This window comes from Blastococcus sp. SYSU DS1024, assembly GCF_054050795.1.
Genome location: NZ_JBJHAA010000011.1, coordinates 1 through 56,139, shown reverse-complemented (window position 1 = coordinate 56,139; position 56,139 = coordinate 1). Strand labels below are relative to the sequence as shown.

The window sequence follows — 56,139 nt, the reverse complement described above, 5'->3', positions numbered from 1 at the left end:
GCGGCGTAGGCGACGGCGAAGCACCGCCACGGCGCCAGGGTGGGGTCGCGCAGCAACCGCCACCAGCCCGCCATCCACACCGGGAAGAGCACCGGGCTGACCAGCACCAGCTGGAACGGCAGGAAGAGGTACCACGGCTCGCTGGTGCCCGAGCCGCCCGCGGCGATCGCCTCGGCCAGCGCCAGCTGCGGCCAGCCGTGCGTGGCCTGCCACACCAGGTGGGGTGTCCAGATCGCCAGCGCGAGCACGCCGCCGGCCCAGGGCCACGGCGAGCGGAGCACCGTGCGGGGCCCGGCCAGCAGCAGCCCGAGCACCACGGCCACCAGCAGGAACGCCGGCTGCGCCTTGTTCAGGAGGGACAGCCCGGCGACCGCCCCGGCGGCCAGCCAGATGGCGCCGCCCTCGCGCAACGCCCGGACGAGCAGCCACGACAGCAGCGCCCAGAACAGCAGGTCGAACGTCGTCGTCGAGAGCAGGTGGCCGACGGCCAGCACGATCGACGCGACCGCCGTGCAGGACGCAGCGAACACCTGGGCACCGCGGCCGCCGCCGAACTCCCGCGCGAGGAGACCCGTGAGCACGACGACCGCGCCGGCCGCCAGCGCCGACGGCAGCCGCAGCGCGGTCAGGGAGCCCGGCGCGAGGGCGTCCACCGCGGCGGCCAGGAGCGGGGTGAACGGCGGCTGGTCGACGTAGCCGAAGGCGGCCTCGCGCCCCGCGCGGAGGAAGTAGAGCTCGTCGCGGTGGTAGCCGTAGCGTCCGGCCAGGGCCAGCAGCAGGGCGGCCACGCCCCCGGCGAGCGCGAGCAGTGGCCCGCGGTGCAGCGCCGGCCGCACGGTAGCGCGCGTGCGGTCAGAGCTGCGGACGGCCACCGGCGGAAGGTAGCGCCCGGAGGTCAGCCGCGGGGCGCTCGCCGGGTCCGCACGACCGCCCAGACGGCGGCGACGCCCAGGACCCCGCCGACGACGAGCAGCAGGTTCCGGCCGTAGGAGTCCTGCGGCAGGAAGCCCGGCTCCTGCACGTCGCCCGGGTCCAGCGCGAACACCAGGGTCACCGCGACCAGCACCCCGGCGACCACCAGCCCGACGGCCATCGGCGCCCGGGCGGGCCGGGGGAGGAGCCGGTTGAGCAGGGCGCCTCCGAGGACGACGAGGGGCGCGATGACGACGTCGTGCAGCAGCGCGCTGCCGAGGAACCACGGGATCCACGCCGACAGCGGCACGCGGTCGCCGGCGCCGAGCAGCCCGGCCACGCCCCAGCAGACGGCGGCGAACCCGGGGACGAGGAACAGCCACCGCCACCACGGGCCGGCCGCCGACGCCAGCGGGCGGGCGGGGTCGCTGGCGTCGGCATCGCGGCCGACCCGCCCCGCCGCGCGGCCGTCGCGGGAGATGCCGGTGCTCATGCCGGCCGCACCAGGGACAGCCACTTCGTCTGCATCACGCCCGGCCGGTTCGGCGAGATCAGCCGCACCGGGTAGCCGTGGTCGAGGGCGAGCGGCTCGCCGCCGAGCTGCAGGGCCAGCAGGGTGCGCGGGTCCGCGGTGTGCGGGGGCGCCACCACGCTCGTCCGGTACAGGCCGCCGGTCTGCAGCGACTCGACCACGACCCGTGCGTCGCGCGGCAGCCCGGCCTCCTCGAGCAGGTCGGCCAGGCGGATCCCGGTCCAGCGGCCGGATGCGCTCCAGCCCTCCACGCAGGTGATCGGCAGGGTCTCGGTGTGCTGGGGACGGCGGCGCAGCTCGGCCAGCGACAGCTCCAGCCGGCGGGGTCCGTCGACGACGAGCCGGTAGCCGGGGTCGGTCGCGGCCTCCTCCACCTGCGCCGCCGCGGCGGTCTGGTTGACCGGCAGGCCCTGGGGGCCGGCGTGCGGCAACCGCGGCGCCAGGACCGATACCGGAGCGAGGGGGGTGACCGTCTGGCCCAGGGTGGTGAGGGTGACGGCGGCGACGCCCAGCCCGGACGCCAGGACGAAGGCGCGGCGGTCGATGGCGCCGTCCTCCTCGGCCGCCTCCGCCGCGTGCAGCTCCGCGGCCTGCTCGGGGGCCAGCCCAGCCGTTGCGCCCGGGGAGCCGCGGCGGGCCAGCCCCCGCCGGATCTCCGGCGCCTTCGCCCCGACGTGCATCGCCACCGCGCCGATGGCGATCCACCCGGTCCAGTAGTGCGCGGTCGGGAAGAAGAAGCCGAACGGGTACCACTGCGCGATGTTGATCAGCCCGGTCACCAACTGCATCGCGGCCGTACCGACGAGCACCAGGACCGACAGCCGGCTGACCAGCCGGGCGAGCGATCCGGCCGGCGGCCACTCGAAGAGCAGCGGGTAGACCGTCCAGAGCTTCACCAGCAGCAGCGGGATCGCGGCCAGCCCGGTGGCCACGTGCAGCCCCTGGGTGAGCCGGTAGAGCCAGACCGGGGACGACGGCCAGGAGAACCACTCCGGTCCCGACTGGATCAGGTCGCTGACCAGCCCGGTCAGGAAGCACACCAGGAACGCCAGCCCGAGCCACACCCCGACGCGCGCCGCCCGGCGCTCGGAGTGCAGCGGGCTCGGGAAGGCCCCGGGGCGGAACGGGCCACGGCGCAGCCCCTCAGGGGGATCGGGCAGGCGGGCACCCAGCAACCGGTCGAGCCGGCTGGTCACCGGGTCGTCCCGAGGGTGTGCGCGAGGTTGCTCACCACCCGGTGGGTCCGGGTGCCGGGACCGCAGAGCCGCGCGACCGCCACGGCGTCGGGGAAGTGGTCGATGTCGGTGAGCACCGGGAGGTCCAGGACGGTGAGGCCGACCTCCTCCAGTGCGGCGCGGGTGCGCACGGCGGTGTCCTCCCGGGACATCGGGACGCCGGTCAGCACCCGGGCGGGCTCCGGGTGGTGCAGCCCCAGCGCCCACCACCCCCCGTCGGCCGCGACCCCCAGCACCGCCGAGCCGGGGCCGGCCCGCTCCAGGCGCTCGAGGCAGCCGGTGAGCAGTTCCGGGGTCACCTGCGGGGTGTCCATCCCGATGAGCAGGGTGGGCACCGCGCCGTCGGGGCCGCCCATCGCGGCGGCGAAGGCGGCTGCGAGCCGCACGCCCAGGTCGCCGTCGGCCTGCGGGACGACGACGCAGCCGGCGAGGTCCAGCGCGCCCGGGGCGCCGTCCAGCGCCACCACGCGCCGGGCGACGGGGGTCGCGCGGACCGCGTCCAGCGTGTCGCCCACGGCGGCCGCGGCGATGGCCGCGGCCTGCTCGGGCGAGCACGGCGGGCTGAGCCGGGTCTTGCTGCGGCCCGGCACCGGCGCCTTGGTGATGACCAGCAGCTGGGTGGCGGTCACGAGGAGAGCACCTGCCGCATGTCGCGGATGGTCCGGACGGTGCCCAGCACGGTGCCGGTCACCTTGGACCGGGTGCCCTCGGCGCGCGGCGCGTAGGGCACGTCGACCTCGCGCACGCGCCACCCCTCGTCGGCGGCGCGGGTGACCATCTCCAGCGGGTACCCGAAGCGGCGGTCGGTGAGCCCGAGCCCGAGCAGCGCCTCGCGCCGGGCGGCGCGCATGGGACCGAGGTCGTGCAGGGCCAGGCCGGTGCGCCGGCGCAGCATGATGCCGAGCGCGACGTTGGCGACCCGGGCATGCAGTGGCCAGGCGCTGCGCCGGGTGGGGCGGCGGCGGCCCAGCACGAGGTCGGCGCTGCCGTCGAGCACCGGGCCGGCGACCAGCGGCAGGTCGGCGGGGTCCATCGAGCCGTCCGCGTCGCAGAAGCAGACGACGTCGTCGGTGGCCGCCTCGAGGCCCGCGTGGGCGGCGGCGCCGAAGCCGCGCTGCGGCACGTGCACCACGGTGGCGCCGTGCTCGGCCGCGATCGCCGGTGAGCCGTCGGTCGAGCCGTTGTCGGCCACGATCGCGCGGTAGCCGGAGGGGAGCCGCCCCAGCACCCAGGGCAGGGCGCCGGCTTCGTCGAGGCAGGGGAGGACGACGTCGGGCACCTCAGGACACAACCACGGCAGCGGTGGTCGCGCGCGGCGACGGCGCCCCCGCCGGCGGGCGGTCATCCGGTCGGGGCCCTACTGTCCGGCTGATGGGCGAGGCGACCGGGGAGGCGACCGGGGAGGCGCCGCGGGGCACCGCTCCGGGGTCCGGCACCCGCTGGTGGCGGCCGGTGGCCGGTCTGCTCGCCGCCGTCCTCCTCGTCGGGGTCACGGCGCTGGTCGGGCGGGAGCTGACGCGCAACGGCGTCGACCTGCACCTGATCGGCGGGTACGTGCTGCGCGGGACCTGGGACCCGGTGGTGTCCCCGCGGGTGCTGCTGCCCGTCGCGGTGGGGCTCGTCCTCGTGCTGTGGGGCCCGGCCGCTGCCCGGCGCCTGGGCTGGCGGTGGCTGCTGGCGGGCTCGGCCGCGGCCACGGCCGGCTGGGCCGTCGCCCTGGCGCTGGCCAGCGGGTGGGGCCGGCTTCCCGAGCCGCTGGGCAGCCGGTACGAGTACCCGCACGACGTCGGCCGGGTGGACGGGATCGGCGAGCTGCTGCGCACCTTCAACGACTCGGTGCTGGCCGATTCCGCCGAGCCCTGGACGACGCACGTCTCGGGGCACCCCCCGGGGGCGCTGCTGGCCTTCGTGCTCCTGGACCGGGTCGGCCTGGACGGCCTGGGCTGGGCGGCGGCGATGTGCATCGCGGCCGGTGCGCTGGCGGTGCCGGCCGTGCTGGTCACGGTGCGGGCGGTCGCCGACGAGCCCACGGCGCGGGCGGCGGCGCCCTTCCTGGTGCTGGCACCGACGGCGCTGTGGGTGGCCACCAGCGCCGACGCGCTGTTCGCCGGCGTCTTCGCCTGGGGTGTCGCCCTGCTGGCCACCGCGGCGGCGCGGGAGCGGGGCGCCGCGCTCCGGGCCCTGGCCGGGGGGGCGCTGCTGGGGCTCGCGCTGCACCTCTCCTTCGGGCTCGCGTCGCTGGGCCTGCTGGCCCTCGCCGTCGTGGTGGTGCACCACCGCCGGCTCGGCTGGGCGGGGGTCGTCCGGGTGCTCGCCGTCGCGGCCGGCGGGGTGGTCCTGGTCTTCGCGCTGTTCGCCGTCGGCGGCTACGACTGGTTCGAGGGGCTGTCCCTCACCGCCGAGCGGGTGCGCTCCGGCCCGTCGTACGCCGACCGGCCGCTGGCGTTCTTCCTGGTGGCCAACGTCGCGGCGGCGGCGGTGGCGGCGGGGCCCGCGGCGGTCGCCGGGCTCGCCTGCCTGCGCCGGTCGGCGCTGGCGCTGCTGCCGCTGGCGGTGCTGGCCGGGATGCTGGTGAGCGACGCCACCGGCCTCGTCCGCGGGGAGACGGAGCGGATCTGGCTGCCCTTCACGGTGTGGCTCCCGGTCGCCGCGGCCTTCCTCCCGGCGCGGCAGTCGCGGCTGTGGCTGGTGCTGAGCGCGGTCACGGCGATCGCGGTGGAGGTGGCGGTCCGGACCGAGTGGTGACCGGCCCGGCTCAGCCGCGGGGAGCCGGGCGCAGCTCCGCGGTGGCGAACTCCCGCATGCCGTCGAGGAAGTCCACCCGCGCCCGGAAGCCCAGTTCGGCCTCCGCCCGGGCGGGGCTGGCCACCACGTGGCGCACGTCCCCGAGCCGGTACTCGCCGGTCACCACCGGGTCCGGCCCACCGAAGGCGTCGGCCAGCGCCCGCGCCATGTCGCCCACGGTGTGCGGCCGGCCGGAGGCCACGTTGTAGGCCCGCAGTGACGACTCCCGCGGCGACGCCTCGAGGGCCCGCAGGTTCGCCGCGGCCACGTCGGAGACGTGCACGAAGTCCCGCTGCTGGCCGCCGTCCTCGAACACCGCGGGGGCGCGGCCGGACTCCAGGGCGCTGCGGAAGATGGAGGCGACGCCGGCGTAGGGGGTGTCCCGCGGCATCCGGGGGCCGTAGACGTTGTGGTAGCGCAGGGCGACGACGGAACCGCCGGTCGACCCCGCCCACGCGGCCGCCAGGTGCTCCTGGGCGAGCTTGGTCGCGGCATAGGTGTTGCGGGGGTCGGGGGCGGCGTCCTCGGTGACGAGGTCCCAGCCCAGCTGCCGCCCGCAGCGCGGGCAGGGCGGTTCGAAGCGGCCGGCGTCGAGGTCCGCGCGCCGGCGCGCCGCCGCCGGCACCGGGCCGTGCTCCGGGCAGGAGTAGCGCCCCTCGCCGTAGACGACCATCGAGCTGGCGAGCACCAGCCGGCCGATGCCGGCCCGGGCCATCGCGGCCAGCAGCACCGCGGTCCCCAGGTCGTTGATGCCGGCGTAGAGGGGCATGTCCTGCACGTCGACGCCCAACCCCACCATCGCGGCCTGGTGGCACACCGCGTCGACGCCCTCCAGCGCCCCGTCGACCGCCGCCGCGTCGCGGACGTCGCCGACCACCAGCTCCGCCCCGTCCGGGAGCGGGGGGCCGTCGGGGTAGTCGGGGTGGACGGCGGGCAGCAGGGCATCGAGCACCCGCACCTGGTGGCCGGCGTCGAGGAGAGCGACGACGACGGCCGAGCCGATGAAGCCGGCACCGCCGGTGACGAGGACGCGCACGAGCCGGGACGCTACTGCCGCGGGACGGGGCCCGCCGTCCGGCCGGGACGTCGGTGGCCGGCGCTAGCGTGCGGTCCGTGCAACGCTGCGCCTGGGCCACGAGCGCCCCCGAGTACGTCACCTACCACGACGAGGAGTGGGGCGTCCCGCTGCGCGGCGACGACGCGCTGTTCGAGCGGCTGTGCCTGGAGGCGTTCCAGTCGGGCCTGTCCTGGATCACCATCCTGCGCAAGCGGCCCGCGTTCCGCGCCGCCTTCGCCGGCTTCGCGATCGACGCGGTGGCCGCCTTCACCGACGAGGACCGGGCGCGGCTGATGGCCGACGCCGGCATCGTGCGGAACCGGGCCAAGATCGACGCGGCGATCACGAACGCGCGGATGGCCCAGCAGCTGCCCGAGGGGCTCTCGGAGCTGCTCTGGTCCTTCGCGCCCGAGGGGCCGCGCAGCCGCCCGCAGGCCCTCGCCGACGTCCCGGCGACCAGCCGCGAGTCGGTCGCCATGGCCAAGGAACTCAAGCGACGGGGCTTCGTCTTCGTCGGGCCGACCACGGCCTACGCGCTCATGCAGGCGACCGGGATGGTCGACGACCACGTCGTCGGCTGCTTCCGGGCGGCCCCCCCGGAGGGCGACGCGCCGTCACCCTGACGGGCCTCGTGTTGGACGGAAGGCCCTCATACGGGATCATTGCCCCCGGAGCTCACAGCATCGGACACCGCGCGCCCGTCAGACGAGGCAGGCGTGCGGCTGGCGAAGGAGGCACGCATGGCGGCCATGAAGCCGCGCACGGGTGAAGGTCCCCTCGAGGTCACCAAGGAAGGGCGCGGCCTGGTCATGCGGGTACCGCTGGAAGGTGGCGGGCGCCTGGTCGTCGAGCTGTCGCCCGACGAGGCGGCCGCGCTCTCGGAGGCGCTGAAGGGCGCCACCAGCTGATCGCTGCGCGGTCCGCCCTCCGGCGGCCACGCGCAGGCACGACCCGGCCCCGGCCGACGGCAGCTCGCCGTCGTCCGGGGCTCTGTCGTTCTCCGTGCTCAGGCGGCGCCGGGCACCGGGCTGCGGCGCAGGGCGGCGAACCAGCGGCCGCCGTCCTCCCAGGACTCCACGAGGCGCAGGCCCGTCGCCGTCGCGACCCGCTCGATGGCGTCACACCCCACGTGCGCCCAGTCGAACCACGAGCTGACCTCGCCGGCCCGTTCCAGCCGGAGGCGGGTCGTGCGCTGGCCCGCACCCGGCCCCTCGGTCTCGACGAGCACCCGGCCCCCCGGGGCGACGAGGGCCCGGCAGCGGCGCAGCAGCGCGGTGGGGTCCCCGCCGATGCCGATGTTCCCGTCGGCCAGCAGCGTCGTGCCCCACAGCCCTTCGGCGACGACCGGCTCGAAGACCGACCGCCGGATCACCGTGGCGCCCGAGCGGCGGGCCAGCCGCAGCGCCGTCGGCGAGATGTCGAGCCCCACCGCGTGCACGCCGCGGCGGGCGAGCTCGGCGGCCAGCCGGCCGGGGCCGCAGCCGACGTCGAGGACGGTGCCCCGGGCCCGGGCGAGGAAGCGGCGGTCGACGTCGTCGGCCTCGCCGGTCCACCGGTCCAGTGCACCGGCGAGCGAGTACGTGCGGCCGTCGGCGTCCCGCACCGACCACGGCTCCGGCGCGGGCGCGTCCCCGGTCCCCGCGGACTGCAGGGCCGCCGCGTAGAAGTCGGTGGCTGCAGAGGGCATGGGCTCTCGCTTCCCGGTGCGCGGCGGACGGTGGCCAGCCGCCGAACCGAGGTCGCGGGACGTCGGGGTGGCGGGGCGTGCTCAGGCCAATAGCCAGAATCGGACGTGCTCAACCCAGTAGTGCTGCCGCACCGCGCGCCCCGTCCCCGACCTGCGGATCCGGGGTGCTGCGCTGGCCGCGCGGGGGGTACCGGGAGAAGCTGGTCCGATGGAGGAGGGCGCATGAGCGAGGACCGGGGGGTCGTGTTCCCCGCGGGGGCCGACGGACGGCGGAGCACGGCGGCCCTCGGCCGGGCCGTCGTCGCGGACGCGCTGCGCCCCGCCGACGCCGCCGGCGCGCTGGCCGCCGAGCGGGAGACCAACTGGCGGGCGGGCTACCTGACCCACTTCCGCCGGCTGGTGGAGGCCGGGCTCCCCTCGCCGGAGGCGGCGCAGGCCATCGCCGGCGCCGGGCTGGCCTCCCTGCACGCGCGGATGCGGGTGGCCGGGCCCGAGGGGGAGACCGCCCTCGCCGGGCTGGCCACCGCGCCCGCCGGCCGGGTGCTGCACACGGTCGAGGTGACCGGTACCGCCGAGCCGGAGCGCGAGCTGTCACTGCCGTTCCGCGGCGGGCGGCTCCGGGGCGACGCCCTGCTGCGCCGGCTGGACGCCTGGGTGGCCGCCGGGGTCGTCGAGCCGTCGTGCGCGGAGGCGGTGCGCACCGTCGCGGCGCACCCCGAGTGGCTGTCGCTGCCGGACACCACCGTGGTCGTGCTCGGTGCCGGCGCCGAGATGGGGCCGCTCACCGCCCTGCTGCGCTGGGGCGCCCGCGTGGCCGGGGTGGACCTACCTCGCGCGCCGCTGTGGGAGCGGGTGCTCGGCATCGCCCGGTCCGGCGCCGGCACCCTCCTGGTGCCCGTGACGGAGCCCGGATCGGAGCCGGACCCGGCGCGCGCGGGAGCCGATCTGATCGCCGAGGTCCCCGCGGTGGCCGACTGGGCTGCCGGGCTGCCCGGGTCCGCGGTGCTGGGCAACTACGTCTACGCCGACGGCGCGACGAACGTGCGCGTCTCCGCGGCCGTCGACGCGCTCACCGTGCGGCTGGCGGGCGCGCGGCCGGAGCTCGCGCTGGCGTTCCTGGCGACCCCGACCGACGTCTTCGCCGTCCCCGCCGACGCGGTGGCGCAGTCGGTGGAGGCGTACGCGCACCGCAGCCGCGCGGCGAAGCTGCTCGGTCGCCCGCTGCGGACGGTGTCGGGTGGCCGGCTCCTGCAGCGCGCCTACGTGCCCGGCACCGACCCGGGCATCGCCGACAGCCTGGTGGCGCAGCAGGGCCCCAACTACGCGCTGGCCAAGCGGCTGCAGCGGTGGCGGGCGACCGCCGCGCGCGCGGCGGGCAGCACGGTGTCGATGAACGTCGCCCCGCCGACGCGGACCCGCTCGGTGGTGAAGAACCGGGCACTGGCCGCGGCCTACGCCGGAGCCCACCGGTTCGGCGTGGAGATCTTCGACCCGGCGACGTCGAACGTGCTCATGGCCGCGCTGATGGTGCACGACCTGCACACCGGCGGCGGACCGGCGCACGAGCACCCGTGGCAGGACGAGGCGCACGAGGCCGCGCACGGCGGGTTGTGGCGAGCGGCGTACCAGCCGCGCAGCGCGCTCGGGCTGGCCGCGCTGCTGGGCTACGGCTCCGCCCGGGGCTGATCCCGTCGGCCGGGCACTGGCGTGGGCCGCCCGGGCGGACCACAGTGGGCTCCCCGAACCATGGGAGCGGAGATGGCCCGGTTGTTCAGCGCGCGCACCCTGCTCACGGTCCTGCGGACCGGGAACGCCCGGGCCCGGCTGCGGGCCACCCGTGACGGGCAGGCCGCCGTCCGGCTGCACCTGGGCGCCGCGGCGCTGAGCACCGGCGTCCTGGACGCGCTCGGCGACCGTGCGGTGGCGACCCCGGAGATGGCCCGCCGGCTGGCGGTGGCCCGTGACGACCTGCTCGCGGCCTTCCTGCGGGTGCTCGCGGCCGCCGGCCTCGTCCGGGAGGACGCCACCGGCTGGTCCCTGACGCGCGCCGGACGCGCCCTGCGGGACGACGACCTGGCGCGGGCCTCCTACGAGGCGTTCGCCGGGTTCCACACCGGGCTCTACCGCCACCTCGGTGACCTGCTGGCCGGTGGCCCACCGCGGCGGGACGTCGTGGAGCAGGGAGCGGTCATCGCTCGGGTGTCGGCCGCCTTCGAGCCGTTCGTCGACGACGTCCTCCGGGACACGGTGGCGGACGTGTCCCCGCGGAGGGTGCTCGACGTCGGCTGCGGCGCGGGGTTGCAGCTGGCCGCGGTGCTGGCCGCGGCTCCGCAGGCCGAGGGCGTCGGGGTGGACGCCGACGCCGACGCCGCCGCCCTCGCCGAGCGCACCCTCGAACGGCGCGGGCTCGCGGGACGGGCGCGCATCGTGCGGGCCGACGTCCGGCAGCTCACCGACGAGGGCGGCTTCGACCTCGCGCTGCTGGCCAACGTCGTCTACTACGTGCCGGTGGCGGAGCGGGGCGCCCTGTTCGCCGACGTGGCCGGGCTGCTCGCGCCGGGAGGCACCCTCCTGGTCGTCACCACGGTGGCGACGCCGCAGCTGTTCAGCCGGCACTTCGACCTGCTGCTGCGGGCGCAGGAGGGAGGCATGTCGTTGCCGGGGGCCGAGGACCTGGTCGCGGGGCTGCGCGCGGCCGGGCTGCGACCGGGCGAACCCCGGCGGATCGCCCCGGGAGCCCCGCTCGTCGCCGTCGCGGCCGTCCGGCCGCGGTGACCGGACCCGGTCAGGCCGGGCCGACGAGCCCCGCCACGATCTCCGCCGAGAGGCCCACGAGCGGCAGCCCCCCGCCGGGGTGCGCCGAGCCGCCGACCAGGAACAGCCCCGGGATGCGGGAGGCGTTGCCCGGCCGCAGGAACGCCGCCCGCGAGCCGTTGCTGGAGCTGCCGTAGATGGACCCACCGACGCTGCCGGTGCCGCGCGCCAGGTCGGCCGGCGTCCGGATCTCCCGCCAGCGGGGACGGCCCCGGACGTCGAGCCCGCGGCGGGCCATGACCGTCAGCACCCGGTCGGCGTACCGCTCGGCGAGCCCCGGGGCGTCCCAGTCCACCCCGTGCACCGGATCGTGCCGCGGCGCGTTCACCAGGACGAACCACGACTCGCTGTCGCCGTCGGGCACCAGCGCCGGGTCGTCGGGCGCGCTGACGTAGACGGTGGGATCGGGCACCGGGCACGGCCGGCCCGCGCACCGGCCGGCGCCGAAGACGGCGTCGAACTCCGCGTCGTAGTCGTCGGGGAAGAGCACCGTGTGGTGGTCCAGCCGCGGGGTCCGGCCGCGCAGCGCCAGCAGCAGCACGAACCCCGACAGCGACGGCGTGGCGCGGGCCAGGTCCCGGCGCACGCCGCGGGTGCGCGGGTCGGTGGGCAGCAGGTCGGCGTGCAGCGCGGCGGCGTCGACGCCGGAGACGACGACGTCGGCGCGCAGCCGCTCGCCGTCGGCCAGCTCCACCCCCGCCGCCCGGCCGCCCTCCACCAGCACCCGGCGCACCCCGCAGCCGGTGCGCAGCACCGCGCCGTGCGCGACGGCCCGGTCGAGCACCGCGAGGCCGAGCCGGTGCAGCCCACCCCGCACGTACCAAGAGCCGAAGGCCTGCTCGGCGTAGGGGACGGTGGCCAGCACCGCCGGCGCACGGCGCGGATCCGAGCCGGAGTAGGTGGCGTAGCGGTCGAGCACGGTGCGCAGGTGCGGGTGGCCCAGGTGGCGGCGGCCGAGGCCGCGCAGCGACCGCCACGGCGCGATCGCGGCGATGTCGGCCGGGCGCCGGGCCAGCCGCGCCAGCGTCGTCGCCCCGGCCAGCGGGGTGCGCAGGAACGGCCCCTCGCTGATCCGCCACATCGCCGCGGCCCGCTCCATCAGGGCGGCCCACTGGGCTCCGGCGCCCGCCCCCAGCGCGTCGTCGAGGGCGGCCGGCACGGCATCCGCGCGGCCGGGCACGGTCAGCCGGGTGCCGTCGGCGAACCGGTAGCCGACCGCCGGGTCCAGCCGCACGAGGTCGACGGCGTCCTCGAGCCGGCTGCCGGTCGCGGCGAACAGGTCGCGGTACACCTGCGGCAGGGTGACCAGGCTCGGCCCGGTGTCGAAGGCGTGCCCGTCGCGGGCGAACCAGCCGAGCTTCCCGCCGACGTCGGGCGCCTGCTCCACGACGGTCACCGCGTGGCCGAGGGCCGCGAGCCGCGCGGCGGCGGCGAGCCCCCCGAGCCCGGCGCCCACGACCACCACCTGCGCCACCGGCCCACCGTAACCAGCCGGCCCGGAGCGCGTCGGCGGGACGGGGCCCTCAGCGCGGGACGGCGAGCGCCAGGACGGCGAGGTCGTCGGGCTCGTACCGGGAGCCGGCCAGCTGTGCCTCGACCGCGGCCGAGATCGCACCCACGACCGCTTCCGGGTCGGCGACCGGCGCGCCGGCGACGACCCGCAGCAGCGCGTCCTCGCCGAACTGCCGCCCGGCGTCGTCTCGTGCCTCCGTGACGCCGTCGGTGTAGAGCACCAGGGTCGACCCGGGCGGCAGGTGGAGCGTGGTCTCGGTGAGCTCGACCTCGGCGTCGATGCCCAGGGGCGGGCCTGCGGTACCGACCGGACGGGCGTCGCAGTCCGCATCGGAGACGACGGGGAGCGGGTGCCCGGCGACGGCGAGACGGACCCGGTGGCCCGGCTCCGCCAGCTCCAGCACCAGGCAGCAGGCGGTCACGAACCGCAGCGGCGCGCTGCCCTGCTCGTGCAGCAGCGCGGTGTTGACCGCCCGCAGGATCTCCGCCGGGCTCCCCGTGGCCGCGGCGCGGGCGGTGTGCCGGGTGACCGCCGTGACCGCGGCCGCTTCGGCGCCGGTGCCGCAGACGTCGGCGATCAGCACCATCCACCGTCCGTCGGGCAGCGGGGTGACGTCGTAGGTGTCGCCGCCCACGAGCGCGGAGTCGCCGCCCGCGCGGTAGCGGGCCGCCAGCTCCACCCCGGGGATGGTGGGCAGCAGGGAGGGGAGCAGGCTGCGCTGCAGGGTGTCGGCCAGGTCGCGGACCACCGACTCCGCGCGCAGCCGGGCGAGGAACTGGCCGATCTGCCGGCCGGCGTGCCCGAGCACCTCCAGCAGCTCCGGGGGCACGGGCCGGGACTGCGTCGAGAACAGCTCGCAGACGGCGAGCAGCGTGTCGCCGCTGAGGACCGGGAACGCGACGCCGGTGCTGAGGCCGTCGGCGCGGGCGACGTCCCGGCGGACCACTCGCGGATCCGTGGCGAGGTCCTCCACGACCACCGGGACCCGCTGCAGCCACGCGCGGCCGGGCAGGCCCTCGCCGCGGCGGAACACCCGGCGGGGTGCATCGGCGGCGAGCGCCGGCACGTCCGCGCCCGGCGCGGCCCAGGTGCCCGCGTGCACCAGCCGGCCGTGCTCGGAGTCGGCCTGCCACAGCAGCGCGGCGTCCCAGTCCAGCTCCGTGCACAGCGTCGGGAGCAGCTGCTCGAACGCGACGTCGGCGTCCGGCGCCTCGGTCAGCGCCGCCGTCACCCGCAGCGTGGCGGCCAGGTAGCGGCTCACCTGCATCTGCCGCTCGAGGAGGATGGTGGTGCTGGCGTCGCGCAGCACGCCGACGATGCAGGACTCGGCGGGGCCGGCGCCCGGGTAGGGCTCGACGCGCGCCAGCGTCACGTCGATGGAGACCTCGTGCCCGTCGACGTGCAGGGCCGGGAGCTGGGTGGTGTTGCCGACCAGCTCGCCCCGGCCGGTGGTGAGGAACCGGGTGATGTGGCCGCTGTGCCCGGCCCGGAACCGCGGCGGCATGATCTCGGTCAGGTCGCGGCCCAGCAGGTCGGCGGGGGAGTAGCCCAGCAGGCGGGAGACCGCGGGGTTGACGTAGGTCACCCGGCCGCCGGAATCGGCGACCACCACCGTGTCGGGCAGTGCGGCGAGCAGCGTCGCCGCCGGTACACCTGAGGTGGACTCGGGCACTCTTCTCCCTGCACGATGTTCCTCGACGGAACGTAGTGGCCCCGTCACGATGAGCGTCTCACAGGACGGGTGAGGGTGCCGACGTGAAATGTCGACATGTGGCCATGCCGACATTTCGCCATGTCGCTCCCGGGCGGCGGCGGCTCAGAAGGCGTAGCGGATGCGCAGCCACGGCGCGTGCCGGGCGACCAGCTCGCGCAGCCGCGCGACCGCCGCCCGCTTGATCCCGGCGCGGTAGCGCACGTTGTCCTGCCCGTTGGAGCTGCGCTTGGGCTCCTGCAGGTCGGGCCGCCAGAGCAGCTGCTCGGCCGTCGGGTGCCACCCGAGGTTCACCTCGTGCAGGGCCTCGTTGTGGGTCAGCAGGATCACCTCGGCGGCGGCCTGGGCCTTGGCCGCGGCGCCCAGGCCGTCGTCGAGTTGCTGCAGCAACTCGGCCCAGGCCTGCTCCCAGCCGTCCCGCAGGACGACCGGCGACAGGTTGAGGTGCACCTCGTACCCCGCGGCCACGAAGTCGTCGACGGCGGCGATGCGGTCGGCCATCCGGCTGGTGCGCACGTCGAGGACCCGCGCATCGTCCTCGGGCATCACGGAGAAGCGCAGCCGGGTGCGACCGGCCGGGTCGAGGTCGAGCAGCTGCCGGTTCACGTACTTGGTCGCGAAGGACGCCTTCGCCGTCGGCAGGCCGCGGAAGGTGCGCACCAGGTCGGCGACGTTGTCGCTGACCAGCGCGTCCACCGAGCAGTCGCTGTTCTCGCCGATGTCGTAGACCCAGCTCACCGGGTCGCACTGGTCGGGCTCGCCCTTCGGGCCCTGCCGCGCCACGTGCCGGCGCAGGTGCCCGGTGATCTGGTCGATGTTGGTGAAGACTGTGATCGGGTTGGCGAAGCCCTTACGCCGGGGCACGTAGCAGTAGGCGCAGGCCATGGCGCAGCCGTTGGCCGTGCCGGGGGCGATGAAGTTCGCCGAGCGGCCGTTGGGCCGGGTGACCAGCCCCTTGCGGACGCCGAGCACCAGCGTCTCGGTCTTCACCCGCACCCAGCGGTCGACGTTCCCGGCGTTGCCGTGCAGCTCGGGGATCTGCCAGTGCGAGGGCACCTCGACCACCTCGGCGTCGGGGAACCGGCCCAGCACCTGGCGGCCGCGGGCGGAACCGATCGCCGCCGGCTCGGCGTAGATGCGGCGGACGCGGAGCAGCGAGTTGGCCGGCACCGGCACCGGGGCCGGCTCGGCGAGGTCGAAGAGGGTGAGCGGCTCGGCGGCTCCCATGCCGGGTGCAGCACCGGCGGGGCGGCCGCCATTCCGGTGCGAGACTGCGCGGGTGAGCGCACCGGGCACCCCCCGCATCGATCTCAACGCCGACCTGGGGGAGGGGTTCGGCGTGTGGCGGCTGGGCGACGACGACGCGTTGCTGGAGGTCGTGAGCAGCGCCAACGTGGCCTGCGGGTTCCACGCCGGGGACCCGGTCACGATGCGTCGCGTGTGCGGTGCCGCCGTGGCCGGGGGCGTGGCCCTCGGTGCCCAGGTCTCCTACCGCGACCTGGCCGGGTTCGGCCGGCGGTTCGTCGACGTCGCCCCGGACGAGCTCGCCGCCGACGTCCTCTACCAGCTCGCCGCGCTGGACGGCGTGGCCCGGACGGCCGGGGGGCGGGTCTCCTACGTCAAGCCGCACGGGGCCCTCTACAACGCCGTGGTGCACCACGCGGCGCAGGCCCGCGCCGTCGTCGAGGCGGTCGCCGCCTACGACGCCGGGCTGACCGTGCTGGGGCTGCCGGGCTCGGTGCTGCTGCGCACCGCCGCGGCGGCCGGGCTGCCGACCGTGGCGGAGGGGTTCGCCGACCGCGGCTACGCCCCCGACGGCAGCCTCGTGCCGCGCGGGTCGGCGGGAGCGCTGGTGCACGAGCCGGAGGTGGTCGCCGAGCGCGCGGTCCGCATGGCCGCCGAGGGCAGCGTGGTCGCGGTGGACGGCAGCGTGGTCCCGGTCGAGGTGGGGTCGGTGTGCGTGCACGGGGACACGCCGGGCGCGGTGGAGCTCGCGCGGTCGGTGCGGGCAGCGCTGGAGGGGGCCGGGCTCGCGGTCACCCCGTTCACCGGGTGAGCGGTCAGTCGCCGGGGCGCAGGTCCTCCATCGAGCGGCGGCCGGAGAGCAGGGCGGCGGCGATCTCGTCCATGGACCGCCCCGACGTGTAGGCCTCGGTCCGGAGCAGGGCCAGCGCCTCCTCCGGATCGATGTCGTGGGCGACGCCCAGCTTGCCCACCGCCTCCCACACCGCCGCCCGCTGCCGCGGTGCCGGGCCGCGCAGCCAGTCCGGTCCCTCCGCCGGCGTCCAGGTCGACCAGACCGCGGCGTCGCTGAGCGCGGAGCTCACCAGCTCGCCCACCGCGACGGCCTCGAAGACGTCGAGCTCCACGACGGCGGCCGACCGCGTGAAGTACAGGTCGAGGGCCCCCTCGCCGGCGGGGCCCGGGCGCAGGGGGAGGGCGACGACCGCGCGGAAGGGGGTGCCGCCGAGCAGCAGGTCGGCGAAGATCGGCCAGCGGCGGCGCAGCTCCTCCTCGACGGCGAACACCGGCTGGCCGGTGACCTCGGCGGTCGCGCACGGCCCCTCGCCGGCGGTGAACTGCATCCGTTCCGCGCTCGCGGCCACCGGGTCGCTGGCGCCCAGCGGGAGCCGGCGACCGGTGCCGTCCACCAGGACCAGCCCGGCACCGTCGACCCGGAGCAGTTCGGTGCACACACGGCTGAGCCGCAGCGGCAGGGCCTCGGGACCGGCGAGCGCGGGGTCGGACAGCCGCGCCAGAGCGGCGTCGAAGCGCCCCCCTATGGTCATGCCCGATTGTCCGTCCGTGTGGCGCGGCGCACATCCCGGCCGCCTCGTGCGCTCCAGGTCCGCTCGAGGTAGTCGGCCGGCGACGCCGGGTGCCCGAGCCCTCGAGCGGCGACGAGCGGCTCGACCACGAGCAGCAGCCCCGCATGGCGGGGCCAGCACGGTGCTCCAGTGCCACCACCGACCCCGCGACGACGACGGACGCAGCCCGTCGGCCACCGGTGCATTCCTCGGTTCCACCGCCGGCGTGTACTACGGCGGCGTCACAGGGTCACCTGGTGCTCGCGCCCGGTCCGCCACTCGACGAGCACGATGGTGGCGTCGTCCTGCAGCCGGCCTGCCTGGTGGTCCATCACGCTGCGCATGAGCCGGCGGAGCGTCTCAGGCGGGGGGTCGCCGGCCGTCTCCGCGCGGACGACGAAGTCGGCGAGGCGCTCCTCGCCGAAGAACTCGCCCGCCGGCGACCGCGCCTCGGTGATGCCGTCGGTGTGCAGGAGCACCCGGTCGCCCGGGCGCAGCTGCACCTCACAGGTCCGGGCGGGCCCCTGCTGCAGCCCGAGCGGCAGGTCCGGGCGGCAGCTGTGGGCGGGCAGGAGGACGCCGGCGCGCACGACCAGCGGGGAGCCGTGCCCCGCGTTGACCCAGGAGAGCCGGCCGGACTCCAGGTCCAGCCGGGTCAACAGCGCGGTGGCGAACTGGCTGCCGGGGAACTGCCCGGCGATCGCGCCGTTGATCGCCGCCGACATCTCCGGCAGGGACAGCTCGTGCCGGCGGGCCGAGCGGTACGCGCCGACGGCGACCGTGGTCAGCAGCGCCGCGGGCAGGCCGTGCCCCACCGCGTCGAGGACCATGAGGTCGGCGACGGGGCCGTTGACCGCGTAGTCGAAGGTGTCCCCGCCGATCTGGTACGCGGGCTCCAGCGCCGCGGAGATGACGATGCGCTCGGTGCCGAAGGTCAGCGGCGGGATCAGGTCCCACTGGATCTCCGCGGCCAGGCTCAGCGGCCGGGTGCGCCTCAGCCGCGCGAACACGTCGCTGTAGGCGTCCCGGGTGACGTACAACTCGGCGACCAGCGCGGCGAAGGCCCGGCGCTCCTCGTCCTGGTCCGCCGGGGGGTCATCGTCGAAGAGCAGCTCCAGGACGCCGACCCGCTCGGCGCCGTCGAGCAGCGGGAGCCAGAGACGCACCCCGTCGTCGTCGTGGTCGGGGGAGCGGGTCTGCTCGACCCGGCGGAAGGCCAGCCCGCCGACCGAGCCGTCGACGGTCAGCCGGGTGCGCGGTGGGACGCCGGCCCCGCCGACGGGCACGAGGGAGGACTGCTCGTAGTCGGCCAGGTAGACCACGGCCGCGTGGGCCCCGAGGAGCACCGCGTGCCGGGTGACGACCGGGCCGAGCTCGTCGGCGCTCAAGTGGTGCGACGACCGGAGCAGGGACCGCAGCGGGTCCTGCCCGGAGGGGGTCGTCGAGGTCACGGCGGTCCAGCATCCCACCGGCATGCGAACCGGGCGAACGGAGTCGCGCGGCGGGAGGAGCCGTCACGCGCCCGGGTGACGCATGCCCGATCATGGGCGCGTGGGCACGGGTGGGGGAGCGGTGCGCGCGCTTCCCTACGGCGATCGCGCGCTGCTGGTGGAGGCCGCCCACCCCGCCGACGTGCCCGGCCTGCACGCCGCCCTGGTCGCCGCCCCGCTGGCGGGGCAGGTGGACCTGGTGCCCGCCGCGCGCACCGTCCTCGTCCTGCTCGACCGGCCGGTCACCGACCACGACGTGACCACCCTGCGCCGGCTGGCCCCCGCCGCACCCTCGGCGGGACCGGCGCACGCGGCCGTGGTGCTCCCGGTGGTCTTCGACGGACCGGACCTCGCCGAGGTCGCCCGGCTCACCGGGCGGACGGCGGACGCCGTCGTCGCCGCGCTGACCGGGACCGCGCTCACCGTGGCCTTCGGCGGCTTCGCCCCGGGCTTCGGGTACCTGACCGGGCTGCCGGAGGAGCTGCACGTGCCGCGCCGGGTGACCCCGCGCACCCGGGTGCCGGCCGGGTCGGTGGCGCTCGCCGGCCCGTACGCGGGTGTCTACCCGCGTGCGTCGCCCGGGGGTTGGCAGCTGGTCGGGCGCACCGACGCGGTCCTCTTCGACGTCGGGCGGGACCCGCCGGCGCTGCTGGCCCCGGGCACGCCGGTCCGCTTCCGGGCGGTGGGCTGAGTGCTCACCGTGCTGACCCCGGGGCCGTTCGCGACCGTGCAGGACGCCGGGCGGACCGGCTGGGCGTCCGTCGGGGTGCCCCGGTCGGGCGCCGCGGACCGGTCGGCGGCGGCGCTGGCCAACCGGCTGGTGGGCAACACGCCGGCGGCCGCGGTCGTCGAGGCGACGGCCGGGGGGCTGCGGGTCCGGGCCGAGCGCACCCTCCTGGTGGCGGTGACGGGTGCCCCGGTGCCGGTCGTCGTGGACGGGCGTCCGGCGCCGTTCGCCGCGCCCACCACGCTGCGCCCCGGCGCCGTGCTGGGGCTGGGCACCCCGCGCGCCGGCCTGCGCAGCTACCTCGCCGTGCGGGGCGGCGTCGACGTCCCCCCGGTGCTGGGGTCGCGCAGCACCGACTCCCTGTCCGGCCTCGGGCCGGCCGTCCTGACGACGGGTGCGCAGCTGCCGGTCGGCGGGCTGGCGGGGGAGGAGCCGGTCGTCGACGTCGCACCCGTGGGCACGCCGTCGGACCGGCCGGTGCTGCGGGTGCTGCCCGGGCCGCGACGGAACTGGCTCGACGACGCCGCGTGGCCGGCCCTGCTGGCAGCCGCCTGGGCGGTCGGTGCCGACAGCGACCGGGTGGGGGTGCGGCTGACCGGCCCCCGGCTCGGGCGGGCCCGCGACGAGGAGCTGCCCAGCGAGGGGCTGGTGCCCGGCGCGCTGCAGGTCCCGCCCGACGGCGCCCCGGTGCTGTTCCTCGCCGACCACCCGGTCACCGGTGGCTACCCGGTGCTCGCCGTCGTCGTCACCGCGGACCTGCCCGCCGCCGCGCAGCTGCGGCCCGGGGACGTGGTCCGCTTCCGCGGGGCGCGCTGACCGGGATCAACCACCACGCACCGGCAGCACCACCGGGCCGTGCGGGCCCGGCACGATGCGGGCGCGGGCGCCGTAGTGCGCCGACAGGGCGGCGGCGGTGAGCACCTCGCCGGGCGCGCCCTCGGCGGCCACCCTGCCCTCGGCCAGGAGGGTGAGCCGGTCGGCGTACTGCCCGGCGAGGGTCAGGTCGTGCAGGGTGCTCACCACGGTGAGCCCGTCCTGCCGGCGCAGGTGGTCGAGCAGGTCGAGCACCTGCTGGGCGTGGCCGAGGTCCAGCGCCGCGGTCGGCTCGTCGAGCAGCAGCGCCCGCGGCTGCTGGGCCAGCGCCCGCGCGAGCACGGCGCGCTGCTGCTCCCCGCCGGAGAGGGTGAGCACCGCACGGTCGGCCAGGCCGGTCAGCTCCAGCCGGGCCATGACGTCGGCCACCACCGCCCGGTCGACGTCGCGCGGGGCCGCCAGCAGGGGGCGGTGCGGGGTGCGCCCGAGCATGACGTAGTCCCGGGTGCTCACGCCCTCCGGCAGCACCGGCAGCTGCGGCGCGTAGGCCAGCAGGCGGGCCCGGTCCCGCCGTGACATGCCGGTGGTCGGGACGCCGTCGATGCGCACCTCGCCGTGGTGGGCGTGCAGGCCCAGCACCGAGCGCAGCAGCGTCGACTTGCCCGACCCGTTGGGGCCGATGATGCCCAGCCAGCCGCCGGGCGCGACGGTGAACCGCACGGAGGAGAGGACCGGGCGCCGTCCGTAGCCGGCGCTCAGCCCGAGCACCTCGATCCGTGCGCCGCCCGCCGGGTCGGTGGTCATCGGTGCCTCGCCCCCGCCCACAGCAGGCCGGCGAAGAACGGGGCGCCGACGAAGGCGGTGACCACGCCCAGCGGGAGCTCGGCGGGAGCCAGCACCACGCGGGCGAGCAGGTCGGCGAGCACGAGGAAGGCGCCGCCCACCAGCAGCGAGACCGGCAGCACCCGGGAGTTCGCCCCACCGACCAGCCGGCGCACGATGTGCGGCACGACCAGCCCGACGAACCCGATGAGGCCGCTGACGGCGACCGCCGACGCGGTGGCCAGCGAGGCGGCGGCGATGACCAGCAGCCGCAGCCGCCCGGGGTGCACGCCCAAGGAGCCCGCCTCGTCGTCGCCCACGGCCAGGACGTCGAGGGGGCGCGCGCAGGCCAGCAGCACCACCACCGAGATGGCGAGGTAGGGCAGCGCCAGGCCGACGTCGGACCAGTCGGCGCCGCCCAGCTGACCGAGCAGCCAGCCGTACACCTCCCGCAGGTCGTCGGTGTTCTGCTGCTGCACGAGGGTCTGCGCCGCGGCCAGGAAGGCGGCGACGGCGATCCCGGCCAGCAGCAGGGAGGCGCCGTGCGTCCCGCCCGCGGCGCTGCCCAGGGCCAGCGCGCACCCGACGCCCACCAGGGCGCCGGCGAAGGCGGCGAGCGGGACCACCCCGACCGGGCCGACGTACCCGCCCGGCGCGTAGGCGATGACGAGGGTGGCGCCGAGCCCGGCGCCGGCCGCCGCCCCGAGCAGGTACGGATCGGCCAGCGGATTCCGGAAGACCCCCTGGTAGGCCGCGCCGGAGACGGCGAGCGCGGCGCCGACCAGCACCGCGAGCACCACGCGGGGCAGCCGCAGCTCGAGCAGGACCGCGGCCTCGGTGCCGGCCAGCGCCCCGGGCACCTCGAGGCCGAGCGGGCCGAGGGCCCGGTCGAGCAGGGTGGCGACGACACCGCCGGGGGGCAGCGGCACCGCACCTATCCACACCCCCACGAGCGCGACCGCCACGAGGGTTCCGGCCGCACCCGCCGCGACGAGGCCCGCGGACCGCCGCGACCGGACGGCGCCCGGTCCGGCCGGCGCGCGACCGGACCGGGTGCCCTGGGTGGTGCTCATGCGCCGGGTCAGCCCCGCAGCGTCTCGGCGACCGCCTCGGTGAAGTCGGCCACACGCGGGCCCCACCGGGAGGCGATGTCGTCGTCGGCCTCGAGGATCCGGCCCTCCTGCACCGCCGGCACGGTGTCGAACGCCGGCCGCTGGGCCACGGTCGCGGCGCTCTCGCCGCAGCACTCGGTGTCGGCCAGCACGATCAGCTCCGGCGCCTGGTCGACGACGTACTCGGCCGACAGCTGCGGGTAGCCGCCGCCGGCGTCCGGCGCGCCGTCGGCGATGTTCTCCAGGCCGAAGAGCTCGTAGACGCTGCCGATGAAGGTGGCGCTCGTCGCGGAGTACAGCGACGGGTCCAGCTCGTGGTAGACCCGGGTGCCGGCGACGTCGTCGGGCACCGAGTCGACCGCCGCCTCGATCCGCTCCTGCACGTCGGCGACCACCTCGCCGGCCTCCTCGGGGTGCCCGGTGGCCTCGCCGAGGGTCTCCAGCTGCTCGTAGCTGTCCTCGAGGCTCTCGGCCGCACCGAGGACGAGGGTGGGGACCTCCAGCCGGTCGAGCGCGTCCACGATGCCGTTGAGGTCGTCGCTCAGCACGACCAGGTCGGGGGAGTAGGCGGCGACGGCCTCGGCGCTGGGCGTGAAGGCGGACAGCTCGGTCGTCGGGGCCTCGGCCGGGAAGTCCGAGGTGCTGTCGACGGCCTCGACCTGCTCGCCGGCGCCGATGGCGAAGAGCATCTCGGTGGCGGTGGCCGACAGCGAGACGATGTTCTCCGGCCGCTGCTCGAGGGTGAGCTCGCCGTCGTCTCCGGTGACGGTGACCGGGAAGGCATCGGTGCCCGCGCCGGCCGATCCGCCGGCCGGTCCGGCGGGGGTGTCACCACCGCCGCAGGCGGCGAGGGTGAGCAGCAGGGCGAGGGCGGACGCGGTGGGCGCGAGGCGCGGGGCCGTCGAGGACGCCCGGGCGTGGGTTCGGGGCACGAGTTGCCTCCCGTGGAGGCGGCGAGCGTCGCCTCCGAGCTGCCCGACGCCCGATGCGCGACCCTTGCCGCGAGGGTCGGTGACATGGCGCAGGCAGGCGATCTGGCTCGACCACCCACGGGTGGTCATCACAGTTGCGGGACAGCACCGGGGTCGCACCGGACTTCGCTGGGGATGCGCCGCCGGCACACGGGCCGGCGGCGCTCACGGTACCAGCGCGGCTCAGCCGCGGGCGGCGAGCACGGTCGAGTACACCTCGACGGTGCGCTCCGCGACGGCGGTCCAGCCGAACTCCGCGAGCACCCGCTCCCGGCCGGCGGCGCCCATCGCGGCGGCCCGGTCCGGATCGGCCAGCAGCTCGCCGGTGCGGGCCGCCAGGCCGGCGGCGAAGCCGGCCGGGTCCGCCTCGTCGTAGGGCACGAGCAGCCCGGTGCGGCCGTCGTCGACGACCTCCGGGATGCCACCCACGGCGCTGGCGACGACCGCGGTGCCGCACGCCGCCGCCTCGAGGTTGACGATGCCCAGCGGCTCGTACACCGACGGGCACACGAACACCGTGGCACCGGTGATCAGCGGCACCAGCTGCTCGCGCGGCAGCATCGCCTCGATCCACACCACGCCGTCGCGCCGGGCCTGCAGCTCGGCGACGGCGTCGGCGACCTGCTGCCGCTCGGCGGGGGTGTCGGCCGCCCCCGCGCAGAGCACGAGACCGGCGTCGGCGGGCAGCTGGTCGGCCGCGGCCAGCAGGTGCGCGAGCCCCTTCTGCCGGGTGATCCGGCCGACGAACAGCGCGTACGGCCGGTCGGGGTCCACCCCGAGCCCGCGGACCACCTCCGGGGCGTGCACCGGGCGGTAGGCCTCCGCGTCGACCCCGTTGTGGACGACGTGCACCCGGGCCGGGTCCAGCTCGGGGTAGACGGCGAGCACGTCCTCCCGCATGCCCGCGCTCACCGCGATCACCGCGTCGGCGGCCAGGTAGGCGGTGCGCTCGGCCCAGGAGGACAGCCGGTAGCCGCCGCCGAGCTGCTCGGCCTTCCACGGGCGGCGCGGTTCCAGCGAGTGGGCGGTGACGACGTGCGGCACGCCGTGCACCAGCGCGGCGAGCAGCCCGGCCGTGTTGGCGTACCAGGTGTGGCTGTGCACGAGGTCGGCCCCGGCGAGCGCGGCGGCGATCTCGACGTCGACCCCGAGGGCCTGCAGGGCCCCGTTGGCGTCGGACAACCCGGCGGGCACGGCGTGCGCGGTCGCGTCCGCCCGTGCGCCGCCGAAGCAGTGGACGTCGAGCCGCGGTCCGTCGGGCAGCGCGCGCAGCGCCGACACCAGGTGCTCGACGTGCACCCCCGCGCCGCCGTAGACGTCCGGCGGCCACTCTCGCGTGACGATCCCGATGCGCACGCCGTCACCCTAGGAGGACGGCGTCCTCCCCACTCGTCGCACGCCCGGGGCGCCGGTCGCGCTCACCCGTTCGGGAGGGCGCCGGGCCCGCGTGCGGCGGGGGAGCGGCCCAGCCGCTACCTTGCGGACATGCGCGGCGGTCCACGGGTGCTCGGCATCGTCCTGGCGGGCGGTGAGGGGAAGCGGCTGGCTCCGCTGACCCAGGACCGCGCGAAGCCGGCCGTCCCGTTCGGGGGCAACTACCGGCTCATCGACTTCGTGCTCTCCAACCTGGTCAACGGCGACATCCGGCAGATCGCCGTGCTCACCCAGTACAAGAGCCACAGCCTCGACCGGCACATCACCCAGACCTGGCGGATGTCCAGCCTGCTCGGCAACTACGTGACGCCGGTACCGGCCCAGCAGCGCCTCGGTCCCCGCTGGTACACCGGCAGCGCCGACGCGATCTTCCAGAGCCTGAACCTGATCTACGACGAGCGGCCGGAGATCGTCGTCGTCTTCGGCGCCGACCACGTCTACCGGATGGACCCCCGGCAGATGCTCGACCAGCACCTGCAGACCGGGGCCGGGGTCACCATCGCGGGGCTGCGGGTGCCGCGGCGGGAGGCGACCGAGTTCGGCGTCATCGACTCCGACGCCGAGGGCAGGGTGCGCGGCTTCCTGGAGAAGCCGGCCGACCCGCCCGGTCTGCCCGACTCGCCCGAGGAGAGCTTCGCCTCCATGGGCAACTACGTCTTCACCACCGACGCCCTGCTCGAGGCGCTGCGCACCGACGCGGAGGACCCGGACTCGGTGCACGACATGGGCGGTTCGATCATGCCCATGCTGGCCGAGGCGGGGGAGGCGTGGGTCTACGACTTCTCCACCAACGTGGTGCCCGGCGCGACCGAGCGCGACCACGGCTACTGGCGCGACGTCGGGACCATCGACTCGTACTACGACGCCCACATGGACCTGGTCTCGGTGTCGCCGGTGTTCAACCTCTACAACGACCGCTGGCCGATCTACACCCTCCCGCCGCAGCTCCCGCCGGCGAAGTTCGTCCTCGGTGGCCGCGCCGAGGAGTCGATGGTCAGCGCCGGCGCCATCATCGGCGGCGGTTCGGTGCACAACTCCGTCATCTCGCCCGGGGTCCGGGTGGAGCGCGGCGCCCGGGTCGAGGACAGCGTCGTCATGGACGGCGCCTACATCGGGGAGGGTGCGCAGGTCCGGCGGGCGATCCTGGACAAGAACACCGTCGTGCCCGCGGGTGCGCGGATCGGTTTCGACCACGACCTGGACCGGGAGCGCTACCACGTCAGCGCCGGTGGGATCACCGTGCTCGGCAAGGGTGCCCGCGCCTTCCTGTAGCGGCGCCCGTCCTCGTCAGCTGCGCTTGGTGGCGACGAGCAGGCCGGTGCCGATCGGCAGGACGGCGGGCAGCAGGGTCTCGTCGTCCCGGATCGTGCGGGCGATCTCCCGCCAGGCCACCGACTGGGGGTCCCGGGCGGTGCGGTCGGCGACCCGGCCGCCCTCGAGCAGCCCGTGGCAGGTCAGGGTGCCGCCGACCCGCACCAGGGCGAGCAGCGCGGCGAGGTGCTCGGCGTACTCGCGGGGCGGGCCGGCGCAGCAGACCATGTCGTAACCGCCGGGCGAGAGCCGCGGGAGCACCTCGCCGGGGGTGCCGAAGATCAGCCGCGCCCGGCTGGCGGGCACGCGCGCCTCGGCGAGGGCGGCGCGCGCCGCGCGCAGCTGCTCGGGATCGCCGTCCAGCGCGGTCAGCACCCCGTCGGGCCGCATGCCGCGCAGCAGCCACAGCGCGGCCAGCCCGCCACCGCTGCCGATCGAGACCACCGAGCGGGCACCGCTCGTGGCGGCGAGGACGGCCAGGGTGGCGCCCACCGGGGGCTCCACCGGGACCGCCCCGGACAGGAACTGGGCGCGGCGCCGGGCGGCCAGCATCTCGGGGGACTCGGCGGCGAAGCGGTCGGCGTAGGCGGCGCCCGGGTCGGTGCCGCCCCCGGGCGGCGGCTGATCGGCGCTCATCACCGGCCGAGGGTAGTTCCCGGGACCGGGACCGCCGCGTGCGCGGGCGCACCTGTGCGTCTGCTGGGAGTGCCGGTGCGCGGGAACACGGGTGTGCCGATCGGCCGTTGATCCAGGCGTGCGACTCAAGCGTGCCGTGCCCGGACCAGCCGACGCCGGGGAGGTCGCGGGCGGCCCCGTCTGCGATCCTGGTGGTGTGCCCGAGGCCACCGCCCCGCAGTCCGCCGCTCCCGCGGCGGAGCAGGAGGGCTGGGTGGCGCCGTCCTGGGAGCAGGTCGTCCGCGACCACTCCGCCCGGGTGTACCGGCTGGCCTACCGCCTGTCGGGCAACCCCCAGGACGCCGAGGACCTGACGCAGGAGACCTTCGTCCGGGTGTTCCGCTCGCTGGCCGACTACTCGCCGGGCACCTTCGAGGGCTGGCTGCACCGGATCACCACGAACCTGTTCCTCGACATGGTCCGGCGCCGGCAGCGGATCCGGTTCGACGCGCTGCCCGACGACACCGAGCGGCTGCCGGGCCGCGCGCCGAGCCCGGAGCAGGTCTACGCCGACACCCACCTCGACCCCCAGGTGCAGGCGGCGCTCGACGCGCTGTCCCCGGAGTTCCGGGTGGCGGTCGTCCTCTGCGACATCGAGGGGCTGACCTACGAGGAGATCGCCGCCACGCTGGGCATCAAGCTCGGCACCGTGCGCAGCCGCATTCACCGGGGGCGGGTGCAGCTGCGCGAAGCGCTGGCCCACCTGGCCCCGCGCCGGCCGGGCGTCCCGGGGGAGGTGCGGGCGTGAGCGGGCTCGCGTGCTCACCGGGGAGCGCAGCAGCGCCGCGGACGCGGCCGACGAGCGCCGGCGAGGAGGACTCGTGAGCATCCCGGAGAGCCACCTGGCCCAGGAGGCGATCGCCGCGCTGGTCGACGGCGAGCTCTCGGCCGGGCCCGCCGGACGGGCGGCCCGCCACCTCGCCGGCTGCGCCTCCTGCCGGATGGCCGTGGCCGCGCAGCGCGAGGCCAAGGAGGCCCTCCACGGCTCCGCCGACGTGGCCATGCCCGGTGACCTGCTGTCCCGGCTGTGCGCCATCCCCTTCACCGCCGAGGTACCGGGGGCCGGCACCGGCCCCGGGGGGTTGAGCGCCTCGGCCGGGGAGCTGACGGTCACGGGCAGCTCCGGCGCCTTCTCCGTCGATCTCACCGAGGGGGCGCACCGGCGCGCGTCGTCCGGCCACCGCTGGTTCCGCCGGGGTGTCGCCGGGACGATCGTCGGGCTGGGGGCCGGGGTGACGGCGCTGGCGCTGACCCTGCCGCCCGACGAGGGCCGCGCGCCCGCGGCCGACCCCGTGCAGCCCGGGCAGCACACCGAGGTCGCGCCGCCGGTGCTGCGGACGGTGACCATCGGTACCGCCGGTGGCCTCGGCTCCCCGGGCGGCACCCCCTGAGCAGCACGCGGCGCGACGCCCCGGGGGATGCGGAGGCCGGCGACGCCGCCTACGCGCGGCCCGAGGGCCAGGCCGGCGCCTTCGACGAGGAGACGGCCCCCCGCGTGGCGCCCGGCCGGGTCCGCGCCCCCCAGCCCACCCCCGCGCAGGCCGGTGCCTTCGGCCGCCCGGAGCACGTGGCCGGCAGCTTCGCCGGCGGTCGCCCCACCCTCCCGCCGCGCCCGGCGCCGCCCCCACCGCCCGAGGCGCTGCTGCGCGCCTTCGCCCCACCCGCTCCGGGGCGGGGCGGGCTGCAGGAGCCGCCGGGCGGGCGCCCCGGGCGGCGGCGCACCGCCACCGGCCCGTGGTGGAAGGCCGACGCCCGTGAGGACCCCTGGCGCGATCCGTCGTCCCCCGCCGGGCTGGGCGCGCCCGCCGTCTACGACGAGGAGCGCCAGCCCGGCCCCGTCGTCGTGGACGCCCGTGGCAGCCGCAAGCTGCGGCTGCGGGACCTCTCCGTGCGCCTCACCACGCTGGCCGTGCTCTGCCTGCTGGTCGTGGGCCTCGTCGGCGGCGGCGTCGGCTGGTACCTCACCCGCGCCGCGGACGAGGCGCCCCTCTACACGCCGGGCACCACCCTGGCCCAGGTCGAGCCGGGCGCGCCCCGCGAGCAGGGCTCGGTGTCGGACATCGCCGAGGCGGTGATCCCGGCGGTCGTCTCGATCGAGGTGCGCGTCGGCCAGGGCGGTGCCACCGGTTCCGGGGTCGTGATCGACGGCGAGAACGGCTACATCGCCACGAACAACCACGTCATCTCCGGTGCAGACGGCGTCGAGGGCGCCGAGATCCGGGCGGTCTTCTCCGACGGCAGCGGGTCCGCCGCGCGCATCGTGGGCCGCGACCCGGCCAGCGACCTCGCCGTCGTCAAGGTGGAGAAGCCCGGCCTGGTGACGGCCGCGCTGGGCCGGTCGGGTGATGTCGTGGTCGGCGACCCGGTGGTGGCGATCGGCTCGCCGCTGGGTCTGGCGGGCACCGTCACCAGCGGGATCGTCAGCGCGCTGGACCGCCCGGTCCGGCTCTCCGGCGAGGGCACCGACACCAATGCGGTGATCAGCGCGGTGCAGACCGACGCGCCGATCAACCCGGGCAACTCCGGCGGGGCGCTGGTCGACGCGAGCGGGGCGCTCGTCGGCATCAACACCGCGATCGCCTCGACCGGCGCCGGCGGGTCGATCGGCCTCGGTTTCGCGATCCCGGTGGACACGGTGAAGCGGATCGTCGAGCAGCTCATCGCCACCGGCTCGGCCGTGCACGCCACGCTTGGCGTCAACGCCCGCTCGGTCACCGACGGCACCCGCGACGGCGCCCTGGTCGTCAACGTCGAGCCGGGCAGCCCCGCGGCCGAGGCGGGCATCCGCGAGGAGGACGTCATCATCGCCGTCGGGGACACGCCGGTCGGCAGCTCCGAGGAGCTGGCCGTCGCCGTCGACGCCCGGCAGCCGGGTGACGTCGTCACGGTCGAGCTCGTGCGTGGCGGGAGCTCGCGCACGGTCGAGGTGACGCTCGGCGCCGCCTAGGACCGGCGGCGGCTACGCTGGCCACCGGTAGCGCTGGCGGCCGGAGGAACAGGGAGCGCGGTGTTCGACTCGATCGGCTGGGGCGAGATCTTCGTGCTGGCGCTCGCCGCCCTGTTCATCTTCGGGCCCGAGCGGCTGCCCGACCTGGCGCGCGAGGCCGCCGCCGGGCTCAAGCGGTTGCGCGGTGCCGTCACCGGCATGCGCACCCAGGTCAACGATTCCCTCGGCGACGACTTCGCCGACCTGCGGGACCTCGACCTGCGCAAGTACCACCCGCGGACGTTCATCCGCGAGCAGCTGCTGGGTGACGACGACGAGGTCCGCGTACCCGCCGCCACGGCGAACGGTGCGACGGCCGCCACGGTGGTCGCCGCGCAGCTGCGCGACCGCAGCGTCCCCCCGCCGTTCGACATCGACGCCACGTAGCGGCGAGAGGCCCGGAGGGTCCCCGAGGAGCTACGTCGAGCCCCCCTGCGGGGCACGCCGAGGAGCGGGGCCCGGAGGGTCCCCGACGAGAGCTGGGCACGGCTCAGCGCAGGTCGGGGACGGCTCCTGGCCGCGGTCGTCGTCCGGAGGCCGACAGATGACTCAGCGCTTGACGGGGGTGAGCCCGAGGCTCATCCCGGAGAGCCCGCGCTGGCGGACGGCGAGCCCGTCGGCGATCTTCTCCAGGGCCTGCGCCGCTGCCGACTCGGGCTCGGCGAGCACGATGGGCGCACCGGCGTCGCCGGCCTCGCGCAGCCGGGTGTCCAGCGGGATCTGGCCGAGCAGCGGGACGCGCGCACCGAGGGTGCGGGTGAGCGCGTCGCTGACGGTCTGTCCCCCGCCGGAGCCGAAGACCTCGACGCGCGAGCCGTCGGGGAGCTCCATCCAGCTCATGTTCTCGATGACGCCGACGACCTGCTGGTGGGTCTGGGTGGCGATGGCGCCGGCCCGCTCGGCCACCTCGGCCGCGGCCAGCTGCGGGGTGGTGACGACGAGGATCTCGGCGTTGGGCAGCAGCTGGGCGATGGAGATGGCGACGTCACCGGTGCCGGGGGGGAGGTCCAGCAGCAGCACGTCGAGGTCGCCCCACCAGACGTCGGCGAGGAACTGCTGCAGCGCGCGGTGCAGCATCGGCCCGCGCCACACGACCGGCGTGTTGCCCGGGGTGAACATGCCGATCGAGATGACCTTCACGCCCATCGACTGCGGCGGCATGATCATGTTGTCGACCTGGGTGGGCTTGTCGTCGACGCCCAGCATGCGCGGCACGGAGTGGCCGTAGATGTCGGCGTCGACGACGCCCACCGCGAGGCCACGCTTGGCCAGGGCCGCGGCGAGGTTCACGGTGACGCTGGACTTGCCGACGCCGCCCTTGCCCGAGGCGACGGCGTAGACGCGGGTGAGCGAGCCGGGCTGGGCGAAGGGGATCACCGGGTCCGCGGCGTCGGTGCCGCGGACCGTCTTCCGCAGCTCGGCGCGCTGCTCGTCGTTCATCACGTCGAGAGCGACCTGCACCGACGTCACCCCGGGGACCGCGCCCACCGCCTGGGTGACCCGGTTGGTGATGGTCTCCCGCATGGGGCAGCCGGCGACGGTCAGGTACACCTCGACGGCGACCGAGCCGTCGGGCCCGATCCGCACGTCCTTGACCATGCCGAGCTCGGTGAGCGGGCGGTTGATCTCCGGGTCCTGGACGGTGGCCAGAGCGGCGTTGACGGCGTCGAACGCCGGCGTGCCGGTCAGCTGGTCGGACATCGTGTTCGTCTGTCTCCTCACGAGCGGGGGACCGACGGCGTCCGGTGGTCGGGGCCGGAGCGGCGACCCGCGCGATCGGTCGCCTGCCACTGTACGGCGGGTGGGGTCGCCGTCCCCCCGGCGGAGGGTGATCTATCGCGCAGCCGGGCGCGTCCTAGGGTCGGGGCCGTGCCGGCCGACCGCTCCCAGACCCTGCGCGACGCCGTGGGGCTGGGTCTGGCGGTCGGGCTCTACGGCGTGGCGTTCGGCGCCGCGGCCGACGCGGCCGGGCTGGACGTCTGGCAGGCGATGACCCTCTCGGCGCTGATGTTCACCGGGGCCTCGCAGTTCGCGCTCGTCGGTGTCCTGGGCGCGGGGGGCAGCGCGCCGGCCGCGGTGGGCAGCGCCCTGCTGCTCGGCACGCGCAACACCGTCTACGGCGTCCGCATGGCCCCGCTGCTGGCGCCCCGTGGGCCGGCCCGCCGGGCCGGTGCGGCGCACTGGGTGATCGACGAGACGACGGCGATGGCCGTGGCCGCGCCCGACCGCGAGCTGGGCCGGCTGGCCTTCTGGGCCACCGGCGCCACCATCTACCTCGGCTGGAACGTCACGACGCTGATCGGCGTGCTGGGCGCCTCCGAGCTCGGTGGGGCGGCCGAGGCGGCGCTGGACGCCGTCGTCCCCGCGGCCTTCCTCGCGCTGCTGTGGCCGCGGCTGCGCGCCGGCTTCCCGGAGGCGGGGGTCCAGCGCCGCGTCGCCCTCGGCGGAGCGGTGGTGGCGCTGGCCCTGACGCCGTTCGTCCCCGCCGGCGTGCAGGTCGTCGCCGCGGTGGTGGCGGTCGCGCTCGCCGGCCGGCCGCGGACGGAGGTCCGCCCGGCATGACCGGCACCGCGGTGTGGACGGCGGTCCTGGTGGCCTCGGCCGGCTGCTACCTGCTGAAGCTGGCCGGGATGTCGGTGCCCGCCGCGTGGGTGGAGCAGCCGTGGGTGGCCCGGGTCGTCGACTTCGTGCCCGCCGCGCTGCTGGCTGCGCTGGTCGTGGTCCAGGGCCTGACCAGCGGGGACCGGCTCGTGGTCGACGGGCGGCTGGCCGGGCTGGCGGTCGCCGCGCTCGCGCTGGCCCTGCGCGCGCCGTTCATCGTGGTGCTCCTGCTCGCCGGCGCGGCGGGTGCGCTGGTGCACGTCGTCGTCACGTGACCCGGCCGCGGGGCGCGCCGCACGTGCAGTTCTCCCGCGCCCTCGGCCAGGATCGCGAGGTGACCGAGGTGACCGAGGTGACCGGGGATGCGGCGCCGGGGCGAGCGGCCACCCGTGGGGTGGCGCTCCCGCGGCTCGCCGGTCTCGCCGTCCTCGGCGGGGTCGCCGGCGTGGCGGCCAAGCTGGGCGACGAGTCGGGGTGGCGGTGGGCCGCCGACCTCGGGACGTACCCGGCGGCCTGGGTGCTCGTGGTGGCGCTGATCGGGCGGTTCGCGCCCGGCGTCGCCTCGGCCGCGGTCCGTGCGGCCGTCTTCTTCGCCGCGATGACCGCCGCCTACTACGGCTGGGCGGTCGTCGTGCTCGGCTTCGGCTACGAACCCGAGCTGATCGCCGCCTGGCTGCTGCTCTCGGCGACCGCGGTGGCGGTGTTCGCGGCGGTCTGCTGGTGGGCCTCCCGCCGGCCGGGCCCGCTGCCCGGGGCGCTGCTGGCGCTGGCGGCGGGGACGGCCCTGGCGAACGGCGCCGTACGTGGCTTCTGGCTGGAGCGGACCGGCAGCGACGTGGTGCTGCACCCGGTGCAGGCGGTCGTGGAGGTCGCCGTCGTCCTGGTCGTCGTCCTGCTGCTGCCCCGCCGGCGCAGCACCCGGCTGTGGGCGCTGGGGCTGCTGCTCCCCATGGCCTGGCTGGCGCAGGAGCTGCTCGACCGCCTGTACGGGACCGGTCTCGTCCGCTGACCGGCCGGTCCCCGCATCGCTCCGCGGGGCCATGGGCGGGACGCCGGACCGCTCGGCTCCCCGGACGACGTCGACCTGCTGCGCGCGACGCGGGCGTTCCCCGGCCCGACGTGACCGGCGGCCTGCGGGCGTTCCCCGGCCCGACGTGACCGGCGGCCTGCGGGCGCCCGGGGGATTGGGTGGCCGATCGGGGGGCACGGCAGCGGTGCCCGACCCCGACGAATCGGAGGAACCATGCAGTACCGCGAGATCACCACCCCGGGAGCCGGCGCGGGAGGCGAGAGCACCTACGTCGTCATCCTCGATGAGGGGGACGACGCGGTGGCGGCGCTGACCTCGTTCGCGCAGGAGGAACAGCTGTCCGCCGCCCAGGTCACGGCCGTCGGCGCCTTCCGGCGCGCGGTGGTCGGCTGGTTCGACCGGCAGACCAGCGACTACCGGCGGGTCACCGTCGGCCAGCAGTGCGAGGTGCTCTCGCTGATCGGCGACGTCGCCCTGGGCACCGACGGTCAGCCGGCGCTGCACCTGCACGCCGTCCTCGGCCTGGCCGACGCCACCACGCGCGGCGGCCACCTGCTCGAGGGCGAGGTGTGGCCCACGCTGGAGGTGGTGGTCCGGGAGAGCCCGGCGCACCTGCGCAAGACGATGCGCCCGGAGATCGGGCTGGCGCTGATCGACCTGGACCGCGCCGAGCACTGAGCGGGCTCAGGAGACCGGGTCGCGCTTCTTCTTGATCTTCTTCTCGCGCCGCTCGGTGTCCTCGCCGCCGTCGCTGACCAGCCGGTTCAGCTCGCTGCGGATGAAGTCGCGGGTGGCGAGCTCGCCGACGGCCACGCGGAGCGAGGCCAGCTCGCGGGCGAGGTACTCGGTGTCGGCGCGGTTCTGCGCCGCCCGGGCGCGGTCCTCCTCGGCCTGCACGCGGTCGCGGTCGGCCTGCCGGTTCTGCGCCAGCAGGATCAGCGGGGCGGCGTAGGCGGCCTGGGTCGAGAAGGCCAGGTTGAGCAGGATGAAGGGGTAGGGGTCCCACCGCAGCTGGACGGCGAACACGTTGAGGCTGATCCAGACGACGACGAGGATCGTCTGGACGGCCAGGAACCGCCCGGTGCCCAGGAACCGCGCGATGCCCTCGGCGAACTGCCCGACGGCGTCGGGGTTGAGCCGCAGGAAGCTGCCGAACCGGCGCGCGCCACCGCGGGGGACGTCGAGCCGGGGACCGTCAGCCACGGCGGGCCCGTTCCCGCCAGTCCTCGGGCAGCAGGTGGTCGAGGACGTCGTCGACGCTCACCGCGCCGACGAGCCGGCCCTGGGCGTCGACCACGGGCGCGGCCACCAGGTTGTAGGTGGCGAAGTAGTGGGTCACCTCCGCCAGCGGCGCCTCGGGTCGCAGCGGCTCGAGGTCGTCGAGCACCCCGCTGACCAGCGTCGACGGGGGCTCGCGCAGCAGCCGCTGGATGTGCGCCAGCCCCAGGTAGCGGCCCGTCGGTGTGGCCGACGGCGGCCGGCAGACGTACACCTGGCTGGCCAGCGCCGGGGTGATCTCCTCTTCCCGGACCCGGGCGAGCGCCTCGGCGACGGTGGCGTCGGGGGCGAGGATGACCGGCTCGCTGGTCATCATCCCGCCGGCGGTGTCCTCCGAGTACTTGAGCAGCTGGCGCACCGACTCGGCCTCGTCCGGCTCCATGAGCTCCAGCAGCCGGTCGCGGTCGACGTCGTGCAGCTCCGACAGCAGGTCCGCGGCGTCGTCGGGGTCCATCTCCTCGAGGACGTCGGCCGCCCGGCGCTCCTCCAGGGTGCCCAGGATGGTGATCTGCTCGGCCTCGGGGAGCTCGCCCAGGACGTCGGCCAGCCGCTCGTCGTCCATCGCCTCGGCGACCTCGTGCCGGCGCTTGATCGGGAGCTCCTGGAGCGCGTGCGCCATGTCCGCGGCGTTCAGCTCCCGGTAGGTGGCGATCAGCGTCTCGGCGCCCTGGCCGGCCGGCGACAGCGCCAGTCCGGTGACCTCGTCCCACTCGAGCTGGTGCAACTGCCCGCGCCGGCCGATGCGGCCGGGCTCCTGGACGGCGACCCGGGACAGCAGCCAGTCACCGGTGCGGGTCTGCTCCATGCCGGCGTCGACGACCGTGGCGGGGCGACCGGACTCGTTGATCGTCACCTGCCGGTCGAGCAGCTCGCCGAGCACGAGGGTCTCGCCGGCCCGCTGCTCGAACCGCTTGAGGTTGAGCGTGCCCGACGCCAGCATCACCGCCCCCGGGTCCAGCGCCGTCACCCGGCCCATCGGCACGAAGATCCGCCGCCGGGCGACGACCTCGACCACCAGGCCGAGGACGCGGGGGCAGGCGGTGCCCACGCGCAGCCCGACGACGACGTCGCGGACCTTGCCGATCCGGTCGCCGTTGGGGTCGAACACCGTCAGCCCGGCGAGCCGGGAGACGTACGCCCTGGTCGCCGTCGTCACCGAATCTCCTCGCTGCCCGGAGGCGCCCCCAGCTCGTCGGCCCCGCGACCCACGGCTCCCGTCCTTGCGAGCCCTCGCAAGCGCGGTCTCGGCGAAGGCTACCGTCGGGGCCGTGACTGCCCCGGTTGCGCTGGAGTACGAGGTCGTCGACGTGTTCGCCCCGCGGGCGTTCGCCGGGAACCCGCTGGCCGTGGTCTTCGACGCCGACGAGCTCACGACGCAGCAGTGCCAGGCCCTGGCGAACGAGTTCCAGCTCTCGGAGACCTCGTTCCTGTGCGCCCCCACGGAGCCCGGCGCCGATTACCGGGTGCGGATCTTCACGCCCTACGCCGAGCTGCCCTTCGCCGGCCACCCGAGCGTCGGCGCGGCGCACACCCTGGTCCGCACCGGGCGGCTGCCGGCGGGGACGCTGCGCCAGGAGTGCGGCGCCGGGGTGCTCGACGTGGTGGTGGACGACGGCGGCGCGACGCTCTCCGGTGGCCGGCCGACGCTGCAGGACGGGCCCGCACCCGCTGCGCTCGCCGCGGCGCTCGGGCTGGACGCGGCCGACGTCACCGGGGTCCCGTCCGACGTCGCCGGCTGCGGCCTGCCCTTCGGTTACCTGTCCGTGTGCCCCGACGCGGTCGATCGGGCCGAGCCCGACCGGGTGGCCCTCGCCGGGCTCGCCGTCGGGGAGGGCGTGTCGGTGCTGTCCTGGGACGGCGCGACCGCGACCGCCCGCGCGCGCGTCTTCGCCCGCGACCTGAACTGGGGCGAGGACCCGGCCACCGGCTCCGCCGCCCTCGGCGCGGGGGTGTGGCTCGTCGAGAGCGGTCTGGTGGCCGGGGACGGGACGACGTCGTTCACCGTGCGGCAGGGCGAGCGGATGGGGCGCCCCTCGGTCCTCGGGTGCACCGTCACCGCGGCCGGCGGGCGGGCGGTCGCGACCACCGTGCGCGGAGCCGTCGTCCCGGTGGCGAGCGGCCGGATCCGGGTGCCGTCCTGAGCGCGCCCGCCCCGGCGTCCTCCGCCTGGGCGCTGCACCGCCCGGGGAGCCGGGACGTCGGGCTGCTGTCCCTCGCCGTCATCGGCGTCTCGCTGTCGGCGCCGCTGACCGCGATGGTCACCGCGCCGATGCTGGCGCTGGCGTTCTGGCGCAACGCGGCCGGCGCGGCCGCGCTCGTGCCGGTGCTGCTCACCCGCGAGCGCGCCACGCTGGCCGGGCTGCGGGCGCGGGACCTGCGCAGCTCGGTCGTCGCGGGGCTCTTCCTCGCGGCGCACTTCGCCGCGTGGCTGCCCAGCCTGTCGATGACGACGGTGGCCGCGTCGGTCGCGCTGGTCACCACCACGCCGATCTGGACGGCGCTGGCGGCCCGGATCGCCGGGGTGCGGCTGCCGGCCGCGGTCTGGTGGGGCCTGCTCCTGGCGTTCGCCGGCGTCGTGCTCATCGTCGGGGTGGACGTCACGGTGAGCGCCGAGGCGCTGGCGGGCGACGCGCTGGCCCTGCTCGGGGCGATCTGCGCCGGCGGGTACGTGCTGGCCGGAGCGCGCGCCCGCCGCCGGCTGGCGACCTCGGCCTACGCCGTCGTCTGCTACTCCGTGTGCGCCGTCGTGATCGCGGTCGCGGCGCTGCTCGTCGATGCCCCGCTGGCCGGGTTCGAGGCCCGGGACTGGTGGCTGATCGCGGGCATCACCGTCTCCGCGCAGCTGTTCGGGCACACGCTGCTCAACCTGGTGCTCTCGTCGGTGGGCCCGACCGTCGTCAGCCTCGCCGTCCTGCTCGAGGTGCCCGGCGCGCTGCTGTTCGCGCTCGTCCTGCTCGGCCAGGTGCCGCCGCTGCTGGCGCTCCCCGGTGTCGTGCTGGTGGTGGCCGGGGTGGCGCTGGTCGTGCGGGCCGGCCGGCCGCAGACGCTGGTGGAACCGGGTACCTGAGGAGGGCGCCGGCGCCGGTGATCAACGCCGCTGTGTGGGTCGCGGCGGCCGTCGTTACCCTCCGGTAGCCGAACTTTCCGACCCTCTCGCGGAGGCACCGTGGCCGAGCTCCGATCCCGTCGTTCCAACCTGGCCGTCCCGGGCAGCAACCCCCGGTTCCTGGAGAAGGCCAAGGGCCTCCCCGCCGACCAGGTGTTCCTCGACCTGGAGGACGCCTGCGCGCCGCTGGCCAAGCCCGGCGCCCGCAAGAACATCGTCGCGGCGCTGAACGAGGGCGGCTGGGGCGACAAGATCCGCACCGTCCGGGTCAACGACTGGACGACGGAGTGGACCTACCGCGACGTCATCGAGGTCGTCGAGGGCGCCGGCGCCAACCTCGACTGCATCATGCTGCCGAAGGTCGTCGACGCCGCCCAGGTGCGTGCGCTCGACTTCCTCCTCACCCAGATCGAGAAGACCAACGGCCTGCCCGTCGGGCGCATCGGCATCGAGGCGCAGATCGAGACGGCGCAGGGCCTGATCAACGTCAACGACATCGCGTTCGCCAGCGACCGCATCGAGACGATCATCTTCGGCCCCGCCGACTTCATGGCCAGCATCAACATGAAGTCGCTCGTGGTCGGCGCCCTGCACCCGGACTACCCGGGCGACCCGTTCCACTACATCCTCATGCAGATCCTCATGGCCGCCCGCGCCCGCGGCGTGCAGGCCATCGACGGCCCCTTCCTGCAGGTGCGTGACGTCGACGCGTTCACGGAGGTCGCGAAGCGGTCGGCCGTCCTCGGCTTCGACGGCAAGTGGGTGCTGCACCCCGGCCAGATCGACGCCGCCAACGAGATCTACGCGCCGTCGCAGGAGGACTACGACCACGCCGAGCTCATCCTCGACGCCTACGACTGGTACACCTCCGAGGCCGGCGGCAAGAAGGGCTCGGCGATGCTCGGCGACGAGATGATCGACGAGGCCAGCCGCAAGATGGCCCTGGTCATCGCCGGCAAGGGCCGGGCAGCCGGCATGTCGCGGACGTCGTCCTTCACCCCGCCCGAGGACTGAGGCGCCACGACGCGGCGGCTCCGGAGCGATCCGGGGCCGCCGTTCGTCGTTCTCGCTACCTGCGCCAGAACAGGTGGTGGGTCACGCCGCTGGGGCTCGGCACGACCTCGCGGTGGAAGCGGTCGAGCAGGTCGTCCGGTGACTCCCACAGCCGGACGCCGGAGCCAATCGTCACCGGCGAGACCGCCACGTGCAGGGTGTCGACGAGATCGGCGGCGAGGAACTCCCGGATGACGGTGGCGCCGCCACCGAGCCGCACGTCCTTGCCCGCGGCCGCCGCGCGCGCCTGCGCGAGCACCGTTCCCGGGTCGGCGTCCACGAAGTGGAACGTGGTGTCCGAGAGCGTGAACGAGGGCCGGACGTGGTGGGTCATCACGAACACGGGCGTGTGGAAGGGCGGCTCGCCACCCCACCGGCCCTGCCAGTCGAGGTCCTGCCACGGCCCGCGGTGCGGGCTGAATTTGTTGCGGCCCATGATCTCCGCGCTGATGCCGTGGGCGAAGTCGCGGGTGAAGTAGTCGTCGAGCCCGCGGCTGCCCCCGGGTTCGGAGCGGTTCGGGAAGCTCGCGGTGGCGAGGGCCCAGGCCATCAGCTCCCTGGGATCGGCGGAGCCGAACGGCCGCTCGAGGCTCTGATCCTCCCCGGCGCCGAAGCCATCGCTGGAGACCGTGAAGTTCTGCACCCTGAGCAGTTGAGCCACCGTTGCCCCTCTCGTCGTCGGTGGAGGGGGGACCGCTGGAGCGCCCGGAACTCATCGCCGCCAACGGCGAGCGGCGATCAGGGGCCGAAGCCGGTGCTGGTCAGCGCCGCGAACGCGACGATCCAGAGCACGATCATGAGCACGAAGAAGCCGGTGACCAGCCCGCCGACGATGATCCCGGCCAGCGCCAGGCCGGCCCCCTCCTCGCCGGTCTCGCGGATCTGCCTGCGGGCGATGACGCCGAGCACCAGCCCGACGGGCGCGAAGACGAAGGCCATGACCAGGGCGAGGATCGCCAGGGTGTTGGTCGGCCGGCCCCACTGCGGCGGGCCGTACCCGGGCGGCGGGCCGTAGCCGGGCGGACCGTAGGGCTGCCCGTAGCCGGGCGGTGGGCCGTAGCCGGGCGGTGGGCCGTAGCCGCCCTGCGGCGGGTCGTCACGGTTGGTCACCGCCGCACGCTAGCCCGCGCCGGTCTCCTCCGGCTCGACCACCGCGCCCTCGCCCGGCATCCCCCGCTCCCGGCTCCGCGGCGCCCCGCCGCGCGGCCACTCCCGGAAGCGGGTGAACGCGATGGGGAGCCCGCGGGCGACGGTCAGGTCGGCGCTGTCCATGGCCTGCAGGTGCAGGTGCGGCTGGGTCGAGTTGCCGGAGTTCCCGCACTCGGCCAGCGGCTGGCCGGCGTAGACCTCGTCGCCGACCGCGACCTGCAGCGAGCCGGCCCGCAGGTGCGCCAGCGCCACGAACCGGCCGGGCGCCGGCAGGGCGATGACGACGTGGTTGCCCGCGACGGCGGGGACCCCCTGGCGCAGCCGCCCGGCCTGGCCCAACACGTAGCCGAGCAGGGCGACCTGGGAGCGGCGTGCCCCGTGGTCCGGCTCGCCGTCGTGCACGTGGACGACGACGCCACCGGCCGGGGCGAGGACCGGCCGGCGGAAACCCACGAAGCGCTCCGGCGGTTCGACGGCCAGGAGCGTCCGCCAGTCGCGGGTGGCGGCGGACCGGTGCCGGTCGTCGACGGGGACGAAGTCGACGGCGTACCGCTCGCCGAGCACGTCGACGCCGTGGGACGGCACCCGTCGCGCCGGGCTGTTCTGCGTCAGCCAGCGGCCGCGGAACGGCAGGGCGAGCTCCACCTCGGGCGGCCCGCCGACCGGCGCCGATGCCTCGGCCATGCCGCCGAGCGTAGGGGGCGGGCGGGTCGCGCTCGCCGGTCCGCCGCGCGCGGGAGTGACCGAGCGCACGCAGAGCCGGGGGACCGGGTGCCCCATACTCACCGGTAACCCGGACACCGGCGTCCCCGAGGAGCGAACCTGTGACCCGTCTGGCCCAGACCGCCGACCTGACCGACATCCAGCGCGAGATCCTGTCGACGGTCAGGAGCTTCGTCGACCGCGAGATCATCCCGAACGCGCAGGAGCTCGAGCACGGCGACACCTACCCGCAGGAGATCGTCGACGGGCTCAAGGAGCTGGGCATCTTCGGGCTGATGATCCCGGAGGAGTACGGCGGCCTCGGCGAGTCGCTGCTCACCTACGCGCTGGTGGTCGAGGAGATCGCCCGCGGATGGATGAGCGTCTCCGGCGTCATCAACACCCACTTCATCGTGGCGTACATGCTCAAGCAGCACGGCACGCAGGAGCAGAAGGAGTACTACCTGCCCCGCATGGCCACCGGTGAGGTGCGCGGCGCCTTCTCGATGTCCGAGCCGGGGCTGGGCTCCGACGTCGCCGGCATCCGCACCAAGGCGGTCAAGCAGGCCGACGGGAACTACGTCATCGACGGCCAGAAGATGTGGCTGACCAACGGCGGCAGCTCCACGCTGGTGGCCGCGCTGGTGCGCACCGACGAGGGCGCCGAGAAGGCCCACCAGAACCTCACGACCTTCCTGGTGGAGAAGCCGGCCGGCTTCGGCGAGGTCAAGCCCGGGCTGACCATCCCCGGCAAGATCGACAAGATGGGCTACAAGGGCGTCGACACCACCGAGCTGGTGTTCGACGGCTACCAGGCGGGTGCCTCCGACATCCTCGGCGGCGAGCCCGGCCGGGGCTTCGCGCAGATGATGGACGGCGTCGAGGTCGGCCGGGTGAATGTCGCCGCCCGCGCCTGCGGCATCTCGATCCGCGCCTTCGAGCTCGCCGTCGCCTACGCTCAGCAGCGGGAGACCTTCGGCAAGCCGATCGCCCAGCACCAGGCGATCGCCTTCCAGCTGGCCGAGATGGCCACCAAGGTCGAGGCCGCGCACCTGATGATGGTCAACGCCGCCCGCCTCAAGGACGCCGGCAAGCGCAACGACGTCGAGGCAGGCATGGCCAAGCTGATCGCCAGCGAGTACTGCGCCGAGGTCACCACGCAGTCCTTCCGCATCCACGGCGGCTACGGCTACTCCAAGGAGTACGAGATCGAGCGCCTCATGCGCGAGGCGCCGTTCCTGCTCATCGGCGAGGGCACCAGCGAGATCCAGAAGACGATCATCAGCCGCGGTCTGCTCAAGGAGTACAAGCTCAAGGGCTGAAACCCGTTGAACGCCTGAGGCCCAGAACCACTTCGGTTCTGGGCCTCTCGCGTTCACTCCTGCGTGCGCGTGTATGCAGGAGCCATGCGTGCAGCGGGAGTGACCGAGTTCGGCGGGCCGGAGGCCCTGCGCGTCGTCGACGTGGAGCCGGAGCCGCTGGGGCCGGGGCAGGTGCGGCTGCGGGTCGAGGCGGCCGCGGTGAGCCCGACCGACACCCACGCCCGCAGCGGCGCCTACGCCGAGCGCGACCCGGTGAAGACCCCGCCGTGGGTGCCGGGCATGGACGTCGCCGGCACCGTCACCGAGCTCGGCGAGGGCGTCGACCACCTGTCCGTGGGTGACCTGGCGATGGGGATCGTCGTGCCCTTCGGGCCCTACGGTGCCTACCGCGAGGACAAGGTGCTGCCGGGCGACTCCGTCGTCCGCGCGCCCGCGGGCGCCACCGCCGTGGAGGCGTCGACCCTGCCGATGAACGGGCTCACCGCGCGGCTGTCGCTGGACCTGATGGCGCTGCGGCCCGGGCAGGTGCTCGCGGTCACCGGCGCGGCCGGTGCCTACGGCGGCTACGTGATCCAGCTGGCGAAGGCCGACGGGCTGACCGTGGTGGCCGACGCCTCCGAGGCCGACGAGGAGCTGGTGCGCGGGCTGGGCGCCGACGTCGTCGTCCGCCGCGGCGAGGACGTGGCGGCGCGGATCCGCGAGCACGTCCCCGAGGGCGTCGACGGGCTGGCCGACGGGTCGGTGCAGGACGAGCAGGTGCTGCCCGCCGTCCGTGACGGGGGAGCGGTGGCCACGGTGCGCGGCTACCGGGGCAACGGCGAGCGCGGCCTGCGGTTCTTCCCGACCCTGGTGCGCAAGGTGGCCACCGACCGGGCGGCCCTCGACCGGCTCCGGCAGCAGGTGAAGGAGGGCGCGGTGACCCTCCGGGTGGCCCGCACCTTCCCCGCCGAGCAGGCGGCGGAGGCGCACCGGGTGCTGGAGGCGGGGGGCGTGCGCGGGCGGCTCGTGCTCACCTTCTAGAGCGACAGGCCCGGTTGCGCGCCGGTCGGGGCGGGCATCTGCGGCGGGACGACCAGCGACGGACGGAGACCCCCGCATGACCTTCTCGATCGTGGCCCGCTGCCCGCACACCGGTGAGTTCGGGGTCGGCGCCCTGACCGCGCTCATGGGGGTCGGCAAGCTCGTGGGGCACGCCTCGCCGGGCGTCGGCGCCGCCGCGTCGCAGGCGTCGATGAACCCCTACCTCGCCATCGACGGGCTGCGGCTCATGGCCGAGGGGCTGGAGGCACCGGCCGCGCTGGACGAGGTGCTCCGCCGGGATCCCGGCCGCGACGTGCGGCAGTGCGGTTTCGTGGACCGCAACGGCTGCACCGCCGCGTGGACCGGGAAGCACACCCTGGACTGGGCGGGGCACATCGAGGACGACGCGGTGGTCGTGTCGGGCAACCGGCTGGTCGGCCGGCACACGCTCGAGGCCGCCCTGGAGGCGTTCCACGCCCACCGCGACCGCGAGCTCGCCGAACGACTGGTGCTCGCCGTGGAGGCCGGCGAGTCGACCGGGGCCGACACGGAGGGTGCCCGCTCCGGTCACGTGCTGGTGCTGGGCACGGAGGCCTACCCCCTCTGGGACATCCGCGTCGACTCGGACAAGGACCCCGCGCTGCGGCTGCGCGAGCTGTTCGAGGAGTACCGCACCGACTTCCTGCCCGAGGTGCAGCGGCTGCCCACCCGCCGCGACCCGGTGGGCGCGGCCACCCGCGACCTGCTGGAGGTCTGACCGGGGAGCGCCGCCCGGGCGGGTGACCCGCGAGCGGGGGGTTGTCCACAGCCGCCGATGGACCGGGACGGCGCCGTCCGCCTACGGTCCCGGCGTGCGCGTCCAGGTCAGCGTCGGGAAGGCCGACGGCACGCTGCTCGACGTCGCCGTCGACGTGGACGACGACCTGCCGGTCGGCCGGGTGGCCGCGGAGCTGGGCCGGGTCGCCGGCCTGCCCGCCGCGGGGGTGTGGCTCGCCGGTGCACGGCTCGACGACGACCAGCCGGTGGGGAAGAGCGACCTCGTCGACGGCGACGTCGTCCACCTGACCGCGCCCGGGGCCGCGTCGGCCGGTCCCCGTCCCCGTGGCTGGCAGCTCCGGGTGCGCAGCGGCCCGTGCAGCGGGCTGGTCGCCGCGCTGCCGATGGGCGAGCACGTGCTCGGCCGCAGCGGTCCGTTCGGCTTCACCGACCGCTCGATGTCCCGCCGGCACGCCCTGCTGCGGGTCGGCGCGGACGGCGCGACGCTGCGCGACCTCGGCTCGGCCAACGGCACCACGGTCGAGGGTGCGCCGGTGCCCGAGGACGACGACGTGGCGCTGGCCCCCGGTCAGGTGGTGCAGCTCGGCGACACCCAGGTGGTCGTCGGGCCGGCCCCCGTCGCCGACGCCGCCGTCGAGCCGGCCGGCCCCGGGGCGCGTGCCTTCGTCCGCGCCCCCCGACTGCTGCCGTCGGCGCCCGACGTGCGCATCCAGCTGCCGAGGGAGCCGGCGACGCGGGAGCCCCGCCGCTTCCCGCTGGTGATGGTCCTCGCGCCGCTGCTCGTCGGCGTCGTGCTGGCGGTCGTCCTGCGCTCGCCGCTGTACCTGGTGTTCGCCGTCGCCGGCCCGGTGGTGATGATCGGCAACGCCGTGGCCGACCGCCGGCAGGGCGCCCGCGAGGAGCGCCGGGTGCGCGAGGAGCACGCCCGGGAGCTCGCCCGCGCCCAGGCGCGGATCGAGCGCGCCGTGGCCGAGGAGACCGCCCGCCGGCGCGACGCCCACCCCGACCCGGCGACCGCGCTGCTCACCGCCGTCCTGCCCGGCCGCCGGCTGTGGGAGCGGCGCCGCACCGACCCCGACGCCCTCGACCTGCGGCTGGGCGCGGCCGACCTGCCCGCCCGCGTGGTGGTCACCGACCGGTCGGGGGGCGACGAGCCGCCGCAGCAGCGCGAGGTGCGCGCTGTGCCCGTCGTGGTGCCGCTCCGCGAGGCCGGTGTCGTGGGCCTGGCCGGCCCGGCCGGCCCGCTGGCCGGACTGCTGCGGTGGGTGGTGCTGCAGCTGGCGGTCACCCATCCGCCGCGCGACCTGGCGATCACGCTGCTCACCGCACGCGGCCGCACGGACTGGAACTGGGTGCGCTGGCTGCCGCACGCCCGGTCGGCCGACGGCGAGGGCCCGGTCGCGTTCGTCGGGAACGACACCGGGACGGTGGCCGCCCGGGTCGCGGAGCTGGCGGAGCTCGTCCGCACGCGCCGCGCCGCGACGCACGGCGGAGGGCGCGTGCTCGCGGAGTCCTTCCGGGCGCACGTGCTCGTCGTCGACGGGTTCCGGTCGCTGCGCGCCAGCCCCGGGCTGGCCCAGCTGCTGCAGGACGGCCCCGCGGTCGGGGTGTACGCCGTCTGCGCCGACGAGGAGGAGCGCTTCCTGCCGGAGGCGGCCACGGCGACCGCCGTCCTCGACCCGGTCGAGGAGGCGTGGCTGGTCGTCCGGCGCAGCGGCCGGGACCCGGTGCCGGACGTGCTGGCCGAGCCGGTGCCCGCGGAGCTGGCCGAACGGGCGGCCCGGGCGCTGGCCCCGTTGCGCGACGTGAGCGCGGAGGAGGACGACGCCGTCCTGCCCGACAGCGTGCGGCTGCTCGACCTGCTCGGGCTCGAGCCGCCCACCGTCGACGGCGTGCGTGCCCGCTGGCAGCTGGCGGGCCGGACCACGCGGGTGGTGGCCGGCGCGGGCCTGCACGGGCCGTTCACCCTCGACCTGCGCACCGACGGCCCGCACGGGCTGGTCGCCGGGACCACCGGGGCGGGGAAGTCCGAGCTGCTGCAGACGATGATCGCGTCCCTGGCGGTGGCCAACCGCCCGGACGCGCTCAACCTCGTGCTGGTCGACTACAAGGGCGGCAGCGCGTTCAAGGACTGCGTGCGCCTGCCGCACACCGTCGGCATGGTCACCGACCTCGACACACATCTCGTCGAACGGGCGCTCACCTCGCTCGGCGCGGAGCTCAGGTACCGCGAGCACCGGCTGGCCGCGGCCGGCGTCAAGGACATCGAGGACTACCTCGACCTGCAGGCGCGCGGACCCGGCGCGCCGCCGCTGCCCCGGCTGCTCATCGTCATCGACGAGTTCGCCTCGCTGGCCCGCGAGCTGCCCGACTTCGTGGCCGGGCTGGTGAGCATCGCCCAGCGGGGGCGGTCGCTGGGCATCCACCTGCTGCTGGCCACCCAGCGGCCCAGCGGCGTCGTCTCGCCGGAGATCCGCGCGAACACCGACCTGCGCATCTCGCTGCGCGTCACCGACGCGGCCGACAGCAGCGACGTGGTCGAGGCGCCCGACGCCGCACGCATCCCGCGGTCCGCGCCCGGCCGCGGCTTCGCCCGGCTCGGGCACGGCGCGCTGGTGCCCTTCCAGGCGGGCCGCATCGGGGGGCGACGTCCCGGCCAGGGCGCCGTGGCCGCGGCGGCGCCGTTCGCCGTCCCGCTCGGCTGGCACCAGCTCGGGTACGCACCGCCGCGGCGGCCGGCGACGGTGGACCGGGCCTCCGACGTCGAGGTCACCGACCTGTCGGTGCTCGTCGACGCCGTCCGCGGCGCGGCGGAGGCCGAGGGCGTGCCCGCGCAGCGCAGCCCGTGGCTGCCGGCGCTGCCCGCACGGGTGCTGGTCGCCGACCTGGCGGACCCGGTCGACGGCCGGGCGACCCGGCTGCCCTACGGGCTGCAGGACCTCCCGGCGACCCAGGAGCGGCGGGTGGCCGTCTTCGACCCCGCGGTCGACGGGCACCTACTCGTCGTCGGCTCACCGAAGAGCGGCCGGTCGCAGCTGCTGCGCACGCTGGCGGGGGCCGTCGGCGCACGCTGCTCGACGGCCGACGTGCACCTCTACGCCCTCGACTGCGGCAACGGCGCGCTGCTGGCGCTGGCCGACCTGCCGCACTGCGGCGCGGTGGTGACCCGCACCCAGACCGAGCGCGCCACCCGGTTGCTCGACCGGCTCGCCCGGGAGCTGGAGCGCCGGCAGCAGGTGCTGGCCGACGGCGGTTTCGCCGACGTGGCCGAGCACCGCCGGTCGGTGCCGCCGGGGGAGCGGCTGCCGCACGTCCTGCTGCTGCTCGACCGGTGGGAGGGGTTCACGCCGACGCTCGGCGAGGTGGACGGCGGCCGGCTCACCGACGTGCTGACGTCCCTCCTCCGGGAGGGGGCCTCCGCCGGGATCTCGGTGGTGGTCACCGGCGACCGGTCGCTGGGGACCGGGCGGCTGTCGTCGCTCACCGACAGCCGGCTGGTCATGCGCCTCGCGGAGCGGGGCGACTACCCGCTGGTCGGTGTGCCCGGTCGGCAGGTGCCCGGGGAGCTGCCACCCGGGCGGGCGGTCACCGTCGACGGCGCGATCGAGACGCAGGTCGCGCTGCTCGCCGCCGACGAGTCGGGGCAGGGGCAGGCGGCGGCGCTCGCCGAGATCGCGAAGGCGGCACACGTGCGCGACGCGATGGTGCCGCGGCCGGCCCGCCCGTTCCGCGTCGACGCGCTGCCCGCGCGCCTGGGCTTCGAGGCCGCCTGGGAGCTGCGCCCGCCCGGTGCCGGCGCCGGGTTCGCCCTGGTCGGCGTCGGTGGCGACGAGCTGGCCGGCACCGGCCCCGACCTGGTCGGGCGGGGGCCCGCGTTCGTCGTCGCCGGGCCGGCGCGCTCGGGCCGGAGCTCGCTGCTGGCCGTGATGGCCGAGTCGCTGCTGCGGCAGGGCACGCCGGTCGTCGTCTGCGCCCCGAAGGCCTCACCGCTGCGAGCCCTGGCCGGCCGGCCCGGGGTGCTGGACGTCCTCGTGGACCCGTCGGCCCCGGCGGAGCGCTGGCGGGAGTTGCTCCACGCCGCACCCGGCCGGCGGCCGGTCCTGCTCCTGGACGACGGCGAGGCGCTGCGGGACTGCCCGGCAGCGGAGGTCCTCCGTGAGGTCGTGCGGGGCGCCGTCCCCGGCTGCGGCCTGGTGCTCGCGGGGAACGCCGACGGCATCTGCACCGGCCTGTCGGGCTGGCAGGTGGAGGCACGGAAGGCTCGGCAGGGGGTGCTGCTGTCGCCGCAGGGGAGTACCGACGGCGACCTGATCGGCGTCCGCCTCCCGCGCGGCGCCGTGGGCGGGCCGCTCCGGCCGGGTCGCGCGCTGCTCCACCTGGGCGACGGCGAGCTGCGGACCGTCACCGTCCCGTCCCCGCCGGGCGCGCCCTGACCCGACCGGCGCCCGCGGGCCCGGGGACGACGACGGCCGCCTCGCGCGGGGCGGGGCGGCCGTCGTCGAGCGGTGTTCAGCGGCCGAGCGCACCGGCCAGCTGGGCGTCGGCCTCGCGGAAGGTGGCGGCGGCCTGGGTGAGGTACTGGGCCATGCCGTCGAGGCCCGCGACCATGTTCCGCGCGCCGGTGGTGAACTCGTCGTACGAGGCGGAGAAGCTGCGGCTGGAGGCGTCGGTGACGTAGCCCTCGGCGACGAGCTGGTCGACGAGGCCCTTGAGCTGGCCGAGCATGCCGTCGATCTCGACCCGCCCATTGGTGAGCCGGCCGGCCGCGTCTTCCATCTGCTGGTAGGTGACGTTGACGTTCGCCATGGTGGGTCCAATCAGGAGGTCCGGGTGCTCCGGGCACGGGCGGATGCGGATACGCGGCGGAACGTAACAGCGGATCGTGGTCGGCCGGGCCGCTTCGCGGGGGCCTGTGGACAACCGTGCGCGGGGGCCTGCCGGAGTCGCGCCGCGGGCCGATGCCCTGTTTGCTGACGGGCGTCGGACCTGCGGAGGGAGCTCGGAATGGTGCACAGGCTCGTGGTCAGCTACGGACAGCCGGCGGACCCGGCGGCCTTCGACGCGTACTACCGGGAGACGCACACGCCCCTGGCGCTGCGGCAGCCCGGCCTGGTGCGGCTGACCTTCGGCAAGCCGGTGTCGCTGGACCCGGCGCAGCCTGCGCCCTACCTGGTCGCCGAGCTCGACTTCGACTCCGAGGAGGCGATGGGGCGGTCCCTGGCCTCGCCCGAGGGGCGGGCGGCCGGGAAGGACCTCGCTAACTTCGCCACCGGCGGCGCCACCTTCGTGCACTTCGACGTGCAGCAGGCGAGCTGAGCCGGTGAACGGTGCGCAGGCGCTCATCCGAACCCTCGTCGGCGCGGGCGTCGACGTCTGCTTCGCCAACCCCGGGACGTCGGAGATGCACTTCGTCGCCGCCCTGGACGACGTGCCGGAGATGCGGGGTGTGCTGACCCTCTTCGAGGGCGTGGCCACCGGCGCTGCCGACGGCTGGGCGCGGATGACCGGCCGGCCCGCCGCGACGCTGCTGCACCTGGGGCCGGGCATGGGCAACGGGCTGGCCAACCTGCACAACGCCCGCCGGGGCAGGGCGCCGGTGCTCAACGTCGTCGGCGACCACGCCCGCTCGCACAAGCGCCTCGACGCCCCGCTGGAGTCGGACATCGACGCCGTCGCCGGAACCTTCTCGACCTGGCTGCGCCGGTCGCTGTCACCCGCCGACGTCGCCGCCGACGCGGCCGAGGCGGTGGCCGCCGTCGCCGGCGGTGGCATCGCGACGCTGATCCTCCCCGCCGACGTGTCGTGGGAGGAGGGCGCCGCCGTCGCCGGACCGCTGCCCGTGCGGCCGCGGCCGCGCGTCGCCCCGTCCGTGGTCGAGGACGTCGCCTCGGTCGTGCGCGCCGACGAACCGGTGGTGCTCCTGCTCGGCGGCGACGTCATGACCGAGCAAGGCCAGCTGGCCGCCGCCCAGGTCGCCGCGGGCACCGGTGTGCGGCTGATGGTGGAGACCTTCCCGGCCCGGTCGGCGCGCGGTGCCGGCCTGCCCGACCTGCACCGGCTGCCCTACCCGCCCGAGATGGCGATGGCCGCCCTCGCCGGCACCCGCCACCTGGTGCTCGCCGGCACCACCGCGCCCGTGCACTTCTTCGGCTACCCCGGGGTGCCCGGCCACCCGGTGCCCGAGGACTGCGCGGTGCACGTGCTCAGCGCCCCGGGGGAGGACGGCGTCGCCGCGCTGCGGGCGCTGGCCGATCTCGTCGCGCCGGACGCGAAGCCCGAGGTCGCGGAGTTCGAGCGACCGGAGCTGCCCACCGGCGAGCTGACCCCGCGGACGATGGCCGCGGTCGTCGGTGCGCTGCTGCCCGAGGACGCGATCGTCGTCGACGAGGCGCTCACCTCCGGTGCGGGGCTCACCGAGATGACCTCGGCCGGCCCGCGGCACGACTGGCTGTCGCTCACCGGCGGCGCGATCGGCGACGGGCTGCCGATGGCGCTGGGTGCGGCGGTGGCCTGCCCGGACCGGCCGGTGATCGGCATCCAGGCCGACGGCAGCGCCATGTACACGATCTCGGCGCTGTGGAGCTACGCCCGCGAGCGGGCCGACATCACGACGATCGTCTGCGACAACGGCTCGTACGCGATCCTCGAGCACGAGCTCAGGCGGGTGGGTGCGGCCAACGACGGCGAGCGGGCCCGGCAGCTGCTCGACCTGGGCGGCCCCCGCCTGGACTTCGTGGCGATCGCGCAGGGGATGGGCGTGCCGGCGAGCCGCGCGACGACCGCCGAGGAGCTGGCCGATCAGCTGCGGCGGGCGCTGGCGGAGCCCGGCCCGCACCTCATCCAGGCCGTCCTGCGCTGACGCCGTCCGGGGGTGGGGTACCGGTCCGTCACCCGGATGGAGTACACAGAGGCGCTCCGCTGTGATGAGCAGCACAGTGCCGACGAAGGAGTCGTCCCTTGTCCCTGCACCGCAACCGGTTGGCCCCCCTCGCTGTCGCGGCGGGCGTGGGTCTTGGTGTGTTCACCGTCGGGGGCCCGGCCCTCGCCGCCCCCCCGTCCTCCGACGAACAGGTGTCGAACCCGGACTGGCAGCCGGTCCAGCAGTCGCCGAAGGAGCCGGTCTACAACCTGCGCTGGACGGTCGCCGACCCGCGCTACGACTACGCCGGTGAGACCGCCGGGCAGGAGTTCGTGCCGCTGACCGACGAGGCCGGCAACCCGATCAGCAAGGTGCTCTACGGCACCGACCGGGGTTCGGCCTACCGCATCGAGGTGCCGCTGGACTGGAACGGCGACGTCGTCTTCTGGGAGCACGGCTACCGGGGCACCGGCACCACCGTCTACGTCAGCGACCCCAGCTACGACCTGCGGCGCACCTACGTCGAGAACGGCTTCGCCTGGGCGGCCTCCTCCTACGGCGAGAACCGGTACGACATCGAGGCCGGTGCGCTCGCCACCGAGCGGCTGGCGCGGATCTTCGACGCGCGGGTCGGGCGGGCCGACCAGCGGTATCTGCAGGGCGTCTCGATGGGCGGGCACGTCATCGGCACGCTCCTGGAGCGCGACCGCGGCGTCGAGTGGGACGGCGCGGCCCCGATGTGCGGGGTCATGGGTGACTACGAGCTCTACGACTTCTTCCTCGACTACAACCTGCTGGCGCAGACCCTCGCCGGGGTGGACGCCTACCCGTTCCCCTCGCAGTCGGAGTACTTCGCCGAGGTCGTGCCGCAGATCAAGGCCGCGCTCGGCACCCCGACGACGCCGACCCCGGTGTACGAGGGGCTGACCGAGGAGGGCGAGGTCTTCCGCGACAACATCACGGCGATCACCGGCGGCGAGCGCCCCGGTGACGACGAGGCCTTCGGCTACTGGGAGGGGCAGAACTTCGTCTACGGCGTCGTGACCAACGAGCCCAGTGGCCTCGCAGGAGTGCTGCCGGGTGCGGTGTGGAGCAACGTCGACACCGACTACCCGGTCGACCACACCTTCGACGACGGCACGACGCTCGACCAGCGCGTGGAGCGGGTGGCTCCGGCGCCCGGGACGCGGAGCACCTACCTCTCGGTCCCCGTCCCGGCGATCACCGGGGACATCGACGTCCCGGTGCTCTCCTCGCACACGCTCGGTGACTACTACGTGCCGTTCTCCATGGAGCAGCACTACGCGCGCGACGTCGCCGCGCAGGGCAACGCAGATCTGCTGGTCCAGCGGGCGATCCGGGCCGCCGGGCACTGCGAGTACACGGCCGAGGAGGCGGCCGACCAGTTCCTCGACCTGGTCGACTGGGTGGAGAACGGCGTGACGCCGGCCGGCGCCTCGGTGCTCGACCCCGAGGTCGTCGCCGACCCGAACTACGGGTGCGAGTTCACCACCCCGGTGCGCACCGGCACGCGGGCCTTCTACGAGGAGTGCCCGGCGCCGGGCGCCGGGGGCTGACCCGCAGCACGCCTGACCAGTGAGGGCCCTCCTCCCCGCACCGGGGAGGAGGGTCCTCCGCCGTGCCGTGCGCCCGCGGGCCCGGCGCGACCGCCCCCGGGTGGCCGGCGTCCGGCGGCGCTGCCTAGATTGCCGGGGAGTGGACGGCGGAGCGGAACCGGAGCCAGGACCCGCCGCACCCCGCCCGTCCCGGCGGCTGGTCACCGATCCCGTCTTCGGGCCCTACTGGGCCGGCAAGCTGCTGGCCAACGTCGGCATCTGGATCCAGAACATCGCCAGCGCGGCGCTGGTCTGGCAGCTGACCGCGTCGGCGTTCCTCGTCGGGCTGGTCAGCTTCGCCCAGTTCGTGCCGCAGCTGGTGCTGACCCCGGTGAGCGGCGCGATGGCCGACCGGGGCAGCCCGCGCCGGCAGATCCTGCTCGGCCGCGTGCTGTGCGCGCTCGGCGCCACGGTCCTGTCCGGCTGGGTCCTGCTCACACCCGATGTAGCCGACGTGCCGCCGTGGGTCGTGATGGTCTCCGCGCTCGTCGTCGGCATCGGGTTCTCCGTCGGTGGCCCGGCGATGCACTCGCTGCTCCCGTCGCTGGTGCGCCCGGGCGAGCTGCCCCGGGCCGTCGCCCTGGACAACCTCACGCTGTCGGTGGGTCGTGCGGTCGGGCCGGCCGTGGGCGGCGTCGTGGCCGCCACCGCCGGGTACGGCATCGCCTTCGGCCTCGCGGCGGTCGGCCACGTCGTCTTCCTGCTGGCGGTGTTCCGGCTCCGCACGCCGGGTGCCGCCACCGCCCCGGGCCCGCGCCTGTCGGTCGGCGCGGGGATCCGCTACCTGCGCACCGACCCGGTGGTGGGCGTCCTGCTGCTCGGCATCACCGCGGTCGGGATCGGCGCCGACCCCGCCGTCACGCTGGGCCCGGCGCTGTCCGACCGGCTCGGCGGCGGCCCGCAGCTGGTCGGCCTGCTGGCCTCCGCCTTCGGCGTCGGCGCGCTCCTGGGCTTCGTGGTCCACGCCGGCCTGCTCCGCTTCCTCGACCACGCGCGGCTGGCGACCACCGGTCTGGTGCTGCTGGCACTGTCGGCGGTCGGGCTGGCGCTGGCCGGGAGCGAGGCCGCCGCGGTGACGGCCTTCGCGGTGGGCGGGGTCGGGATGACGCTGGCCATGAACGGCGTCACCACGTTGCTCTACGACCGCGTCCCGCGCGAGTACATCGGCCGCATCATGGCGCTCTGGCTGGTCGGGTTCGTCGGTTCGCGGCCGCTGGCCGCGGCGCTCAACGGCGCGCTCACCGACCTGGTGTCGGTCGTCGCCGCCCTGCTCGCGACGGCGGTGTTCGTGCTGGGCGTGGCGGCCGTGTGCCGGCCGTCGGTGCTGCGGCGCCCCGCCCCGGGGCGGTGAGGGCGGGCATCATCGGGCGGGTGGTCCGGTCGGTACTGGTGAGCGTCGGTGCGGTGGTGCTGCTGCTCGTGGTCGTGGTCGGCCTGCTGTGGGTGTTCCAGCGCAACCTGGTCTACCTGCCCGACGACGGGCCGGCGCGCCCGGTCGAGGTCGCCCTCCCCGGTGCGCGGGAGGTCGCCCTTACCACCGGGGACGGGCTGGAGCTCGCCGGCTGGCACCTGCCGGCCGAGCGCGACGCCGCGCCGACGGTTCTCGTGGCCAACGGCAACGGTGGCTCCCGGGACGTGCGCGCTCCGCTCGCGCGGGCGCTCGGCGAGGCCGGGCTGGGGGTGCTGCTGTTCGACTACCGGGGCTACGCCGGCAACCCGGGGAGCCCCACCGAGGAGGGGCTGGCGTCCGACGTCCGCGCCGCCCGGCAGTTCCTCGTCGACGAGGGCGTCGCCCCCGACCGGCTCCTCTACTTCGGGGAGAGCCTGGGGGCCGCCGTCGTCACCGAGCTGGCCACCGAGCACCCACCCGCCGGCCTGGTGCTGCGCTCGCCGTTCGTCGACCTGCCGTCGGTGGCCGCGGAGCACTACCCGGTCCTGCCGGTGCGGGCGCTGCTGCATGACCGGTTCCCGGTCGCCGAGCGGATCGCGGGCGTGGACGTGCCCACCACGGTCGTGCTGGGCACCGAGGACTCGATCGTGCCGCCGGAGCAGAGCCGCGCCGTGGCCGAGGCGGCCGCCCGGCTGCACCGCCTGGTCGAGGTGCCCGGCGCGGACCACAACGACCGGGTGCTGCTCGACGGGGATGCGCTGGTCGACGCCGTCGTAGAGCTGGCCGAGCACACCACCGGCTGGTCCCGGCCGTGACCCGGCCGGGTACGGCGCCCGTGGTGCGGGTACGGCGGCCAGCACCGGACCACGGGGAGGAGCAGAGGTGGCTGATCTGGCGGGGCGGTCGACCCGCGAGGTGTTCGAGGACCACCTCCGGCTGGCCGCGGCCGGCGATCTGGAGGGAGACCTCGCCCGCAACGTGGCGGAGGACGTCGTGGTGCTGTGCGGCCGCGGCACCTTCCGCGGGCACGACGGCGTCCGGGAGCTGGCCCGGCAGCTGATGGACGAGGTGCCGCACGGCCGCTGGAACTACGTGACCCGACTGGTCGAGGGCCGCATGGCCTACCTGGAGTGGACGGTGGACGAGGGCCCGACGCGCGTCCGCGACGGCGCGGACTCGTTCCTCGTCGAGGCCGGCCGGATCCGTGCGCAGACCATCCACTACACGGTCGAGGACGAACACGGCACCGTGCTGGTGCAGCGGGACGGGAGCCGCCCCGGCTGACCGGCGCCGGGGCCCGTCGCGGCCGGGGTCCGTCCCCCGGGCTCAGACGGCGGTGGCGAAGACGACGACGTTGTCCCGGTAGCTGCGGGCGTCCTCGTCGAACGGCCCGCCGCAGGTGATCAGGCGCAGTTCGGGACCCTCGGCCTGCCGGTAGACCGCGTCGGTGGGGAACTCGGTCTTGGGCCAGCGGCCCACGCCGTCGACGACGAACGCGTGGACGGTCCCGTCCGCGGCGGTGAGCTCGATGCGGTCACCGGGCGCCAGCTCACCCAGCCGCCAGAACGCGCCCGGGCCCTCGTAGGAGTCGACGTGCCCGGCGAGCACGGCGGCGCCGTCGGCACCGGGGGCAGGGCCGCCCGACCACCACCCGACCTGGGCGGGGTCCTCCGGCACCTCGAGCCGGCCCCGCTCGTCGAGCCCGAGGTCGACCAGGTCGACCTCCAGGTCCAGCGACGGGATGAGCAGGCCGGCCGGGCGGGCCACGGCCGGGGCGGGTTCGCGGGGCTCCGGGACAGCGGGGGCCCCCGGCGTGGCGGTCACCTGCCGGACGTCGGAGACGTCGCGGGTGAGCGGCGGCTGCGGGGCGGCCGTCGGGGAGACCTCGAGCCAGGCGCTGCCCCCCAGCAGCGCCAGCCCGGTCAGGGCCAGGGCCACCGGCGCGGTGCCCGTCCGTCGGGCACCGCGCCGGCGGTCGGCGTGGGTGTCGGTCACCCGTGGCGGCGCCGGACGCCCAGGGCCACGCCGCCCAGGGTCAGGGCTGCACCCGAGGCCCCGAGCGCGATCAGCGCCGGGTCGGTGCCCGCGCCGCCGCCGAGACCGGCGTCGACCCCGCCGTCGGGCACCGGGTCGAACGGCACCTGGGGCTGGTCGCCCTCGATGGTGAGCGGCGCCCTGAGCACGGTGCCGCCCTCCGGGCAGGGCACGCTGACCTCACCGGTGGCCGAGGGCGCCCCCGCGGGGATCGTCACCGATCCCTCAAAGCTGCCGTCCTCGGCGAGGGGCACCCGGCCGAGCAGGCCGCCCTCGAAGCCCCGGCCGGCGAGGACGGCGACATCCTCGTCCTCACCGGCGCTCTCGCACTGGCCGGAGACCTGGATGCTCCCGCCGTCCTGGACCGTCGACGGCTCCACCGTCAGCGTCTCGTGCTCGTCCGCCGCCGCGACCCCGGGCAGCGAGAAGGCGACCACCGCCGCCAGGAAGGTCCCTGTACCGATCATCTTCCGCAACGTGCAACCTCCATCGTCGTGTCGATCTCGGACTGCACCCCGATGCTGGCCGAACCTGTGGATCACCGCACATCGGGCCGCTGACCTGCGTCGTCGCGCGGTGGTCACCCGACCGGGTGCTCTTCGGCCGATCGGGCCGATCCCTGTCCACAGATCGACTGACGTCACCCCCGCGGACTGGCCCGTTTCCCTACAGTCCGCACCGATTCGACGACTGCTCGACGGCTCGACGGGGGATGGCGTGCCGACTGCTCTGGACGTCGTGGACGGCGAGGTCCGCGAGCTGATCCGCCGGCGTGGGCTGGACCCGTTCACCGACCCGGGCCCGGTGCG

56 protein-coding genes (1 of these 56 only partly in view) are annotated in these 56,139 nt (G+C 76.0%); 30 read left to right on the top strand and 26 right to left on the bottom strand.

What is annotated here, in order from left to right; all coding sequences use genetic code 11:
* The 5 genes in view from ACI79S_RS11880 to ACI79S_RS11860 are tightly spaced (at most 23 nt apart) and all read right to left on the bottom strand, a layout consistent with a single transcriptional unit that may run on beyond the window.
* A protein-coding gene (locus ACI79S_RS11880; protein WP_456593638.1) for a glycosyltransferase family 39 protein crosses the window boundary here: on the bottom strand, window positions 1-872 show its 5' portion. Its footprint begins 631 nt before the window's first position; the window shows 872 of its 1,503 coding nt (coding positions 1-872); it begins with the start codon at window positions 870-872; the stop codon falls past the left edge of the window.
* Between the two features lie 23 nt (window positions 873-895).
* Window positions 896-1,405 carry a hypothetical protein gene (locus tag ACI79S_RS11875; protein ID WP_456593637.1) on the bottom strand — a complete coding sequence of 170 codons (510 nt, stop codon included), beginning with the start codon at window positions 1,403-1,405 and terminating at the stop codon, window positions 896-898.
* Window positions 1,402-2,640, bottom strand: a complete 1,239-nt coding sequence (locus tag ACI79S_RS11870; protein ID WP_456593636.1) for a molybdopterin-dependent oxidoreductase — start codon at window positions 2,638-2,640, stop codon at window positions 1,402-1,404. The genes ACI79S_RS11875 and ACI79S_RS11870 overlap by 4 nt, the downstream gene beginning before the upstream one ends.
* Entirely contained in the window at window positions 2,637-3,308 is a 672-nt protein-coding gene (locus ACI79S_RS11865) for a TIGR04282 family arsenosugar biosynthesis glycosyltransferase (protein ID WP_456593635.1), read from the bottom strand. The genes ACI79S_RS11870 and ACI79S_RS11865 overlap by 4 nt, the downstream gene beginning before the upstream one ends.
* The gene (locus tag ACI79S_RS11860; RefSeq protein WP_456593634.1) at window positions 3,305-3,958 is read right to left on the bottom strand and encodes a glycosyltransferase family 2 protein; all 654 of its coding nucleotides are present in this window, start codon (window positions 3,956-3,958) and stop codon (window positions 3,305-3,307) included. The genes ACI79S_RS11865 and ACI79S_RS11860 overlap by 4 nt, the downstream gene beginning before the upstream one ends.
* A 92-nt stretch (window positions 3,959-4,050) precedes the next feature.
* Between ACI79S_RS11860 and ACI79S_RS11855 the strand changes: the two genes are divergently transcribed.
* Entirely contained in the window at window positions 4,051-5,424 is a 1,374-nt protein-coding gene (locus ACI79S_RS11855) for a hypothetical protein (RefSeq protein ID WP_456593633.1), read from the top strand.
* 10 nt (window positions 5,425-5,434) lie between these two features.
* On the opposite strand, the gene ACI79S_RS11850 is transcribed toward ACI79S_RS11855, so the two are convergent.
* The gene (locus ACI79S_RS11850; RefSeq protein WP_456593632.1) at window positions 5,435-6,499 is read right to left on the bottom strand and encodes an NAD-dependent epimerase/dehydratase family protein; all 1,065 of its coding nucleotides are present in this window, start codon (window positions 6,497-6,499) and stop codon (window positions 5,435-5,437) included.
* 77 nt (window positions 6,500-6,576) lie between these two features.
* On the opposite strand from ACI79S_RS11850, the gene ACI79S_RS11845 reads away from it, so the two are divergent.
* Both ACI79S_RS11845 and ACI79S_RS11840 read left to right on the top strand, forming a co-directional pair.
* Window positions 6,577-7,143 (top strand): DNA-3-methyladenine glycosylase I, encoded by a 567-nt coding sequence (locus tag ACI79S_RS11845; RefSeq protein WP_456593631.1) that lies wholly within the window; start codon window positions 6,577-6,579, stop codon window positions 7,141-7,143.
* A 117-nt stretch (window positions 7,144-7,260) separates the two neighbouring features.
* A complete protein-coding gene (locus tag ACI79S_RS11840; protein ID WP_012947303.1) occupies window positions 7,261-7,428 on the top strand; it encodes a DUF3117 domain-containing protein in 168 nt (55 codons plus the stop codon).
* Between the two features lie 98 nt (window positions 7,429-7,526).
* On the opposite strand, the gene ACI79S_RS11835 is transcribed toward ACI79S_RS11840, so the two are convergent.
* Window positions 7,527-8,207, bottom strand: a complete 681-nt coding sequence (locus ACI79S_RS11835) for a class I SAM-dependent methyltransferase (protein WP_456593630.1) — start codon at window positions 8,205-8,207, stop codon at window positions 7,527-7,529.
* A gap of 222 nt (window positions 8,208-8,429) precedes the next feature.
* Here ACI79S_RS11835 and ACI79S_RS11830 point away from each other — a divergent pair, with 222 nt between their 5' ends.
* Window positions 8,430-9,893 (top strand): hypothetical protein, encoded by a 1,464-nt coding sequence (locus ACI79S_RS11830; protein WP_456593629.1) that lies wholly within the window; start codon window positions 8,430-8,432, stop codon window positions 9,891-9,893.
* Between the two features lie 249 nt (window positions 9,894-10,142).
* A complete protein-coding gene (locus ACI79S_RS11825; RefSeq protein WP_456593727.1) occupies window positions 10,143-10,982 on the top strand; it encodes an SAM-dependent methyltransferase in 840 nt (279 codons plus the stop codon).
* Window positions 10,983-10,992: 10 nt separating this feature from the next.
* Here the strand turns inward: ACI79S_RS11825 and ACI79S_RS11820 are convergent, their stop codons facing one another.
* From ACI79S_RS11820 to ACI79S_RS11810, 3 genes are all read right to left on the bottom strand, one after another.
* The gene (locus ACI79S_RS11820) at window positions 10,993-12,495 is read right to left on the bottom strand and encodes a phytoene desaturase family protein (RefSeq protein ID WP_456593628.1); all 1,503 of its coding nucleotides are present in this window, start codon (window positions 12,493-12,495) and stop codon (window positions 10,993-10,995) included.
* Window positions 12,496-12,544: 49 nt separating this feature from the next.
* The gene (locus ACI79S_RS11815) at window positions 12,545-14,206 is read right to left on the bottom strand and encodes a SpoIIE family protein phosphatase (protein WP_456593627.1); all 1,662 of its coding nucleotides are present in this window, start codon (window positions 14,204-14,206) and stop codon (window positions 12,545-12,547) included.
* A gap of 144 nt (window positions 14,207-14,350) precedes the next feature.
* Window positions 14,351-15,472, bottom strand: coding sequence for a spore photoproduct lyase family protein (locus ACI79S_RS11810; protein WP_456593626.1), 1,122 nt, complete (start codon window positions 15,470-15,472; stop codon window positions 14,351-14,353).
* 52 nt (window positions 15,473-15,524) lie between these two features.
* Between ACI79S_RS11810 and ACI79S_RS11805 the strand changes: the two genes are divergently transcribed.
* Complete coding sequence (locus ACI79S_RS11805; protein WP_456593625.1) at window positions 15,525-16,301, top strand: LamB/YcsF family protein; 777 nt, start codon at window positions 15,525-15,527, stop codon at window positions 16,299-16,301.
* A 4-nt stretch (window positions 16,302-16,305) separates the two neighbouring features.
* Here the strand turns inward: ACI79S_RS11805 and ACI79S_RS11800 are convergent, their stop codons facing one another.
* Together ACI79S_RS11800 and ACI79S_RS11795 are read right to left on the bottom strand one after the other, a co-directional pair.
* Entirely contained in the window at window positions 16,306-17,034 is a 729-nt protein-coding gene (locus ACI79S_RS11800; RefSeq protein WP_456593624.1) for an ANTAR domain-containing protein, read from the bottom strand.
* A gap of 260 nt (window positions 17,035-17,294) precedes the next feature.
* Window positions 17,295-18,503 (bottom strand): PP2C family protein-serine/threonine phosphatase, encoded by a 1,209-nt coding sequence (locus tag ACI79S_RS11795; protein WP_456593623.1) that lies wholly within the window; start codon window positions 18,501-18,503, stop codon window positions 17,295-17,297.
* Window positions 18,504-18,624: 121 nt separating this feature from the next.
* On the opposite strand from ACI79S_RS11795, the gene ACI79S_RS11790 reads away from it, so the two are divergent.
* A complete protein-coding gene (locus tag ACI79S_RS11790) occupies window positions 18,625-19,233 on the top strand; it encodes a 5-oxoprolinase subunit B family protein (RefSeq protein ID WP_456593622.1) in 609 nt (202 codons plus the stop codon).
* Window positions 19,234-20,085: a 5-oxoprolinase subunit C family protein gene (locus ACI79S_RS11785; protein WP_456593621.1), complete on the top strand. Its 852-nt coding sequence runs from the start codon at window positions 19,234-19,236 to the stop codon at window positions 20,083-20,085. It abuts the gene before it with no gap.
* A gap of 6 nt (window positions 20,086-20,091) precedes the next feature.
* On the opposite strand, the gene ACI79S_RS11780 is transcribed toward ACI79S_RS11785, so the two are convergent.
* From ACI79S_RS11780 to glgA, 4 genes are all read right to left on the bottom strand, one after another.
* Window positions 20,092-20,886, bottom strand: a complete 795-nt coding sequence (locus tag ACI79S_RS11780; protein ID WP_456593620.1) for an ABC transporter ATP-binding protein — start codon at window positions 20,884-20,886, stop codon at window positions 20,092-20,094.
* The gene (locus ACI79S_RS11775; protein ID WP_456593619.1) at window positions 20,883-21,977 is read right to left on the bottom strand and encodes a FecCD family ABC transporter permease; all 1,095 of its coding nucleotides are present in this window, start codon (window positions 21,975-21,977) and stop codon (window positions 20,883-20,885) included. Before ACI79S_RS11775 ends, ACI79S_RS11780 begins: the two co-directional genes overlap by 4 nt.
* A gap of 8 nt (window positions 21,978-21,985) precedes the next feature.
* Complete coding sequence (locus ACI79S_RS11770; RefSeq protein WP_456593618.1) at window positions 21,986-22,948, bottom strand: ABC transporter substrate-binding protein; 963 nt, start codon at window positions 22,946-22,948, stop codon at window positions 21,986-21,988.
* A gap of 222 nt (window positions 22,949-23,170) precedes the next feature.
* On the bottom strand, window positions 23,171-24,343 hold the full coding sequence (glgA, locus tag ACI79S_RS11765) for a glycogen synthase (RefSeq protein WP_456593617.1): 1,173 nt from the start codon (window positions 24,341-24,343) through the stop codon (window positions 23,171-23,173).
* Window positions 24,344-24,472: 129 nt separating this feature from the next.
* Here glgA and glgC point away from each other — a divergent pair, with 129 nt between their 5' ends.
* Complete coding sequence (gene glgC / locus ACI79S_RS11760; protein ID WP_456593616.1) at window positions 24,473-25,693, top strand: glucose-1-phosphate adenylyltransferase; 1,221 nt, start codon at window positions 24,473-24,475, stop codon at window positions 25,691-25,693.
* A gap of 15 nt (window positions 25,694-25,708) precedes the next feature.
* On the opposite strand, the gene ACI79S_RS11755 is transcribed toward glgC, so the two are convergent.
* Window positions 25,709-26,368 (bottom strand): O-methyltransferase, encoded by a 660-nt coding sequence (locus ACI79S_RS11755; RefSeq protein WP_456593615.1) that lies wholly within the window; start codon window positions 26,366-26,368, stop codon window positions 25,709-25,711.
* Window positions 26,369-26,564: 196 nt separating this feature from the next.
* Here ACI79S_RS11755 and sigE point away from each other — a divergent pair, with 196 nt between their 5' ends.
* From sigE to ACI79S_RS11735, 4 genes are all read left to right on the top strand, one after another.
* The gene (gene sigE / locus ACI79S_RS11750) at window positions 26,565-27,155 is read left to right on the top strand and encodes an RNA polymerase sigma factor SigE (RefSeq protein ID WP_456593614.1); all 591 of its coding nucleotides are present in this window, start codon (window positions 26,565-26,567) and stop codon (window positions 27,153-27,155) included.
* A gap of 73 nt (window positions 27,156-27,228) precedes the next feature.
* Window positions 27,229-27,798: an anti-sigma factor family protein gene (locus ACI79S_RS11745; RefSeq protein ID WP_456593613.1), complete on the top strand. Its 570-nt coding sequence runs from the start codon at window positions 27,229-27,231 to the stop codon at window positions 27,796-27,798.
* A 104-nt stretch (window positions 27,799-27,902) separates the two neighbouring features.
* Window positions 27,903-29,354 carry a S1C family serine protease gene (locus ACI79S_RS11740; protein ID WP_456593612.1) on the top strand — a complete coding sequence of 484 codons (1,452 nt, stop codon included), beginning with the start codon at window positions 27,903-27,905 and terminating at the stop codon, window positions 29,352-29,354.
* Between the two features lie 60 nt (window positions 29,355-29,414).
* A complete protein-coding gene (locus ACI79S_RS11735; RefSeq protein ID WP_456593611.1) occupies window positions 29,415-29,780 on the top strand; it encodes a twin-arginine translocase TatA/TatE family subunit in 366 nt (121 codons plus the stop codon).
* Between the two features lie 162 nt (window positions 29,781-29,942).
* On the opposite strand, the gene ACI79S_RS11730 is transcribed toward ACI79S_RS11735, so the two are convergent.
* Window positions 29,943-31,094 (bottom strand): Mrp/NBP35 family ATP-binding protein, encoded by a 1,152-nt coding sequence (locus tag ACI79S_RS11730; RefSeq protein ID WP_456593610.1) that lies wholly within the window; start codon window positions 31,092-31,094, stop codon window positions 29,943-29,945.
* A gap of 168 nt (window positions 31,095-31,262) precedes the next feature.
* Here ACI79S_RS11730 and ACI79S_RS11725 point away from each other — a divergent pair, with 168 nt between their 5' ends.
* The 4 genes from ACI79S_RS11725 (at window position 31,263) to ACI79S_RS11710 (ending at window position 33,702) form a co-directional block, all read left to right on the top strand.
* Window positions 31,263-31,955, top strand: a complete 693-nt coding sequence (locus ACI79S_RS11725) for an AzlC family ABC transporter permease (RefSeq protein ID WP_456593609.1) — start codon at window positions 31,263-31,265, stop codon at window positions 31,953-31,955.
* Window positions 31,952-32,269 carry an AzlD domain-containing protein gene (locus ACI79S_RS11720; RefSeq protein ID WP_456593608.1) on the top strand — a complete coding sequence of 106 codons (318 nt, stop codon included), beginning with the start codon at window positions 31,952-31,954 and terminating at the stop codon, window positions 32,267-32,269. Before ACI79S_RS11725 ends, ACI79S_RS11720 begins: the two co-directional genes overlap by 4 nt.
* A 59-nt stretch (window positions 32,270-32,328) precedes the next feature.
* Window positions 32,329-33,003 (top strand): DUF6518 family protein, encoded by a 675-nt coding sequence (locus ACI79S_RS11715; protein WP_456593607.1) that lies wholly within the window; start codon window positions 32,329-32,331, stop codon window positions 33,001-33,003.
* A gap of 234 nt (window positions 33,004-33,237) precedes the next feature.
* Window positions 33,238-33,702, top strand: a complete 465-nt coding sequence (locus ACI79S_RS11710; RefSeq protein WP_456593606.1) for a PPC domain-containing DNA-binding protein — start codon at window positions 33,238-33,240, stop codon at window positions 33,700-33,702.
* 6 nt (window positions 33,703-33,708) lie between these two features.
* Here ACI79S_RS11710 and ACI79S_RS11705 read toward each other — a convergent pair whose 3' ends face one another.
* Together ACI79S_RS11705 and ACI79S_RS11700 are read right to left on the bottom strand one after the other, a co-directional pair.
* Complete coding sequence (locus ACI79S_RS11705) at window positions 33,709-34,227, bottom strand: DUF1003 domain-containing protein (protein ID WP_456593605.1); 519 nt, start codon at window positions 34,225-34,227, stop codon at window positions 33,709-33,711.
* Window positions 34,220-35,458 carry a magnesium transporter MgtE N-terminal domain-containing protein gene (locus tag ACI79S_RS11700; protein ID WP_456593604.1) on the bottom strand — a complete coding sequence of 413 codons (1,239 nt, stop codon included), beginning with the start codon at window positions 35,456-35,458 and terminating at the stop codon, window positions 34,220-34,222. Before ACI79S_RS11700 ends, ACI79S_RS11705 begins: the two co-directional genes overlap by 8 nt.
* Before the next feature lie 112 nt (window positions 35,459-35,570).
* Here ACI79S_RS11700 and ACI79S_RS11695 point away from each other — a divergent pair, with 112 nt between their 5' ends.
* From ACI79S_RS11695 to ACI79S_RS11685, 3 genes are all read left to right on the top strand, one after another.
* Window positions 35,571-36,443, top strand: coding sequence for a PhzF family phenazine biosynthesis protein (locus tag ACI79S_RS11695; RefSeq protein WP_456593603.1), 873 nt, complete (start codon window positions 35,571-35,573; stop codon window positions 36,441-36,443).
* A complete protein-coding gene (locus tag ACI79S_RS11690; protein ID WP_456593602.1) occupies window positions 36,347-37,369 on the top strand; it encodes a DMT family transporter in 1,023 nt (340 codons plus the stop codon). Before ACI79S_RS11695 ends, ACI79S_RS11690 begins: the two co-directional genes overlap by 97 nt.
* 99 nt (window positions 37,370-37,468) lie before the next feature.
* Window positions 37,469-38,422 carry an HpcH/HpaI aldolase/citrate lyase family protein gene (locus ACI79S_RS11685; RefSeq protein WP_456593601.1) on the top strand — a complete coding sequence of 318 codons (954 nt, stop codon included), beginning with the start codon at window positions 37,469-37,471 and terminating at the stop codon, window positions 38,420-38,422.
* A gap of 55 nt (window positions 38,423-38,477) precedes the next feature.
* Here the strand turns inward: ACI79S_RS11685 and ACI79S_RS11680 are convergent, their stop codons facing one another.
* The 3 genes from ACI79S_RS11680 to ACI79S_RS11670 all read right to left on the bottom strand — a co-directional run bounded on the left by ACI79S_RS11680 (window position 38,478) and on the right by ACI79S_RS11670 (window position 40,294).
* Entirely contained in the window at window positions 38,478-39,122 is a 645-nt protein-coding gene (locus ACI79S_RS11680) for a dihydrofolate reductase family protein (RefSeq protein ID WP_456593600.1), read from the bottom strand.
* Window positions 39,123-39,199: 77 nt separating this feature from the next.
* The gene (locus tag ACI79S_RS11675) at window positions 39,200-39,571 is read right to left on the bottom strand and encodes a DUF4190 domain-containing protein (RefSeq protein ID WP_456593599.1); all 372 of its coding nucleotides are present in this window, start codon (window positions 39,569-39,571) and stop codon (window positions 39,200-39,202) included.
* 9 nt (window positions 39,572-39,580) lie between these two features.
* Window positions 39,581-40,294, bottom strand: a complete 714-nt coding sequence (locus ACI79S_RS11670) for a M23 family metallopeptidase (protein WP_456593598.1) — start codon at window positions 40,292-40,294, stop codon at window positions 39,581-39,583.
* Window positions 40,295-40,434: 140 nt separating this feature from the next.
* On the opposite strand from ACI79S_RS11670, the gene ACI79S_RS11665 reads away from it, so the two are divergent.
* From ACI79S_RS11665 to ACI79S_RS11650, 4 genes are all read left to right on the top strand, one after another.
* On the top strand, window positions 40,435-41,634 hold the full coding sequence (locus ACI79S_RS11665; RefSeq protein ID WP_456593597.1) for an acyl-CoA dehydrogenase family protein: 1,200 nt from the start codon (window positions 40,435-40,437) through the stop codon (window positions 41,632-41,634).
* Between the two features lie 84 nt (window positions 41,635-41,718).
* Window positions 41,719-42,654 (top strand): quinone oxidoreductase family protein, encoded by a 936-nt coding sequence (locus ACI79S_RS11660; protein ID WP_456593596.1) that lies wholly within the window; start codon window positions 41,719-41,721, stop codon window positions 42,652-42,654.
* Window positions 42,655-42,730: 76 nt separating this feature from the next.
* On the top strand, window positions 42,731-43,411 hold the full coding sequence (locus ACI79S_RS11655; RefSeq protein WP_456593595.1) for a DUF1028 domain-containing protein: 681 nt from the start codon (window positions 42,731-42,733) through the stop codon (window positions 43,409-43,411).
* 94 nt (window positions 43,412-43,505) lie between these two features.
* Window positions 43,506-47,864, top strand: coding sequence for an FtsK/SpoIIIE domain-containing protein (locus tag ACI79S_RS11650; RefSeq protein ID WP_456593594.1), 4,359 nt, complete (start codon window positions 43,506-43,508; stop codon window positions 47,862-47,864).
* Window positions 47,865-47,940: 76 nt separating this feature from the next.
* On the opposite strand, the gene ACI79S_RS11645 is transcribed toward ACI79S_RS11650, so the two are convergent.
* Window positions 47,941-48,237, bottom strand: a complete 297-nt coding sequence (locus ACI79S_RS11645) for a WXG100 family type VII secretion target (RefSeq protein WP_456593593.1) — start codon at window positions 48,235-48,237, stop codon at window positions 47,941-47,943.
* Between the two features lie 198 nt (window positions 48,238-48,435).
* Between ACI79S_RS11645 and ACI79S_RS11640 the strand changes: the two genes are divergently transcribed.
* From ACI79S_RS11640 to ACI79S_RS11615, 6 genes are all read left to right on the top strand, one after another.
* Window positions 48,436-48,747, top strand: coding sequence for an EthD family reductase (locus ACI79S_RS11640; protein ID WP_456593592.1), 312 nt, complete (start codon window positions 48,436-48,438; stop codon window positions 48,745-48,747).
* 4 nt (window positions 48,748-48,751) lie between these two features.
* On the top strand, window positions 48,752-50,290 hold the full coding sequence (locus ACI79S_RS11635) for an acetolactate synthase large subunit (RefSeq protein WP_456593591.1): 1,539 nt from the start codon (window positions 48,752-48,754) through the stop codon (window positions 50,288-50,290).
* A gap of 98 nt (window positions 50,291-50,388) precedes the next feature.
* Entirely contained in the window at window positions 50,389-51,867 is a 1,479-nt protein-coding gene (locus ACI79S_RS11630) for an esterase (RefSeq protein ID WP_456593590.1), read from the top strand.
* 139 nt (window positions 51,868-52,006) lie between these two features.
* Window positions 52,007-53,257 (top strand): MFS transporter, encoded by a 1,251-nt coding sequence (locus tag ACI79S_RS11625; RefSeq protein ID WP_456593589.1) that lies wholly within the window; start codon window positions 52,007-52,009, stop codon window positions 53,255-53,257.
* Window positions 53,258-53,277: 20 nt separating this feature from the next.
* Window positions 53,278-54,111 (top strand): alpha/beta hydrolase, encoded by an 834-nt coding sequence (locus ACI79S_RS11620; RefSeq protein WP_456593588.1) that lies wholly within the window; start codon window positions 53,278-53,280, stop codon window positions 54,109-54,111.
* Between the two features lie 67 nt (window positions 54,112-54,178).
* The gene (locus ACI79S_RS11615) at window positions 54,179-54,580 is read left to right on the top strand and encodes a nuclear transport factor 2 family protein (protein WP_456593587.1); all 402 of its coding nucleotides are present in this window, start codon (window positions 54,179-54,181) and stop codon (window positions 54,578-54,580) included.
* A gap of 42 nt (window positions 54,581-54,622) precedes the next feature.
* Here the strand turns inward: ACI79S_RS11615 and ACI79S_RS11610 are convergent, their stop codons facing one another.
* Together ACI79S_RS11610 and ACI79S_RS11605 are read right to left on the bottom strand one after the other, a co-directional pair.
* On the bottom strand, window positions 54,623-55,291 hold the full coding sequence (locus tag ACI79S_RS11610) for a class F sortase (RefSeq protein WP_456593586.1): 669 nt from the start codon (window positions 55,289-55,291) through the stop codon (window positions 54,623-54,625).
* Window positions 55,288-55,797: a hypothetical protein gene (locus ACI79S_RS11605; RefSeq protein ID WP_456593585.1), complete on the bottom strand. Its 510-nt coding sequence runs from the start codon at window positions 55,795-55,797 to the stop codon at window positions 55,288-55,290. The genes ACI79S_RS11610 and ACI79S_RS11605 overlap by 4 nt, the downstream gene beginning before the upstream one ends.
* Between the last annotated feature and the right edge of the window lie 342 nt (window positions 55,798-56,139).

Bases quoted from the DNA above. Each gene is read 5' to 3' on its own strand.
- ACI79S_RS11875 (WP_456593637.1), bottom strand. From the start codon at position 1,405: ATGAGCACCGGCATCTCCCGCGACGGCCGCGCGGCGGGGCGGGTCGGC.
- ACI79S_RS11855 (WP_456593633.1), top strand. From the start codon at position 4,051: ATGGGCGAGGCGACCGGGGAGGCGACCGGGGAGGCGCCGCGGGGCACC.
- ACI79S_RS11840 (WP_012947303.1), top strand. From the start codon at position 7,261: ATGGCGGCCATGAAGCCGCGCACGGGTGAAGGTCCCCTCGAGGTCACC.
- ACI79S_RS11835 (WP_456593630.1), bottom strand. From the start codon at position 8,207: ATGCCCTCTGCAGCCACCGACTTCTACGCGGCGGCCCTGCAGTCCGCG.
- ACI79S_RS11830 (WP_456593629.1), top strand. From the start codon at position 8,430: ATGAGCGAGGACCGGGGGGTCGTGTTCCCCGCGGGGGCCGACGGACGG.
- ACI79S_RS11825 (WP_456593727.1), top strand. From the start codon at position 10,143: ATGGCCCGCCGGCTGGCGGTGGCCCGTGACGACCTGCTCGCGGCCTTC.
- ACI79S_RS11810 (WP_456593626.1), bottom strand. From the start codon at position 15,472: ATGGGAGCCGCCGAGCCGCTCACCCTCTTCGACCTCGCCGAGCCGGCC.
- ACI79S_RS11800 (WP_456593624.1), bottom strand. From the start codon at position 17,034: ATGACCATAGGGGGGCGCTTCGACGCCGCTCTGGCGCGGCTGTCCGAC.
- ACI79S_RS11780 (WP_456593620.1), bottom strand. From the start codon at position 20,886: ATGACCACCGACCCGGCGGGCGGCGCACGGATCGAGGTGCTCGGGCTG.
- ACI79S_RS11775 (WP_456593619.1), bottom strand. From the start codon at position 21,977: ATGAGCACCACCCAGGGCACCCGGTCCGGTCGCGCGCCGGCCGGACCG.
- glgC (WP_456593616.1), top strand. From the start codon at position 24,473: ATGCGCGGCGGTCCACGGGTGCTCGGCATCGTCCTGGCGGGCGGTGAG.
- ACI79S_RS11755 (WP_456593615.1), bottom strand. From the start codon at position 26,368: ATGAGCGCCGATCAGCCGCCGCCCGGGGGCGGCACCGACCCGGGCGCC.
- ACI79S_RS11730 (WP_456593610.1), bottom strand. From the start codon at position 31,094: ATGTCCGACCAGCTGACCGGCACGCCGGCGTTCGACGCCGTCAACGCC.
- ACI79S_RS11720 (WP_456593608.1), top strand. From the start codon at position 31,952: ATGACCGGCACCGCGGTGTGGACGGCGGTCCTGGTGGCCTCGGCCGGC.
- ACI79S_RS11710 (WP_456593606.1), top strand. From the start codon at position 33,238: ATGCAGTACCGCGAGATCACCACCCCGGGAGCCGGCGCGGGAGGCGAG.
- ACI79S_RS11670 (WP_456593598.1), bottom strand. From the start codon at position 40,294: ATGGCCGAGGCATCGGCGCCGGTCGGCGGGCCGCCCGAGGTGGAGCTC.
- ACI79S_RS11660 (WP_456593596.1), top strand. From the start codon at position 41,719: ATGCGTGCAGCGGGAGTGACCGAGTTCGGCGGGCCGGAGGCCCTGCGC.
- ACI79S_RS11655 (WP_456593595.1), top strand. From the start codon at position 42,731: ATGACCTTCTCGATCGTGGCCCGCTGCCCGCACACCGGTGAGTTCGGG.
- ACI79S_RS11645 (WP_456593593.1), bottom strand. From the start codon at position 48,237: ATGGCGAACGTCAACGTCACCTACCAGCAGATGGAAGACGCGGCCGGC.
- ACI79S_RS11640 (WP_456593592.1), top strand. From the start codon at position 48,436: ATGGTGCACAGGCTCGTGGTCAGCTACGGACAGCCGGCGGACCCGGCG.
- ACI79S_RS11605 (WP_456593585.1), bottom strand. From the start codon at position 55,797: ATGATCGGTACAGGGACCTTCCTGGCGGCGGTGGTCGCCTTCTCGCTG.